Raw genomic sequence first — 55,216 nt, 5'->3', positions numbered from 1 at the left:
TGGGCACGACGGGCGTGCTGTTCTCGACGATCGCCGGACGCTCGGTGGGTGACGTCAGCACTTACACCGCCGTGTTCAGCGACGCCACCCGCCTGCTGCCCGGCGACGACGTGCGCATCGCCGGTGTGCGGGTGGGACGCGTCCGGGAGGTCGAGCTCGCGCGCGACCACACCGCGCGGGTGACGTTCGCGGTGCGCCGGTCGGTGGCGCTGCCGGCGTCGACCCGGGCCGTCATCCGCTACCGCGACCTGGTCGGTGCGCGCTATCTCGGCCTTGGCAGCAGCGCCAGCGTGCAGGAGCCGGGCGTGCTGCGCCCCGGCGCCACCATCCCCCTGTCGCGGACCACCCCGGCGCTGGACCTGACGGTCCTGCTCGACGGGTTCCAGCCGCTGTTCTCTGCGCTGGAACCGGCGCAGGTCAACGCCCTGGCCGGCAACCTGGTGCGCACGCTGCAGGGCGAGGGCGGGACACTGGCCTCGCTGCTGGCGACGACGGCGAGCCTGACGACGACACTGGCCGACCGGGACCTGGTGATCGGCCGGGTCGTGGACAACCTCGGCGCGGTCCTCGCCACCGTCGACGACCGGGACGCCCAGCTGCGCGAGCTGGTGGACCAGCTGGCCCGACTCGCGGCCGGGTTGGCCGGCGACCGGCAAGCGATCGGGGACGCGCTCGAGGGCATCACGGCCCTGTCCACCTCGACCGCCGGGCTGCTCGAGCAGGCCCGCCCGCCCTTGACCCGCGACATCGCGTCGCTGCGCATCGCCGCGGAGGAGTTCGAGAAGTCGCAGGGCGACCTGCAGAACCTCATGGACACCCTGCCGGTCAAGCTGAACGCCTTCACGCGGGCCGGCAGCTACGGGGCCTACCTGAACTTCTTCGTCTGCGACCTGGACATCACCCTGACGCTGCCCGGCCTTCCCCCGGTGACCGCGCCCGGTCTCAACAACAACGAGGAGCTCTGTCAAGATTGAGACGACGCAACCCGGTGCTCGCCGGCATCGTGGGGCTGTCGGCCGTCCTTGCGATGATCGCGGCCGGGCTGTCCACCGGCGCCCTGCGGGAGGCCTTCGGAGCGACGAGCTACGACGTGGAGTTCGCCCATGCGGCGGGGCTGAAGGAGGGTGACCCGGTCCGGGTGACCGGCATCAAGGTCGGCCGCGTCACCGACATCGCGTTGCAGGGTGCGGTCGTCCGCGTCGGGCTCAGCGTCGACGACGACCTCGAGCTCGGGGAGGCGACCAGCGCCGCGCTGAAGGTCGAGACCCTGCTCGGGACGGAGTTCGTGTCGCTGGACAGCCAGGGCAGCGGCCGACTGCGCGCAGGCGCGGTCATCCCCCTCGAGCGGACGCGGACGCCGTTCGCGCTGCCGGAGGTCCTCGGCGGGCTTACCGACCGCATCGACGCCATCGACACCGAGTCGCTGGCGCAGGCCTTCCGCGTCGTGGCGGGCACCCTGGACGAGGCCGGGCCGGAGGTCGCCGCGGCCGTGGACGGTCTGTCCCGGCTCTCGGTGACCGTGTCGAGCCGCGACGCGCAGCTGCGCGAGCTGCTCGCCCGCTCCCGGGGTGTGAGCGCAGTGCTGGCCGACCGGTCCGAGCAGATCGTGACGCTCGTCGAGGACGCCGCGGCCTTCCTGCAGGTGCTGGAGGCGCGCCGGGCGGCCATCGAGGCGCTGCTCGACGGCACCCAGCGGCTGGCCGCCGAGATCACTGCCACCACGCGGGCGACGCGCAAGGACCTGGGGCCGGCGCTGCAGGCGCTGACGACCACGGTGGACACGCTGCGCAAGAACAAGGGCGATCTGGAGGAGAGCATCCAGCTCTACGCGCCGCTGCTGCGCTACTACACCACCGTCCTCGGGCACGGCCGCTGGTTCGACGCCGCGCTGTTCGGCCTGACCCCCAAGGTCCTGCCGGGCACGCCGCCCACGACCCCCGTGGCTCCCCGATGAGCGCCCTGGCGCGGCGGGCACGACCTGCCCTGCTGATCGGCACGGGCATCCTTGGCCTCGTCGCAGCGGCCGTGGTGGGAGTCCGAGTCCTCGGCCCCGAGCCGACGTCGACCTTCACCGCCGAGCTCAGCGGCTCGGTCGGGCTCTACGCCGGGTCGGACGTCCGGGTGCTCGGCGTCAAGGTTGGCGAGGTGACCGACGTGCAGCCGGACGGTCGCACCGTGCGGGCGCGCTTCTCGGTCCCCGCCGACCTGCGCGTCGGCGCCTCGGCCCGGGCGCTGGTCGTCGCCCCCACGCTGGTCAGCGACCGGCACCTGGAGCTCACGCCGCCCTACGAGGGCGGTGCGCAGCTGCCCCCCGGCAGCACCATCCCGCTCGACCGCACCGCCGTCCCGGTCGAGATCGACCAGGTGCTTGCGGCCGTCAAGACGCTGTCCACCAGCCTCGGCCCGGAGGGCGCCAACCGTGACGGCGCCCTGGACCAGCTGGTCCGGTCCGGCGCCGACGCGCTGGACGGCAACGGGCAGCGGCTCAACACCGCGGTCACCGAGCTCAGCCGGGCCCTGGCCACCGCCGACGAGGGGGGGCAGGACCTGGCCGGCACGCTGACCAACCTCGCTGTCTTCAGCGAGGCCCTGGCCGGCGCCGACGAGCCGGTCCGCGAGCTGAACACCACTCTGGCTGCGGTCGCGGAGAGCCTGGCCGCGCAGCGACAGGCGCTGACCGGGACGGTGACCGGTCTGGCGACCGCCATGACGGAGGTCCGCTCACTGGTCGACGCCGCCGGCCCGGGCCTCACCGAGAACGTCGCGGGCTTGCTGGACGTGTCGCGGACGGTGCTGAAGCAGGAGCAGGCGCTGCGCGAGACCCTGAACCTGGCCCCGGTGACCTTGCAGAACTTCATCGGGACCTTCGATCCGCAGACCTCGACGTTGCAAGCCCGGCCCGCCCTGAACGGCACGCTCACCACCGACCCGAGCCTGGTGCTGTGTCAGCTGCTCATGAGCAACAGCCTGGATGACCTCTGCCCGGCCGTGCACGCCGTGGTCGATCCGCTGGAGCCGGTGCTGCAGTCGCTGCCCCAGCCGCTGGGTGAAGGTGTCGAACCCGCCGACCTCTACCCGACGCCGCCCCCCGGGATCCGGCCATGATGCAATGGCGGAGCACCGCGGCGGGTTGCGCGATCCTTGTGCTGTCCGGCTGCTCGAGCGTTCCGAGCCTGCCCGAGTTGGGACTGCCCGGATCATCCGTGGACGGCTACGAGGTCACCGCACAGTTCGCCGACGCGCTGGACCTGGTTCCGCTCTCGGCGGTCAAGCTGGACGGTGTGCGGGTCGGCGTCGTCACCGATGTCCGGTTGGGGGAAGGGATGCTGGCCGAGGCAGTCCTGCAGGTCCAGGAAGGTCTCGTGGTGCCCGCCGACGTTCGGGCACGGATAGCGCAGACGAGCCTGCTCGGGGAGAAGTACGTCGAGATCGTCCGCCCGGTGGAGTCGTCGGCCCCCCCGCTGGCGCAGGGCGGCGTGATCCCGTTGGAGCGCACGAGCGCTGCGGTCGAGGTCGAGGAACTCCTGTCGGCCGCGTCGGCGCTGCTCAACGGCGGCGGACTGGGGCATCTCCAGACCATCTCCCGCGAGCTCAACACGGCGTTGTCGGGGCGCGACGAGCAGGTCAAGGGACTGCTGCGCAACCTCGACGAGCTGCTCGGCGGGATCGAGGCGAACAAGCAGGACATCGTGCGCGCGCTGGACGCGATGGACCGGCTGTCCGGCACGCTGGCCGCCCAGCGCGACACGATCGGGGCCGCCATCGACCAGCTGCCCGCAGGCGTCGCCGCCCTGGCCGACCAGCAGGCCGACCTCACCCGTGCCCTGACCGCACTGTCGGACCTCGGCCGGGTCGCGGACCGGGTCATCGGCAAGACGCAGGAGGACCTGGTGGCGGACCTCGAGCTGCTCGACCCGGTGCTCACCGAGATCGCCAAGGCGGCCCCGTCGTTCTTCGCCACCATCGACACGCTGGCGACCTATCCGTTCGCCCGCAACATCTACGGCGGCATGGCCGGCGACTACGCCCAGCTGTCCGGCGAGCTGGAGATCGACCTCGACAGCCTGGCCGGGGACACCCTGCTGCCCGGGCCCTCCTACGCCGACCCGGACCCGCCGATCGTCTGCGGGGAGTACGGCTCGAACTGCCGTCCGGGTACCAGCACACCCGTGCCCGCAACGGCGGCGCCGGCCGGACCGCGCAGCGCCCCGCAGCTCGGGCGCGACCTGCTCGACGCCCTCGGGCAGGCAAGCCGATGATCACCACCTCGTCCCGGCTGCGCCTCGGCGCCTTCCTGGTCCTGGCCGCAGGGGCCGCCACCGTCGTGGGCAGCCAGTACGTCGGACTGGACCAGCGACTGTGGAACAAGCCGTACATCGTGACGCTGACGATGCCGCACTCCGGCGGCATCTTCGAGAACGCCGAGGTCACCCAGCGCGGTCAGGCCGTCGGGCGGGTGCGCGCCCTGCGGCTGCTGCCGGACGGGATGGCCGTGGACCTGGCCATCGAGAACGGCCGACGAATCCCCGCCGACGTCACCGCTGTCATCAGCAACCGCTCCGCGATCGGCGAGCAGTTCGTCGATCTGCAGCCGGACAGCGCGGAGCCGCCCTTCCTTCAGGACGGATCGGTGATCCCGGCCGAAAGGACCCAGGTCCCCCCACGGCTGGAGGAGGTGCTGCTCGAGGTCCAGCGGCTGACCCGGTCGGTGGACCAGCCCAGCCTGCAGACCCTGGTCTCCGAGCTGGGCACGGCCTTCGGCGGAACCGGACCTGAGCTGCAGGCCATTCTCGACCGGACCCAGAGCCTGACGGCCACGCTCACCGCGGTGCTGCCCGAGACCCGCACGCTGCTCCGCGACGGTCGGACGGTGCTGCAGACGCAGCGGGACACCTCCGACGCGCTGCTCAGCTACAGCGCCGACCTCAAGGCACTCACCGGTACCGTCGCCGGCTCCGACGCAGACGTCCGCCGACTGCTGACCGAGGCCGAGAAGACGCTCCCCGCCGTGGACCAGCTGCTGGCGGACAACGACCAGCAGCTGCCCCTGCTGATGCAGGACCTGGTGACGGTCGGCGACATCGTGCAGGCCAGACTCCCCGGGGTGCGGACCTTCCTGGTCGCCTTCCCGCGGCTGATCCAGAACACCTTCAACGTGGTGCAGGGTGACGGGTACGTCCACTTCAACCTGATCCTGGACTACTCCTCGGGCGTCTGCACCTCCAAGGGCTACGCCGACACCGTGAAGTCTCCGCAGGCCAAGCCGGTCCCCGAGCTCGGCAACCCGGACAAGCGCGCCAACCTCAACGGCTACTGCGCCGAGGAGCCGGGCAGTCGGACGGCGGTTCGCGGCTCGCAGAACGTCGACAAGCTGCCGGGCGACACCTACGACGCGGCGCGTCAGAAGGTGGACAACCCGCGGCGTGGTCGTCCCGGGCCGGACGCCGTGCCCCCGCAGTCGTACGAGAAGGACAGCTCGGCCGCGCCCTCCGCCGGCGCCGGGCCGCGGGCCCAGCCGGCGTCCTACGACGCCGGGACGCGGGTGGTCAGCACGGCCGCCGGACCTGTCGCCGTGATGGGCGGCGACGGTGGGCAGCAGGCCCGCTTCGGCAGCGAGGCGTGGAAGTGGCTGCTGCTCGCGCCGATGCTGCCGGCAGGAGCACCGGCGTGACCGGGGTGGGCCGCCGCACCCGCAGCGGGCTGGCTGTCGTGGCGGTGCTCGCCCTGGTGGCGGGCACCGCTGTCGGCTTGCTGCACCTGCGCCGGGCCGACCACGAGCAGGAGAGCCGGGATGCCGCGCTGTCCGCTGCCCGCCGGGCGGCGACGGCGTTCACCAGCTACGACAAGGCGGACCTCGACGCCAGCTTCGCCGCCGTCCTGACGCTGGCCACACCGCGCTTCCGCGAGCAGTTCACGGAGGCCGGCGAGCAGCTCCGGCCGCTCATCGCGAGCAAGCAGGCCTCGGCCAAGGGCACCGTGCTCGCCGCCGGCATGGAGCGTTGGGAGGACGACGCGGCCCGGGCCAGCGTGCTGGTCGCCGCCGACGCGGTGGTCACCAACGTCGACTTCCCGAAGGGTGCGTCGCAGCGCTTCCGGCTGCGGGTCGAGCTGCGCCGGCTCGACGACCGCTGGCTGGTCGACGCCATCACGCCGGTCGTATGAGCACGCCGACCACCCCCCCCGACGGGGGGGCGCCCGGTGCGGCCGAGGACCTGGTCCCGGAGGCAGCGAGCGATCGGTCGCCGGCCGCCCCCCGGCAGGGTCGTCGTTCCCGCGGACGGCTGCTGCTCGCCCTCGCCGTGGGCCTGGTCCTGCTCGCCGGTGCCGGGATCGTCGGACAGCAGCTGCGCGAGCAGCGCGAGCTGACGGCGGCGCGCGCCGACGCGCTGCAGAAGGCGATCGACGCCGCGCCGGCCGTGCTCGGCTACGACCACAGCCGGCTGGACCAGGACTTCGCCGCGGCGCGCGGGCACCTCACCCTGGCGTTCGCCGCCGAGTACGACGAACTCAGTGAGAAGACCATCCGCCCGACGGCGACGACGTACAAGGCAGTCGTGACGGCCCAGGTGCTGGCCTCGAGCGTGGAGGAGGCGGGTCGTCGCAGCGTGCAGGTCCTGCTGTTCGTCAACCAGACCACCAGCACGACGGAGCTGCCGGCACCGAGGATCGACCAGAGCCGGGTGCGCATGCGGGTGGTCAGGACGGACGGGGGCTGGCGCATCGCCGCCATCGAACCGCTGTGACCGGTACCGGCGGGGCGACCGCGGCGCGGCGTCGGGAACGGTTAGGATGACATCTGTGGTGGAACCCGAGCAGCTGCTGACGGTGGATGCCCTGGCCCTGCAGACGGGCATGACGGTGCGGACCCTGCGGTCGCACGCCTCCCGAGGGCTTCTTCCGCCGCCCACGCTGCGTGGGCGTACCGGCTACTACGGTCCGCACCATGTCGCCCGGCTGAACTTCATCCGCGACATGCAGGAGGCCGGCTTCACGCTCACCAGCATCGAGCGGATCCTGGCCGGCGTCCCGGCCGACGCCGGCGAGGCGATGCTCGGGATCATCCGCGGACTGCTCGCGCCCTGGGGCACCGAGGTGGCGACGGTGCACGCCCAGGATGACCTGGTGGCGCTGTTCGGACCCGACTCCTCGGTGGAGGACCTGCAGGCGCTCATCGACCTCGGCGCCGCCGAGACGACGCCCGACGGCATGGTGCGCGTGCTCAGCCCGGGACTGCTCGCTGCGGGCGCCGAGGCGGTCGCGGCAGGGATCCCGCTACCCGGGGTGCTGTCCACCGGTCGGCTCGTGGCGGACTCCGCGCACGAGGTGGCGGAGTGCTTCGTCGCGCTGTTCCGCGACAGCGTGTGGCGTGAGTTCGTCGCGGACGGGATGCCGGAGACGGACTGGGAGCGGATCACCTCGGTGCACCGCCGACTTCAGCCGTTGGCGATGCAAGCGTTCCTCAGCGCGTTCCAGCGGGCGATGAGCCAGTCGGTCAGCGAAGCACTGGGCCAGGAGCTCGGCGCGGGGGCGCAGGACGCGCTGGACCGGCTGCTCGGCAGGCCGGCCTCCTGACCGACCGTCCCCCGGTCGGTCAGGTCAGCGGGCGGACAGCTTGCGGACGTACCGCATCTGCACCCTGCCCACGGCCCCCACCACCGACGGGCTCAGCCGCGAGCCGCGCCAGGCCACCCGGGCGCTGCGGGGAGCGACGACGAGCGCCTTGTTGCGGTCCATCCCGCGCACGATGTCGGCGGCCAGCATGTCGACGTCGTAGATGTAGCGCTTCATCTTGTCGGCCATCTCCCGGCTGCGGCTGGCCAGGGCCGGCTTGGGCAGGTCGTCAGGACCGGCCTTGTCCAGGATGGGCGTGTCGGTGAAACCCGGGCAGATGGCCGTGACCTTGATGCCCTTGACGGCGGCCTCCGGGCGCAGGGACAGCGACAGCCCGACGACGGCGTGCTTGGTCATCGCGTACGGCGCCAGCAGCGGCGGGGCGACCAGACCGGCCAGCGAGGCGGTGTTCACGATGTGCCCCTGGCCCTGGCGGACCATCACCGGGTACGCGGCGACCACACCGTGCACCACGCCGCGGAGGTTGACGTCGATGGCTCGGTCCCAATGCGCCAGCGACAGCTCGTGCATCTCGCCGCCGACGCCGATGCCGGCGTTGTTCACCATGACGTCCAGCCGACCCTCGCGCGCGACGACGTCGTCGACCAGGGACTGGACCGCCGCGGCGTCCCGGACGTCGACTGCTGCCGACCAGGCCCGGCCCGGCCCCAGCTCGCCCAGCAGCTTGGCCTGCAGGTCCGCACCCTCGCTGTCGATGTCGGCGACGATCACGGTGTCGCCCCTGCGCACCAGCGCGCGTCCGAGTGCGGCTCCGATCCCGGACGCTCCTCCGGTGATGACGACCGTGCGGTTCATGGGCTCTCCTGGGTGAGGGGTGCGGGTCCGACGGCCGGGACGGCAGCGGGGGTCTGAGGGTCGGACGGCAGCAGCACGTCCGCGAGAAGCGGGTCGGTGAGCAGGGACCAGTCGGGGGCCAGCAGCCGTACGTACCGCTCGAAGTACAGCAGCTGCTTGCCGACCAGGACGAGGTCACGAGGAGCCGCAGCGCCGTGCCGGGCGCCGACCCGAAGGACACTGATCAGCAGCTGCCCGTACGACGGACACGGCTCCGCCAGTTGCGGTGCGATCGTGCTGGCCAGATCCGCGGCGATGGCCTCGAAGGGCAGCGCGGTGTCGCCGGTGAGCTCACCGAGCAGGCGTGCGGCGCTGTCGTAGTCGGACCTGAAGAGCAGGGCGGGCAGCGTGTCGCGCAGTCCCGCGCGTGCGGCGGACGACAGCTGCCCTACTGCGCCGAAGTCCAGGAAGACGACGTCGCCGTCAACGTCCACCATGAGGTTGCCGGCGTGCACGTCGGCGTGGAAGAAGCCCGATCGCAGCAGCTCGCGCAGCCAGGCGCCGACGCCGCGGCGCAGCAGCTCCACGACGTCGTGGGTGTCGGCCAGCCGGAGGTCGTCGACGACGGTGCCCCGGATGCGCTCCATCGTCAGGACCCGGGCGGTGGTCAGCGGCCACTCCACGGCGGGGACCCGCACGCCGCAGGACGCGGCGTCCGCGGACAGCAGTCGGCCGAAGTGCTCCATGCTGCGGGCCTCGCGCATGAAGTTCAGCTCGCCGAGCAGCGTCGCCGCAGCGTCGTCGACCATGCCGGGGGTGTCCGCGAAGCGGGCCAGCGAGGTGCGCGAGAGCAGACGCGCGGCCTGGGTGAGCAGCTGCAGGTCGGCGTCGATGCGGTCACGGATGTCGGGTCGTTGGATCTTGACGACGACGTCGCGGCCGTCTGGCAACGTTGCGGCATGCACCTGCGCGATCGACGCGGCGGCCAGGGGCTCGGGGTCGAAGGACGCGAAGAGCTCTTCGGGCTGGGCGCCGAGCTCGGCGAGCAGGACGGAGCGCACCTGTGTCAACGGGACGGGCGGGGCGTTGTCCAGCAGCCCTCGCAGCTCCTCGGCCAGCACCTGCGGGAACAGACCGGGACTCGAGGCGACGAGCTGGGCGAGCTTGACGTAGGTCGGGCCGAGCTCGGTGAAGGCCTCCCGGAGCTCCGCAGCCGCCCGCGCGGAGACGGTCTGGTCCGGGGCACGCTCGACGAGCAGCCGCAGTCCGTGCCGGCCCAGGATCCTGGCCGTCACGGCTCCCCGAGCCAGTTCCTGGCGCCCCAGCCCGGTCTTGCGACGCAGCTCGGTGAGCTGCGGCTCGCCGGATCCGACCGGCACGATGCCCACCGTCACGACGCCAGGCTGGCGAGGTCCCGGTCGGCCCGACGCGCGAGGTACGCCGACCGGTCGAGCCGGCGGGTGGCCTGCCGGAGCTGGAAGCTGAAACCCGGCCAGAGCGTGGTGTTGCGACCGGTCTCGTCCAGGTACCAGGACCCGCAGCCGCCGCTGGTCCACACGGTCCCCTGCATCCGTCGCTGAACGTCCTCGTTGAAGGCGTCCTGCGCATCCTGGGTCACGTCGAGGGAGGAGAGCCCTTCCTGAGCCATGACCCTGAGGGCGTCGAGGATCATCGCCACCTGCGACTCGATGTAGAAGATCACCGAGGTGTGGCCGGGGCCGGTGTTCGGCCCGACCAGCAGGAACAGGTTGGGGAAGCCGGCCACGCTGGTGCCCAGGTAGGCCTGCGGGCTGCCCTTCCACCGCTCGGCCAAGGTCTCGCCGTGCACGCCGCGGACCCGCTCGGCGATGGCGGTGTCGGTGACGTGGAAGCCGGTACCGAAGATGATCGTGTCGACGTCGCGTGCCTGACCGTCCGCCGTGACGACCCCGGTCGGCGTGACCCGGGCGACGCGGTCGGTGAGGACCTCGACGTTGGGCTGGGTGAGTGCCGGGTAGTAGCCGTTGGCGATCAGGATGCGCTTGCAGCCGATCTGGTAGTCCGGCGTGAGCTTGGCCCGCAGCTCGGGATCCTTGACCTTCCACCGCAGGTGCGCCCGGGCGATCTTCTCGACGCCCTTCATGAGCTCCGGCTTGTGGACCAGGCCGGGGAGCATGGCCTCCTGGCGCCAGTACACGCCGGTCCGGACGGCCTTCTGCAGCAGGGGCAGGGCGGAGTAGAGGCGCTGCTGGACGCGCGGGATCGGCCGGTCCGGCCGGGGCAGGATCCAGGGTGGTGTCCGCTGGAACAGGTGCACCTGCGCCGCGGCCCGCTGGACGTGCGGCAGGAACTGCACGGCGGAGGCACCGGTACCGATGACAGCCACCCGCTCGCCGGTGAGGTCGTGGTCGTGGTTCCACGTGGCGCTGTGGAAGCTGGTGCCGGCGAAGGTGTCCAAGCCGGGCAGGTCCGGGTAGGCAGGCTCGCTCAGCGGCCCGGCACCCGAGACGAGAACCGAGGCCTGCACCGTGCCAGCGGGGGTCACGATCTCCCACCGCTGCTGCTCGTCGAGCCAGGTCGCCTCGGTCACCTCGGCGTGGAAGACGATGTGGGGGAAGACGCCGAACTCGTGCGCTGTCCGCCGGATGTAGTCGTGGATCTCGGCTTGCGGCGAGAAGGCCCGGCTCCAGTTCGGGTTCGGGGCGAAGGAGAAGGAGTACAGGTTCGACGGGACGTCGCAGGCGCACCCCGGGTAGGTGTTGTCACGCCAGGTGCCTCCCACGTCGCCCGCGCGCTCCAGGACGACGAAGTCGTGCTCGCCGGCCTGCTTGAGCCGCACGGCCAAGGCGATCCCGGCGAAGCCGCTGCCGATGATGGCGACGCGGACCTGCGCAGGCAGGGCTGAACGGACGGGTTCCGACACGAGCGCTCCTCAGGGCAGATGCTGTTCCCGACAGTGAACCACGTATCACCGCTTTATGTCACGTCAAAAGACGATGCGCCTCTTCTCCTGAACCGCTCGCCCCGCTGACCCCGGGCAGATCGCCGGTGGAAGGCGAAGCCGGTGTGAGCCAGCGCGGCGGGAGACGCAGACAGCTTGGCGACGAGGCCGCCCGCGAAGATGACGCCCGTAGCGCGGATGACAGACCTCGCGGGCGATGCCGGCGGTGGTCCGCCGAGGGACGTCCTCCGGATCCGGGAGATCAGCAGGATGGTGTCGTCGACCCCGGCGGCCACAAGCAGCACGAACTCCAGCACGGGGACGGTCCAGTCGACCTGCTCCCCGAGCAGGCCCTGCCGTGCCAGGACCGTCAGCCCGATCGCGACGCCGCAGGAGAGCAGGGCGCCGCCCAAGAGGTAGAGCGGCCGCCATGATGACCAGCGCTTCGGCGGCCCGAGGGCTGCGCAGCAGCCCACCGGCAGATTGGTTGCCCGGCCGTGCGGCGAACCAGCGCCGTGGCCAGGGCCAGTGAGCTGACCGGATCCTCACATCGGCCACATGCTCTTCGCCTGCCCGGATTTGGTTGGCGAGATCCCCGTGCCAGGCCCGGTCAGCAGGAGTGACGACCCTCCAGAACGACGGGCAGTGGCCGCTCGACCAGGCAGGTGCAGCGCCTCGCGCCGACACGCTCGACCCGTCGCCTGATCGCCATGGGTGCGTATGTAACGCTTGCAGATGTGACGTTGATCGCCGTACGATACCGCCGTCAGCCGTGCAGCCGTCGTGTGGATGGGCGCGACATGCGTCACCCCGACACGGACAACCGGAGCCGTGGGCGGCGCATGCGCAGGCCGCGGACGGCTGCTGGCCGCATCCGCCTGTGGCCTGCTCCGGTTCTCCCCGCCCGCGCACCCGCACCTCCCCAAGGACCTCCAGGAGCACAATGAGCAAGAAGCTCAGCAGTACGACCTTGCTGCCCACCGACGCCGCTGCTGCCTACGACGTACGAACGTCCGCGGACTGGGTCGCCGAGAAGTCGTCCCAACTGCAGGACGGAAGCTTGCTGGAGCACCGCGCGCCCCTCGACGGCGGCGGGGTCGAGCTGGTGCTGCTGCGCGACATCCCCGCGGACGTGCCGAGCCTGTTCCGTCGTTTCGTGCCAGCCGACGGCCGAGCGAATCAGCGGGAGTGCTGGACACCGGACGGCGACGGCGGCTTCCTCGTGGTGTGGTCGCTCGGCTTCGACGGCGCCCCCGGGTCGGTGTCCGGCCGAGGGCGGCTGGTTCCCGCAGCCGAGGGCAGTGAGCTGCGGCTCGACGGTGAAGCACAGGTGGGCGTGCCCCTGATCGGAGGGAAGGCCGAAGCCTTCCTCGCGCCGCTGGTGGAGCGCATCATGCAGCAGGAGGGGGCTCTACTCGCCAGCTTGCTCGCCGAACGCAGCTGACCTGCCCACGCGCTCAACCGCCCGAGCCCTTCGCGGGTCCGCTGCGCTAGTCGGCGGACGCCCTCAGCTCTCCGGGGCTGTGCGAGGACGCGTCGGGGGTGGAGGGCCGGTCTTGCGGTCCAGGTTCGCGACGTGCTGCTCGACTCGGACCAGCGTTGCCGCCAACGTCTCGAAGAAGGCCGGGAGGTCCTGCAGGACGACGGTCGAGTCGTTCAGCCGCTCCAAGGCGGCCGGGAGCGGTCCGGCGGTGTCGGCCAGCTGTTGCACCGGCTGCTGGAGCTCCTGCAGTGCCGCCAGATCCGATCCCAGGCTGTCCAGCCGCCTCTGCAGGCCGGCGAGGTCGTCGCCGAGGGCGGCGAGCTGAGCTGCGCTGTCGGTCAGCGGGGCGATACCGGTGCGCAGCCGCTCGACGTCGCCGCGGAGCCGCCCGGCGAGGTCGTTGAGCTCGGCGAGCTGCGGGGACAGAGCCGTGAGGTCCTCGGTCACGGCGACCACGGGCGGCACGACGCGCTGGACGTTGCCGTCGATGCGCTCCACCTGCTCCAACGTCTGCGGAGCCTGCTCGACCAGTCGCACCGCGTCGGGCAGGGCGGCGCCGGCGCGAGCCAGCCGCGGGACGTAGGGCAGCAGGAGCGCCAGTCCGACCAGCACGAGCAGCAGCACGGCCGCGACGAGAGCGAGCAGGGCACGGGGGGCCCAGGTGGGAAGCGATGGACGCGAGGTCGAGGCGGTGCTCATGCGGCGGCGAACGCCAGGGCGTCGTTCCACGTGGTCCCTCGGCCGATCATCGCCCGGTACTTCATGATCTTGCCGGGGAGGTTGAGGGAGAGCGCGCCGACCAGGACGTCACCGCGGCGGTACAGCGCGACCCACTTCTCGCCGTCGACGTCGCCGACCACGCGCACCTCATCCGCGGCGGCGATGCCGACCATCTGGAGCTTGTCGGTGTACCAGTCGGACCAGAAGTACGGCACCGTGCTGTACGGCGTGGCGCCGCCCGGGTCCAGCGCGTTGCGCGCGGCGGCGGCGCCCTGCTCGGCGGCCGAGGTCCAGTGCTCCAGCCGCATGCCCTGGTGGAACTGCGGGTTGGTCCAGCGCGCAATGTCCCCGGCCGCGTAGACGCCGTCGGCCGCGCGCAGCGTCGCGTCGCACACGATCCCGTCGTCGAGCTCGAGCCCGGAGTCCTGCAGCCACCCGGTCGTCGGGTCCGCGCCGATCCCCACGACGACGAGGTCCGCTGCCAGCACCTGTCCGTCGGACAGCACGACCCGCTCGACGTGGCCATCACCTTCCAGCGCGGCAACCGCGACGCCGCAGCGCAGCTCGGTGCCGTGCCGGGCGTGCAGGGCCGCGCAGGCCGGTGCCATCTGCTCGCCGACGGCGCGCACCAGCGGCATCGGGGCGGCTTCCAGGAGGGTGACCGCCAGGTCGCGCTTGCGGGCGGCCGAGGCGACCTCGGAGCCGATGAACCCGCCGCCGACCACGACGGTGCGGCAGCCGGCGTCCATCGCGGATCGGATGGCCCGGGCGTCGTCGACGGTGCGCAGCGTGTGCACGCCGGGAAGCCACTCGCCAGGGAGCTGCCGCGCCTGCGCCCCAGTCGCGATCACGAGCTGGGCGTACGGCAGCCGCTCGTCGTCGGCGAGCACGACCTCGCACGCCGACGTGTCGAGTGACGTCGCCGCTGTGCCGAGGCGCAGCTCGACGCCGAGCTCCCGCAGCTGCTCTTGCGTCCGGTGGTGCGGCACCGGCGGCGGGTCGCCCGGGTCCAGGAACGCCTTGGACAGTGGCGGCCGGTCGTATGGCAGGTGCAGCTCGGCGCCGACCAGCACGAGCCGGCCGGGATACCCGGCCTTGCGGGCAGCCTCTACCGCGCGGAGGCCGGCCAGTGACGCGCCGACAACGACGAACGCAGGCTGCTCGGTCACCGGGCGGTCAGCCCTCGAGGCTGAGGGCGCTGGTCGGGCAGGCCGCGACGGCCTCCTCCATCAGTGCCCGCTGGTCCTCGGGTGGGGCCGCGTTCAACACGGTGAGCGCGCCGTCGTCGCCGACCTCGAAGAACTCCGGGGCAACGGACTCGCACATCCCCAGAGAGGAGCACTTGCTCTCGTCCAGCACGATCTTCATGACAGGTCCTCTCGCAGGAAGGGTCAGCAGACGGGTCAGGCTGTCGGGGTGAAGCGCACCGGCAGGTGGTTCACGCCGTGGAAGAAGGTGCTGTAGGTGTAAGAGGGCTCGCCGGACACCTCGATGTCGGGCAGCCGGGTGAGCAGCTCACGCCAGATCGCCCGCAGCTGGGTCCGGGCGAGCTGGTTGCCCAGGCAGTGGTGGATGCCTCCGCCGCCGAACGACACGTGCGGGTTCGGGCTGCGCGAGAGGTCAAAGCTCTCCGGAGAGTCGAACACCTCGGTGTCCCAGTTGGCGGAGGCGTAGAACATCACGACCTTGTCGCCCTGGGTGATCTGCTGGCCGTTCAGCTCGCAGTCGCGCGCGGCGGTGCGTCGAAAGGTCATGATCGGCGTAGCCCAGCGGACCATCTCCTCGACCGCTCCGGGCAGCCGCCCGTCGAGGTCCTCCATCAACCACGCCCGCTGGTCCGGGAAGTCGGTCAGGGCCTTCATCGCGTGACTGGTGCTCTGCCGCGTGGTGTCGTTTCCTGCGATCGTCAGCAGCCCGAAGAAGGAGATGATCTCGTCGTCGGTGAGCCGCTCGCCGTCGACCTCAGCCTGGACGAGGCTGGTCAGCAGGTCGTTGCCCGGGTTGGCGCGTCGGTGCTCGATGTGCTTGCCGGCCAGCTCGCGCAGGTAGAGCGTCGCCTCGAACAACCGGGTGAGCGGGTCCAGGTCCCCCATGAGCTCTGGGTCGTTCCAGCCGCCGGCGAACTGCGACTCATGGGACATCTTGGCGCGGTCGACCTCGTCGTCGATGCCGAGCATGTCGCAGATGTTGTGCAGGGGGACCAGCGCGGCGCAGTCCGTGACGAAGTCCGCCTCGCGCTTGACCGACAGGTCGTCGACGATCCGGCGGGCGTTCGCGGCGATCTGCTCGTTGATCCGCGCGATCTGCTTGGGCGTGAACGCCGAGCTGAGCAGCCGCCTGATCTTGGTGTGCCGAGGCGGGTCCATCGCGATGAACCCCTGGCCGGCGTCCAGCAGCTCCTGCGGCATCGACTCCATCACGATGCCCTCGCCCGACAGGAAGTCCTCGTGCCGCTTGGTGACCTCGACCAGGTCGGCATGCCGGGTGACCGCCCAGAACCCCCGGTCCTCCGGGTCCTCCATCAGCATGTCCTCGACCGGCGGGTGCCAGCTGACAGGGGCCTCGGCCCGCAGCACGGCATACGTCTGCTCCCGCTCGGTCGCGGTCTGCATCCAGAACGCCTTCGAGGAGATGTCACGCGGGTCGTACGGTCGGCTCGTGCGCGGGTGTTCGACGGCGGTCATCAGGACTCCAGGCAGCGACGGGCGGGTGGGACACCACCTTGACACACAAGCCTCTAATGTCAACACGCGTACAGTTAGTGAGCCGATGTCACCCCCGTTGGCATCTTGCTCACACCAGTTGACGAGCGCTGCGCATGTGACCACGTTGTCAAAATTGTGACAACCGGGCCACACTGGGGTCGTGACCGTCGAACCCCTTCGACTGACCTTCCGCCGACAGGTGCGTGAGCAAGCGCTGGGTGCGGCGCACGGTCTGACCGTCGACAAGGGCTGGTCGCAGGTCCGGATGGGCGAGGTCGCCGCGCTGACGGGGGTGTCCCGGCCGACGCTGTACAAGGAGTTCGGGGACAAGCAGGGACTCGGCGAGGCCCTCATCCTGCGGGAGACCGAGCGGTTCCTCACCGGTATCGCGCGGGCGCTCGAGGAGCATCCGACCGACATCGCGGCAGGGATCCTCGCGGCGGTGGAGTACGTGCTGGCCGAGGCCGACGCGAGCCCGCTGCTGCGCGGCATCCTGACGTCGGCGCGAGCCGGTGACAACGAGCTCCTGCCGCTGCTGACCACGCGGTCCGCACCGATCCTGTCGGCCGCGACCGACACGCTCGTCGCCTGGTTCCGCGGCCACTTCCCCGAACTGGACGCCGAGGATCTTGCCGACAGCGCGGACGCCCTGGCGCGCTTGGCGGTCAGTCATCTCGTTCTTCCGGCGGACGACCGCGCCGGGACCGCTCGTCGCCTCACCCGGGTAGCCCTGCGCTGCCTACGTCTCGACCTGCCCTGACCGCCCCGGAGGCGGGCAACCCGGCTCAGCGGCCACCCAACCCGTCCAGCAGGACGGTGACCAAGGCGTCCGTGGCGGCGTCCACCCCGATGCTGCCCCCCGCGATCAGGTGCGACAGCCCCGTCACCGTCACCGCCCCGAAGATCATCAGCGCGGCGGCGTTGACGTCGGCGACCTCGGCGAGCGACCCGTCGAGCGCGCCCTCATGCAGCAGCTGCACCACAGGAGCGTGGTAGGCCGCCCGGATCGCCGCGGCCAGCGCGGGCACCCGTCCGGCCCGGCCGAACTCCCCGGTCAGCGCGCGGCACACCGCCGGCTGCTCGGCCATCACCGCCAGCTGCGCGCGGACGACTCCGACCAGCCTGTCCCGTGCACTGCCCTCGGTGGCCACTGCGATCGCGACCTGGTCGGCGATGTGCCGCAGCGTGTCGTGGAACAGGAAGGCCAGGATGTCCTCCTTGCCGCTGAAGTAGTAGTAGAGCGTCGCCTTCGGCACCCCCGTCGCAGCCGCGATCTCCTCGATCTTCGTGTGCTCGACACCGCGGTCGGCGAACAGCTCCGCAGCAGCCGACAGACGCGCGGCGATCTGGACCGGCACCTCACGCATTGACACCCCTGCCCATGCTGTTCAGACTGTGAGTACAAACCCGTCGACCTAGGTGCGCAGCATGCCAGAGACCGCCCTCCGGTACGACCCCTTCGACCCGACCGTGCAGGACGACCCGTATCCGGTCTACCGGCAGCTGCGCGCGACTCAGCCGGTCTACTGGTGCGCGCCCCGAGACTGCTGGGTGCTGAGCCGTTACGACGACGTCAGCACCGCTCTGCAGGACCCCCACACGTTCTCCTCCGCTCAAGGCATCTTCCCTGCACAGGGGTTCGACCTGGCTGGGGCCTTCCTACCCATGATGATCATGATGGACCCGCCGCGGCACGACCTCCTGCGGCGCGTGGTGGCCAAGGCGTTCACCCCGCGCCGGATCGCCCTGCTCGACACCCCGGTCCAGCAGATGGCAGCCGAGATGGCTGAGCGGCTGGTCGGTGAGGGCGGTGGTGACGTGGTGCGCGAGCTGTCGGGCCCGCTGCCCGCGATGGTCATCGCGGACCTGCTCGGGGTGCCCCGCGAGGACCGCGAACAGTTCAAGGTCTGGTCGACGGCGCTAGTGACGACCGACATCCACGCTGCCGAACCACTGAAGTCGAACCTCGAGGCCGCAGCAGCGCTCTACGAGTACTTCGGCCACTTCCTCACCGAACGCCGAGCGCGTCCGCGCCAGGACCTGATGTCGGCGCTGGTCGCCGCGGAGGTGGAGGGGCGTCACCTGACGGAGGACGAGCTGCTGGGGTTCTGTCTGCTGCTCCTGGTCGCCGGCCACGAGACCACGACGAACCTCATCTCGAACACGATCGCCGTCTTGGCCGAGCGGCCGGAGGTCACCGAACGGCTGGCGAACGACCCCCGCCTCCTGCCCGCCGCCGTGTCCGAGATGCTGCGCTTCGACTCACCCGTGCAGGGGCTGTCCCGAACCCTGACCAGCGACGTCCCGCTGCACGGCGTCGAGATGCATGCCGGCGACACTGTGCTGATGCTGTTCGGGTCCGCTAACCGCGACGACAGCGCTTTTCCCGAGGCCGACCGCTTCGACATCGACCGGATCGTCGACCGGCAGCTCGCCTTCGGCCGCGGCATCCACTTCTGCCTCGGTGCCGCGCTCGCCCAGCTCGAGACCCGCGCCGTGTTCGACGAGCTCCTACGCCGGACCCCCTCCTGGCAGCTCGACGCGGCAGCACCGCCGGTGCGACTGCGCTCCGGACCCATCCGCGGGTACTCGTCACTGACCATCACCACGTGACTGCGGCAGCTTCCGCCGCTGACCCTCAACACCTACCGCAACCGCTCAGAGCAAGTCGCCCTCCGCGTGACGCGGCGACACCGACGTCGCTGATCGGCGCCTGCCGTCGATTGGAAGGTGCCGAACCACAAGAGGGCGAGACAAGTCGGCCTTCAGCCCAGACTGATGACGGCCTGCACGCCGACGTGCCGGCGAGCAACACCAGCAGGACGCCCGACGCCGTGGGCTAGCTCTCGCGGGGGAGCCGGTCGGCGACCTGCTTGCCGGCGAGGCTGCGCCGAAAGCGGTGATGGTGAGCGGCCCGAGCCCGTCCTCACTCGGACCAACCGCTTGCGGACACCGACGGCCTCATGCACCGGTCGCCTCCCGCCGCCAGACCTCGAGGATGTCCGGGCGTAGCGCGCCGCGATCTACTCGTGGGCGGTGCCCGCCAGCGATCTGGACGGCGAACTCCTTGAGCCTGGTCGCACCGCCGGCGGGCCAGCCGTTCGCCAGCGCCCACGCGTACAACTCGTCCGGCTCGGCCTGGTGCCCGGCATCGTGCAGGGTGAGTAGGACGTTGACCGCGTCGCGGCGGTCCATCGCGCCGGCGAGGTTGTTGGCGTGGTTCACCAGCACGGTCAACGTCTTCATGCCTTCGACGACCACCGGGTCCGCAATCGTGGGCGGTGGATCAGCCGGCGCGCCGGGTGACAACCGCTCGGGCTGATGAGCTGAGGCCCATGCCGCGGTGTCGGTCGGCGCCCATGACAGCACGCACAGGGCGCTGGTCCGTCGGTCACCGTCGATGTCGGCCAGGTGCTTCTGGGTCGGCCATGCCGCGAGAACGGGACCGCCGCCCCAGCGGGCGTTGCTCAACGTCTTCCACGTTGCCACGGTGACGCGCTTCGACATACTGACGAGGACCGGCTCATCCTGGAAGTTGCGCTTGCCCGGGGCGTACAGCAGCGGGTGTCCCCCGAGTCGCTGGCTGTGGGCGAGAGTCCACTGCGCGGCCCGCTCGTAGGCCAAGGGATCGTCGGCCTTGTGGGCGACGATTGCCCGCGGCATGTCTCGCACACGCTCGAACATGGCGCCGACGCTACGGCCACCTCCCGACAGAACGGGCCCCCCGAGCGCTGCAGTCCGGGCCGCCGGCCGACGGTGCTGTCCTCGCGGCTCGACGATCAGGCCCGCCTGCGCCTGACAGCGGTTGCCGCGAGCCCCGGCAACCGCGTCGGCAACTCCGCCGGTGAGTCTCGGTCGGTCAAGCGGGAGCGTCCTGTGGACAGTCGGTTGTGCGACTGCGGGCCAGCGGATACCTTCCGCCCACCTCGCCGGATAACGGGAGAAGGTATGGCGAAGCGGGCGTACTACCCAGGCCACGGGTGCCGCGCGGCCCCACGCCTGATCGCCGCGGTAGCGCTGGCCCTCCTGCTGACGGCCTGCTCCGACGCCGACGGCATCGAGACCTCGGTACCGCCCACTGGCACGCCATCGGGCACCGCCATAGCCGACCCGAGCTCGGAGCCGCTGTCCCAGGCTGCGGTCGAACGGGAGGTCACCGATCGGTATGTCAGCTTCCAGCGCATCGTTGCCGAGACGGGTGCGACCTCCGACGCCGACGACCCGCGCCTCGCCGAGTACGCGACGGGGGCCGTTCTCGAGAACCTTCGCGGCAAGTTCGCAGTCCGGCAGCAGGCGGGCACTCGCCTCTACGGCGTGCCGATTCCGCACGTGCAGTCCGTTTCGGTGTCGGGTGACCGAGCGACCCTCCTCGACTGCCTGGACAACTCCGCCACGGGACTCCTGGACAGGACCGGCAAGAAGCTCTCCGTCGGCAGGGAGCGACAGGAGACGACGGCGACCCTCGTACGAGTAGGCGACGCCTGGAAGGTCAGTGAGATCACGACGATTGCCGGCGGCGGGTCGTGCTGATGCGCGGCGGCCGGCGCGCGCTTCTCGCCGCAGTGGTCGCCGCGGTCCTGGGTGCCGGCCCCTCGAATGCCGAGCCCCCGGATCCTCCGGTGGTCGATGACCCGACCGGAACGGTGACGACGATCATCCGCCTCCCCGGGACACCGGGCAAGGCACCGGGAGCCCCGACGAGCTCCGACGACGGCGTCAGCCTCGACCCGTGCAGCTACCGCTACGACCCCTCAGGGATGGTGGCCGAGAACTTCGACTTCTCCCGGCCCGACGCGCCCACGCTGGAGCAGATCGAGGCGGGCGAGATTCGCTGGTACGCCGTGGCCTGCCCGGGCCAGGCGGAGTACCCGATCTTCACGGCGCAGGGACAGCCGGCTCCCGGGCCGCCGCCTCCTTCGCCAGGCCAGCTCGCAGCCAACGCTCGCGAGGTCATGCAGCTGCCCTTCCCGGAGGTGCGGCACAACCCGACGGACGCCGGCCTGGTCAATCTCGACACCTGGCTCTGGTTGGGCGACAGCAGCTGGCAGGTGCAGAGCAACGCACTCAGCCTTCGCGGCACCACCGTGACGGTGGTCGCCAAGCCGACCCGGGTCGAGTGGGTGACCGGAGACGGCATCCGCGTCAGCTGCGCCGGCCAGGGCCGCCCGTACGACGAGAGCGTTCCGGCGGACCAGCAGTCGACGTACTGCAGCCACACCTACCGCCGGTCCTCAGCGGGGCAGCCCAACAGCGCCTATGCCGGCTCCGCGACCTCCTCCTGGGAGATCCGCTGGGTCGGATCAGCGCCCGGCGGCGGTGTCCAGCAAGGCGTACTGCCCCCGTTGGAGCTCACGACCGCCTTCAACCTGCGGGTGCAAGAGGTGCAGGACCTCGTCACCCGATCCCGCTGACGACGCCGCAAGCAGACCGGAAGAGGAAGCCAGCCCATGACCACGACAGCCGGTGTCCCAGCCTCGTCACTGAACGGCAGGCTGAACACGGCCCCAGTGTCGCCTCGAGCGCCGGAACGGCTACCGCGGCCGCCCCGCCGTCGCCGCCCCGGGCTCACCGCACTGGCCGTCATGCTCGTCGTCGGCTGCTCAGCAGTGAGCGCGAGCCTGGTGCTCGCGAGCGGCGACACCACGGCGGTGCTCACCGTCATCAGGGCGGTGCCCGCCGGGCAGACGCTGGCAGCAGCCGATCTGGGCACGGCCGAGATCTCCGGGAGCGGGGTGACCGCGGTTGCCGCCACATCCCGCGACACGGTCGTCGGCTTGACCGCCGCCGTCGACCTCGTGCCCGGCAGCCTGCTCACCGACGGCATGGTCACCCGCGAAGCAGTCCCGGGCCCCGGCCAGGCAGTCGTAGGCCTGTCACTGAAGCCCGGCCTGCTGCCGGAAGCAGAGCTACGGGCCGGCACCACCGTCATGCTCGTCCTGCTCCCTGCACCAACTGGTACGCCGTCACGCGCCGACGTCGAACGCATCGGCAGCGACGTGCTGGTGCCGCGCGCCCGTGTTCTGAGCGAGACCAGCGATTCCACTACCGGCGGCCGACTCGTGTCACTGCTCGTCGAGAAGGCGATCGCGGCTGAGGTGTCCCGCGCCGCAGCCGCCGGGACCGTCTCCCTCGTGGTGATCGGCCCTGGTACATGAGCCTGATCGTCATGGGGGCGGCCAAGGGCGGCCCAGGCGTCACAACGGCCGCAGTCGCGCTCGCGGCGGTATGGCCCCGGTCCGCCATCGTCGCCGAGTGCGACCCGTCGGGCGGCGACCTCGCGCTGCGCCTCAACGCCACCGGCGTTGCGATAGCTCTCCGAGAGGAGGGCCCGAGCCGAGAGACCCTTCAGACCGTGGAAATCCTCGAGCTGGACCTCGAGTTGCTCGTTCTGTTCGGAACGCGTGAGGACCGGTACGACGTCGTTGACACCCATCACCTTGTTGAAGAGGTCCTTGTAGTCGCTCCCCAGCGCATCAAGCCGAGCCGAGGTGAACCTCGTTTCGGCCGCGCACAACTCGTCGGTGACCGTCTGGATGAACTTCTGCCAGCGTTCGTACCTGGCAATCTGTGCCCGCAGCTGCGCGGCCATGTTCGTAGTACGCCAGTAGGCGGAGAGCCCTTCCCGAGCCGTGAATGCGTACTCAATTTGAGTGGTAACGGCAACCAGCGATGGTGGCAGCTCCTTCTCGAGTTCGACGCGACGCGCCTTCAAAGCATCGATACCCTGGCTCAGCCGCCCCGCCAAGACGCCGAGGAGCGTGACCGCCTCTTCAACCGTCTCGGTAGAAAGCGTGCCTCGCTGGGCCCCTTCGGCGACGTTCGCCGAGAGTCTGTCTTCCTCCGCCAGCGCGAGCTCGGGGACTGTTTCGAGCCTCCGCAGACATCCGAGCCAGGCCGCGCTGCTTACGATGTCTCGGATTGCTTGCTCCTGGATTCTCACTGCTTCGAATCGAGTAACCTCCGCCTCAATCTTGGGCAGCAGCGGACTAGAGAACTCTGACTTGCAGAGGACGCATGTGTTTGGCTCGTGCCAGGACTCTGACGCATACAGACGAACCGCTGCCTCATGAATCGCCTGGTAGTCGGCGCCGGGCGTCGCGGTCAGGAGTGACACCTTGGTTTCGATAGCCGCCGAAAGAACCTTGGCTTGGGCGGCGGCATCCTCGACGGTTTCAACGTTAATCGCCACAAGCCTGGAGACAGCCTGCACGACCCTCGCGAACTCATCCCGCTTAGCGCCACCCTCCTCGCTGCGCACGAGTTCGCGGAGTTCCTGGAAGTCGACCTCGGAGAGTTTCCTTGGTTCTATCTTGGCGCGCAGGAGCTCGATGCCAAGGAGCGCTTCACGAATGTCCGCACCCCATTTCGCGACGTCGGAGACGTCTCCGGGTGCGAGGCCCGTCAGGCTTGTATAGGCGCCTGCGAACCGGGCGAAGCTCTCTTTCGCATGGTTCTCGTTTCCCTCAGCCGAAGCACGGAGCGAAGGTAGGTCGAAGTCAGAGTTGATGTTACGAGTGTCACTCAGGCTCTGAATCAACTGCCGTAGCTGGCGAATATCCCGATAAACCGAGTAGTGCTGCGAAGGACCTGCCACGTTCCAGTGGCGTTCGGTTGATGAAGTTCGTGAACCGCTCGTAGTCCAGCAGCGTGAAGTCCTCGTCGAGGCTATTCAGTACCTCTTCGGGGTTTGGCAGTCCTGAGGGACTGGAAACCGTCCGCACCCCAGTGGTACTGCGCAACACCTGGATGACCGCCTTCTGTCCAGCTTCGTCCTCAAGCTCCAACTCGATTGTTGCCGTACTGGTCGAGTGGAAGAGATTCGAGATGTAATTCTCCGGGTGCTCCGCAACCTGTAACGCTCGGAGTTTCGGGACATGTCCACGGATCGCGAAGCACAGAGCTTCGAAGATCGAACTCTTGCCAGTACCGTTTGCAGCAAAGACTGAGTTGACGGCTTCCGGCTTGAACTTCAACCGAAGCGGTTGGTTCTCGTTGTTGATGCCGCGGAAGCCCTCGACGGCGATCCCCGTTAAGAAATATCGGTTCACCGCAAGGTGGCTTCGGCATCGAGTGCCTCACGAACCGCTGCTGCAACCTGTCCGCGCAAGCGCCGGCGGTCCGACTCTGAAAGGTCTTCTAGCCGGTCGAATGCGAGGTACGGCGCGAGGATGGCCCCTAGCACCGGGTCGACGTCAACCAGGTACTTGGCGATCGCCGCTTCGTGCTCAGCCCGCGACGCCTTCGGATCAAGTTCCATGTGAGCACCTCGGCAGCAAGCGTTTCGGTCCCATCGCGCGATTCTTCCAGGAGACGCCGACATGTTGCTGCGCCATGAGGGGATCCATCGCAGGAGACCCTGGCGACAAGCCACCTACCGGTAGCGCCGGTTTGCCTAGCCGCACATCGGCCATGAGCGGTCGCCCAGCAGCCTCGGACCATTGGCTCTGCGCGAGGGTGCAGGCCCTGTGCCGTCGAGGCGCAGGCCCGTGGACGTCACCGGATCTGCGTCGTTCGCGCCCACTCTGGCGCCGAAAGTCCGCCCTAGGTCGCCGCCGTCCATGTGGGTCCGCCGACGGCGTTTGCCTACATGCTGCCTACACACAGATCAGGGCCATGCCCACCAACTCTGGTGATCATGGCCCTGACCTGCAACTATCTCTGTAGCGGGGGCAGGATTTGAACCTGCGACCTCTGGGTTATGAGCGGCATTTACCCGCCGTCCCGATGAGCGTACACTTGGCAAAACCGCAGGTCAGAGGGTATTTCTGGGTCGCTGGAGATCGCTCCCGGTCGTTCAGAGTCGTCTGAGTTTGCGGACATTCTGCGGACATTGGCGGCCCTCCGGCCGGCAGGTACGCCGGACGAGGAGGTAGCGCCATGCCGCTGGGATGGGTCCGCAGCCGCCCGCTCGACGACGGCCGGCCGGGGTTCATGGCCTGTTACCGCGACGCCCGCGGCCAGACCCGCAGCGCCGGCACGTTCCCCAGCAAGCGGGAGGCGGCCGCCGCGGCGGCGCAGGCCTCGGTGCTGGTGGGGCAGGGCAAGCTGTCGGGCGCCGACGTCGGCAAGCTGCCGTTCAAGCGGTACGTGGACGAGGTGTGGTTCCCGCACCACGTGCTCGAGCCGAGCACCCGCGAGGCCTACCGCTACTCCATCGACAAGCATCTGAAGCCGTTCTTCGGCACGATGCGGATGACCACCATCCTGCCCAGCCACGTCCGCGAGTGGGTGAGCGACCGCGTGGCGGCCGGGGTCAGCCCGGCGAACATCCGCCACCAGAAGATCATCCTCTCTGCGATCTTCACGACCGCGCTGAACGACGCGGTCGTGCAGCTGCACCCGTGCCGCGGGGTGAAGACCCCGACGGTCGCCCGCAAGGAGTTCCGGATCGTCACGCCGGAGCAGTTCGAGACGATCTACAGCGCGCTGCCGGACGAGATGAGCCGGCTGCTGGTCGATGTGGCGATCGACTCCGGCCTGCGGTGGGGCGAGCTCACCGAGCTGCGCCCCGGCGACCTAGACCCGGCGAGCCGGATCCTGACGGTCAGCCGCGCCGTGGTGATGGTGAATCCGAAGTTCCACCCCGAAGGCGGCAGGTTCCACGTCAAGCCCTACCCGAAGGGCAAGCTGAGCCGCCGCTTCAAGCTCAGCACGGCCGTCGCCTCCCGCGTCGCGGCGTACGTGAAGGACAACGGGTTGGCGCCGGACGACCTGCTGTTCACCCAGCCTGAGCCGGAGGCCCCACCGCGGCTGGTCCCCGTGCCCAGTGAGGAGCACGGCCGCACCGAGCCGAACGACAAGGGCCGGACCTACCGGCACGCGACGTTGTCGGCCTACACCGCAGGTAGGTGCCGGTGCGAGCTGTGCCGCGCGGTCTTCGCCGCGTACCGCGCGCGACGTCGGGCCGCCGGCAGTGACGGCGGCAGCCAGCCGCGCGCCGTCGCCGGTGACGGGCACCTGTCCCGCGACTGGTTCCGCAACAACGTGTGGACAAGCGCCTGCAAAGCCGCCGGCCTGCAAGGGACGGTGCGGATACATGACCTGCGGCACGCCCACGCCTCGTGGCTGCTGGCCGGAGGCGCGGACCTGCAGGTCGTCAAGGAACGCCTCGGCCACGCCAGCATCGCCACCACCGAGCGGTACCTGCACACGCTGCCGACCGCCGACGACACGGCACTCGACGCGCTGGCGAGGATCCGGAAGCGTCCCGGCTGACGTCAGCAGGTGGTGGTGTCCGCGGCCCGGCTCGGTTCTGGCCGACAGCCGCCCGTGGCTCGGGAGGGGCGGGGCGGCTCTGACGCCTGCGCGATGCCCCGACTGTCACACTCGATCGCGTGGTCAGGACCGGGCAGCGAGCGGGAGTCCTTGCCGCGCTGCTGACCGACGCCGGGTTGACCGTGCTCGCGAGTGGCCCGGCGGCGCCCCGCATCGAGTCGCTCCCGCCCCCGCTGCGCGATGACCTCCTCACGCTCTACCGACTACTCGGCGGGCGCTCCGAGCGGCCGGTGTTCCGACCCGGTGCGTGGGACCTCGCACTGACCTCCGGCGCTGTCGTCGAGCTCGACGAGGAACTGCACTTCAACCGCTACCGCGCGCTGACCCTCGAGCGGCCCTGGTCCACGTCGCTGCCGTGGCGCAAGGACTACCTCGCGATGTGCCGCGGACACGAGCAAGAGTGCGTCCGCGCCGGCTCATGGGGCAAACGGTGGACCAACCCCTCCTGCGAGGCGATGTTCGGGCCGCCAGGGCCGCCAGGCGACCTCGACGCCGGCGCACCACGGTGGAAGCAACGAGCTCTGTACGACGCCATCAAGGACGCGCAGGCTGCCGCCGGGTTCGGCCCGCCCCTAGTTCGATTGGCAGTTCACGACCCCGTCGGCGGGACGACGCTGGGAACAGCCCTTGAAGCACGAGCCACCGCCGACCCGGACGCGCTCCGCGATCTGGTCAGCCGGCGCTCGGTCTGACCTCCCTGGGGCACGCTGAGGGCGTGGACAACGACGTGCTGACAGCGTTGGCCGGTTTGCTGGCCGCGCGCAACGACCTGGATCGCGAGATCGGCAGGTTGATCGACCGGCCAATGACAGCGGGACACCTGGGCGAGTTCATTGCCTCGCGGGTGTTCGGCATCGAGCTGGAGCAGAGCGCATCGGTGCGGGCGCTTGACGGCAGGTTCGGTCCGGGCCCGCTCGAAGGCAGGACTGTCAACGTGAAGTGGTACCTCAAGCGGGAGGGACTGCTGGACTTGACGCCGTCCGACGAGCTGGACCACTACCTCGTCCTGACAGGCCCGGCCTCCGCTGCGGCGTCGTCCCGAGGCCACGTACGCCCGTGGGTTATCGCGAACGTGTACCTGTTCAACGCTCGGGCGCTGCGCCAGGACCTTCTCGCCCGCGGACGCCGCGTCGGCGTCGCCTCGAGCGTGCGCGCCTCCGAGTGGGCAGCTGCGGAGGCCTTTCCCCGCGAGCATCCCCTGCTGCCGCTCACCGATGCGCAGCGGCGAGCACTGGCGCTGTTCGCGGGCGCCTGAGCGGCCGGGGCCGCCCGTCGACGGCGGTCAAGAGCCTGCGGGCAACGGTTCCGCAGACAGGAGGTGGTCGGCAAGGTCGGACACCTCGTCCATGACCGCGACCTCCTGCACCCGCGCACGCAGCTCGTACCGGCGGATCGGGAGGAAGGTGTCTGCGCCCCGCTCCTTGACCTTGCGCCCGGTGTAGCCGGTGTTCATTCCGGACAGCCGGACGCGGGCGCCGTGCTCGGCGACAAGTGAGCGGGTCCGGACCTTCAGCAGGATCGCCGGGGTGTCCCGGTAGGCGGAGTGCAGTGCTCGGAGCCGGTCGTCGCTGGTGAAGAAGAACACGAAGCCGTTCAGCAACCGCAGCCACTGTGGCACGGTCATGCCGCCGCTAAGTGCTGGTGCAAGCAGGTGCTCCTGTAGCGGGTGCTGGTCGCGCAGAACAGCCGTGCCGAACTCGGGGTGTTGAAGTTCGACCGGTGCCATTCGCTTCTGGTGAAGCAGGGCCTCCGCCTGCTCCGACGGGACCTGCCAGCGTCGGACGATCTCGGCGGCACTGAGCAGACCGTGACGTTCGATGCTCGGCCAGGAGCGTGCATAAGCCAGATGCAGCAGCGTCGGGTGCTTCGCGACGAACTCCTCGACGTCCACGACAGGACCTTCCCACTCAGCCTGCCCCAGGACGGAATCACGATCAATCCATGGCCTCGAGCCCTATCCAGGCTGGATCAGCCGCCAGCTGCATACCCGGCTGGCGCGCGCCAGTCCCTCCTGTGTCGCGAGGCGCCCAGGTCGAGGCGCCAGAGCCGGCCGCCCGCTCAGGCACGAGGTTGAGCCGCGCGCGGCACGTCGATCTGCCAGGCCAGCCGGGGTCCGCTGCCCACGGGTCAGTTGCGGTTGAGGCCGAACTGGCGCGACAGCAGCTTGTTCTTCCAGTACGACTCGATCCGCTCGATCGTGTCGTCAGGAGTGTTCGCATCCACGACCTCAAGCACGGACACCTGATAGTTCCTGCGACCTTTACCGGCTGCGGCCCTGAGTCCTACGTCCCCACCGTCTCCACCGTCGGCGTAGCTGATCCAGCGGCCCAGGAGGCTGTCGGCGCCCTTAGCGGAGCCGACGTACTGCTGGCCCGACTCCACATCGACCAGCAGGTACACGCCCTTGACGCTGCGCAGCACCTGCTGCCAGCCGTTCGGCAGGGTCGGCACGTCGTCGATTGGGCGGACGAACTCTCGAAATCCGGGGAAGCGAGGCTCGTACTGTTCGGCGATCTCCATGATCGGCTTGGGCTGGCTGGCGGCCCGCTGAACCCACGTACGCACGCCGGCCCCCCACTCGATGACGGCGCGGTCCCGGTAGTGCGTCAGGTGGTCGACTAGCTGCAGGCTGTACTTGAAGTGGCCCGACGTGTCGTGCCGGATCAGGACGTCGGCGCTGCCGGGCGGCAAGGTCTGCACACCGTCGACCCGGTACAGGCCGACGAAGACTGTCTTGCGGGCTTCGGTCACGACGAAGCTGGCCAGCAGCTGCCCGATCGCGAACCGGTTCTTGCTCTGCACGGACTGGTAGTCCTCGAAGGCGTCGCGGTTGTTGCGCCACGCTTCGTAAAGGCGTCCCGGCCGCAGCCGGTTGTCCTGATGCCGTACGAGCCGCACGTGCGCCGGGTCCAGGCCCTCGAGCACCAGCAGGTCGTTGAACGTCAGCATCCGTACCTCCCCGAGACGAATCGGGGCACCGACTCGGCGCACGCCCATCTGGCGTCGGCGTTCGAGCGGCCTGCGAGCGCACACATCGACCCAACGTAGGGCGACGACGTGCCTACGCGCAGCCGTTGACGCGCCCCCGCCTGTCGGAACGAGACCGTAGGGTCTCGCCCCAAAGGAGCGTGGAGCATGAGGTCGTACTGCAGCCTTTACGTCGACGCCGGCTATTTGATGGCGGCGAGTTCGACGCGCGTTACCGGGACCTCACTTCGGTCGGCGACGGAGATGGACGTGGCGTCGCTGCTCTCCGCGCTGACCAAGCAGGTCGAAGTGCACAGCGGGCTACCGCTACTACGGATCCACTGGTACGACGCCGGCACACGCGCAGGGGCTCCGGGCGGCAATCAGAAGGACATCGCCACCATCCCCAAGGTGAAGCTTCGGCTCGGTCGCATCAGCTTCAACGGCGAACAGAAGGGCGTCGACCTCAAGCTTGCCCTCGACTTGATCACTCAGTCCCGCAACAGAGTTGCCGAGATCGTCTACCTGGTTTCTGGAGATGATGACCTCAGCGAGGCGGTCGAGGAAGCGCAGCATCTCGGCGTTCAGGTGATCGGCCTGGTGGTCCCGGATCAGCAGGGCGAGGCTATCGCGGCCTCCAAACACCTGCAGATGACCGTCGACCAGATGCTGCTCATAGACGACGTGATCGTCGACAACCACGTGAAGAAGTCAACAGCGGCGGCCATGCAAGAGGTGGCGGCGGCGGCGGTGACGCCCGCCGCGGAACCACAGGCCGAGCCCGAGGTTCGCGAACCCGCGTCACTGCAAGTTCCCAGCCCCGCCCTGCTGGCACAGCGTCCGCACGCCCGTCCCGCGGCCACTGTTGCCCCGGCCGCGCCGGCTCAGGCGCCTCTGTACAGCACGACCACCGGCGTCGCCAGCACCGGCAGTGCCGTGGCGGGCCTCAACGCGCCGACGGATGAGATCGGTGACGTCGTTGACAAGGTGGTCATCAACTGGTGGCGGAGTGCCTCCGCCCTGAGTCGCCAGGAGCTGTTGCAAGGCAAGCCGATAATCCCCGCCGAACTCGACCGCGCCTTGCTGAACGACTTGAGCAACAAACTCAACGTGTACGACATCCCGCAGGACTGGCGGTTCGTCCTGCGCGACGAGTTCTGGGCCAAGATCTCGCGCCTGTGAGCGTGCGATCCGTGTCGTCGACACGCAGTGTTCTGCATCGGACTGCTACGTGAGCACGTTGACGGGTGGCCGCCCGTAGGTGCCGCACGTGGGCTGCTCCGTCGCCGGCCCGACGGCCTGAGGCGGCTTCAGGCGGCGAGGGCATCGTGGTGTTGTGTTGTCCACCTACGCGGCTTGCAGTGCGGAAGCCAGGCCAGGCCGCTCTTTCATGCAGCGGGTCCGCCTGCCGGCGGCAACTTCAGCCAAGAGCGGATCTCCCGGCGAAGCTGCATGCGGGCCACACGCACCGCCGCGCCTTCACGCACGGCCGCGGCGTCGATGATGTATCGAGTCCGTGCCCGGACCGCCTCGGCATCGGGGACGGCAGTCCGCCCCGGCAAACGGGCGGCGTCCGCACGGCGCTGCGCTCGCTCACGAACCAAGCAAACCCCGAGTCCGACAAGTGCCACAGTCCCGGCGCGAGCAACAACCGGGCGGAGGTGCTGTTGGACCCCATACTCGAACTCAATGATTCGCCGCTGGCAATGGGGCTCTTCCCAGATGAGGGTGTAGGTCGGCCGGGCGCGTCGGTCCGCAGATAGACGTCGAGGTCTCCGACGATGGAGGTTCCTACGCCATCCATCCGAAAGACCTCGACGTGACCGACGCTACCCCGCCGGCCGGCCTCGGCCGCCCTGACCTGACCGCCTTCGCGTCTCATCCCAATCGACCCTGATCGGGTCTGCTGACCCCCTCGACGAGAACGCAGCGACATCACAGCCACCCAACCCCGACCGGCCGGGAAGCCGGGGCACGTCACATGGCCTGTGCTGCGGGCGTGTCGAGTGGGTCGTCCAGGGGCGACGCAGGAGCGTCGACGCGACGTGCTGAGAGGTGGTTCCAACCGGGCGCTAGGACACCGGCTACAGGCATGGCGATAGGTCAGGAACGGCGTCGCTCCCTGCGCAGGAGGGAGCGCAGAGTCTCGGCGTTCGCGTAGCCGACCCGTAGCGCGATCTCGGCGGAGGTGAGGTCCGTGGTTGCTGAGAGGTGCCGAGCTCGTTCGATGCGAAGCCGTTGGACGAAGCCGAGCGGAGTGAGGTTGAGCGCCGCACGGACTCGTCGTTCGAGGGTGCGCCGGCTGGTGCCGAGCGACTGCGCGACGAAGGCGACGTTGAACGGTTCGTCCAGGCGGGCGCGCACGAAGCGTTCGAACTCGACGACGATCGGGTCCTCGTGCCGGAGATGTTCGTAGGCGACGAAGGCCGCCTGCGACGGACGCTCGTCGATGATGAGGAGCTTGGCGACATGTTGGGCCAGGTCGGGGCTGATCGATCGCACGAGTGAGAGCGCGAGGTCGATGTGGGCGAACGCGGCGCCGGCGGTGACGAGGTTCCCGTCCACGACGACCATGGTGTCGAGATCGAGGGCGACGGTCGGATAGCGCTTCAGGAACTCCGGCCCCAGGAACCAGCTGGTCGTCGCCCGCCGATGATGCATCCGTCCGGTCTCGGCGACGGCGAACACGCCGGTGCACGCCGCGGCGATCCGGGTGGTCGCGTCGTCGAGGCGCCCGAGCGAGGCGATGACCGAACGAGCATCTCGGCTCTGGAGGGCGTCGTTGGTAGCGGCGGCCGTGAGGGTTCCAAGCGCAGGGACGACGACCACGTCGAACTCTCCGGACTCCGACAGCGGGTGGTCAACCGACAGGGTCATCGATGCCGTCGTGGTCACTCGCCGTTTCGGTCCGAGGATGGCGAGTTCGATCGGGTCGATCCGCGGGTCGATATCGCCGCGGGCTCCGTCGGCCACCCGCACGATGTCGATGACCGACGCGACAGCCGAACCGAAGCAGCCGTCGATCGCGATCAGTCCGATACGCATGGCGCGAACAATAGCAATACTGTCGTATACGCCACTCCCCATCGGCCCTCGCTCGTCATACGCTGAACTCGCCCCACGAAGAACCCCGACTTCAAGGAGAACCCCTCATGTCCACACCCGCATCACTTCCGTATGCCTTCGTCGCCAAGATCGTCGCGGCCGATGGACAGCACGACGCGCTCGCCGATCTGCTCGCCGGCGCTGTCGCACTCGCCAACGAAGAAGTGGGAACGATTGTCTGGTTCGCGGCTAGAACCCACGCCGACACCTTTTGGATCTTCGATGCATTCCCCGACGAGGCCGCTCGCGACGCCCACGCCAACGGCGCCATCGTCGCAGCCCTGATGGCCAACCAGCACCTCCTCGGCGCAGCACCCGAGATCCTGGCGGCCGACGTCCTCGCGTCCAAGCTCCCGTAGTCCGCCAACGCACGAGACGATCGCGCCCCGCCGAGCCGTCGGACCCGACCGCCTCGACACCCGCACCACGTTGACGATCCCCGACGGGCCGATCACGAGGGGGGCCAGGCAACACCAGGCGCAAGCCTGGAGCGGCACTGGTTCACCGGTGGTCATCGAGAGAGCCAGCGCGGTTCCATGGCAGCGCAACTGTGTCAACTTGCCCTCCGTCCCGCTAGGCGCCGTGGGCGGGTCTTGGTTGCGATCCGTTGCCGTGACGGGAGACGCGTTGCGCGTCGCAGCGATGACGGGTCGTTGGCGTTCCGGGGCGTTGCGTTCGTGCGCGTCGCCCGTGCGGCATGGAACATCTCGCTGCGCACACAACGATCGCTGCGCCGACGCACCGTTGACACCTCGCACGTCCAGGTCGCGACACAACGCCACGCCGCGTTGCCGAGCGGAGCGAGGCCTATCGGCACACGGACAGGATGCCGGCCGCGAGCGCTCAGCCGGCGAGGGGTCCGTCGCAGAGGAGAGCGACGTCGGTGTCGGGCAGAGCCGTGAGGCCAGCGCATCGCGCGACCACCACAACCGAACCGCCCCTGCCCTGCGTTTCCGCAGGTCAGGGGCTGTTCGCCAGAGCCGCCTGTCGGAATCGAACCGACGACCTAATCACGTCGGCTTTGCGTCTATCGCTTGATGCGCCCACTGGGCGAACGAGCCGCTGACCTGCGCAAACGCCGAGAGTGAGGGGCGCCGCCATCCGGTGGTGACCGACGACGACCGACCAGTACCGGACCGTTTCACCGGAGCTTGCGGCGGCGTCGAAGCCGAGCAAGCTCCATTCTTTTAGCTCACCGCGCCCTCCTCCTAGCCGGTCCCGTCGTCGTCGAAGACGTTTCAGTGGCGCACGCTGACCGTGGGAACCAGCACCTTTGGGCCGCGTCACCGGACGAGGCCTCGCTTCGTCGCACCGCCGCTGACGGCAGCCAGGGCGAGTCGCGACAGCATCTCCGCCAAGACATCCTGATCTCCGCACAATGCTCGTCTGTTCTTCAATGCTTCCCGGATCTGGTCGAGTGGAAAATCTGCGTCTAGAAGTGCCTGCGCACGTTGCTGGAGCGGCAGAAGCATTTCTGCCGTCTCGATCGCCCAGCGCTCCTCAGTCAGGAGTTCTTCCGCCGCCCTAGCGACCTTTGCCTTATCTCCGAGATCCTTCAGAACCACAACGGCTACTAGGACCCCGGTAAGGGTGAGCGAGCCGATGAGGGCCCGTCTTACTTCGTACTTGAGCGCACTCATGGCGATCACTGCCTTTCGTCGGAGAGCAGAAGGTACGGTCACTGAGCCCGAGCGCACCTCCATCCATTGAGGGGGTCTGTGAGAGGCTTCGGAAGTGCCCAAGACGCCGCCCTCCCGCGCCGATCTGGAGCTGATCGCAAAACTGGCCGAGGACGACATCAGGGTGTCTCGCGGGCAACTGGACCGATGGCGTCAACGCGGTCTCCTGCCGCGTTCAGAGGTGAAGCGACTGGGAGCATTCGGCAGCCGGGCTCAGCACGACGAGCGCACGGTCACGATCGCCGGGGTCCTGGGCTCGTGCGCACGACGGGGCGTGCCGTGGAAAGAGCTGGGGCTTGTGCTTCTCCTGATTGGAGAGCCGCCAGCACCGGCCGTCCTACGCGAATGCCTTGCGTGGGCGCTCGACAGCCTGGAACTTCCCGAACAGGACCCGATCCTCAGCCTTGAAGAGCGCGTGGAGGCCGAGTGGAGGTCCCAAGGCCCACTGTTCGAGAACTTCCAAGCCTTAGCGAATCAGGCGGAGATCAAAGACGAGAATCACAGAAACGAGTTCGCGTACGCCCTCATCCAGGCGCGGCTTGGCGAAGACTTCGGGCCGGAGCAAGACATCGACATCGAGAAGGGCGTGGCGCAGTGGAAAGCCGCCAGGGTAGGCGCGGACTCGGCGCACTTGGTTGCCTCGATGAGACTCACACCACAGCTCCTGCGGGAGAGCCGCGGAATCTTAGCTGAGGCGAGCGATGACGACTTGGAGGTCATCAGCTACATCACGCACATCAGCCAGTCCCTAGGGCTCGCGGACTTGGATGACGACTCCTACATGAGGGTGCTTAGGGCACAGTCGCCTACAGCTCTGGGCCTGAAGTTGCTACACAACATCAAGGCTGTCCGGGAGACGGGCAAGAGGCCGCTGGACGTCTTTGTTGAACTGCTCGGATACTGCTCCGATCGGCAGCGCGAGTGGGGGTTCTCGAAGGTATCCAGCGTCATCGAACGACTTCACCAGGACCAAGCGGGACGTCTCCGAGCGAGCTCCCAAGAACCGATTGAGGCTTCCAAGCCATGATGTCGCCGGCGCCCGAGAGGCCATGCCCGCCACGTGCCCGATGCAGCCGGAGTGAGCGGCCTCGGCGGTCACAGCACAACTTCATGCGTCGTCGCTGGCCAGCCACTCGAGGAGTCGATCGCGGCTGAAGACCAGGCGGCGCCCCATCCTCTTGTGCGGGATGTGCCCGCGCTTGATCTCCTTGAGCAGGTGTGACCTGCTGATGCCGAGAAGGGTTGCGGCCTCTTCGACGTACAGCACGGCCCGGACCTCCGGGGCGTGAACCTCGGTCGTGACTGCGGTCATCTCACTCATCTCCTTCGTCGCTGCGCTGGTCGAGGTCGTGCTGGATGGTGCTGTCCCTAAGGTCGGGGTCGGTGTCGGCGGGGACCTGCAGGTCGGGCCGGTGGGTGCCGTCTGCGCAGCCGTTGCGGTCCCACGCCCGGAGTCGGTGCCGCACCCGATCGAGCAGGTCGTGCCACAGCGCTGGCTCCGCGGGGGAAGCGGTCGGCGACAGGAAGGCCCCGGTCCAGGCTGACCGCAAGGCGGTGAGCTCCTCCACCATCGCGCCGTGGGCGAACCAGCAGGCGGGGAGCGTCTCGTGCAGCTGATAGCGGTCGCGAAGCCAGTCAGTCCAGTCGGACAACAACTGCCACTGCTCGGCGGCCGCGTATTGGCCGAGCACCGCCCAGTTGACCGGCCGCTCAGTGAGGTCGGGACGGTCGGCGACCTGTTCGAGCAGATAGTCGACCTGCGCGCGTAAGAGCAGGATCTCGTCTTCGAGCGACAGGCTCATGCCGAGCTTCTCCTTCCGGCTCTGATCGCGTTCTTGCTCTGGCTGGGGTGCTGCCACCAGGGGGTCAGGCGGACTTGCGCTGGCGGGCAGCGGCGGGCGAGCACCAGCGCCTGCCCGGCGGGGAGGCACCGGATGCGCTCGAGGGGCAGCGCTGGGAGCCGGCGGGTGGTGAGGCTGTGGCCCGCGCCGCCGCTGCCGTGGTTGCGGGTGAGGTGCGGCAGGTCGATCTCGCCGGCAAGACGGCTGATGCGTTGCAGGTCATCGGCGTGGGCGAGCCCACCGAGGACGACCTTGGTGGTGGCCGCGTCCCACATGGCGTCGGCGCCAGAGGTTCCCCAGCGTGACCGGGCCTGAGCGAGGGACTGCAGGACGACGACGGTGGTGATGCCGGTGCCGCCGCCGTCTGCGAGCAGGTTCGGCAGGGTGGGGATGGGGGCGATGTTGGCTGCCTCGTCGAGGAGCAGCAGCAGCGGTGGGTCGAGTCGCCCGTGGGAAGCGCCGGCGGCGAGGGTGCGGGCGGTGTCGAGCAGGTCCTCGAGCAGCGCCGTGATCAGCGGTGCGACGGACAGTTGCGCGCCGGTGGTGCCCAGCAGATAGAGGGTTCCGTGGTTGCGAAGGAAGCTGCTGGGGTCGAAGGCGTCGTCGCGTGTGGGACTGCAGGTGTCGAGGACGCGGGGGTCGGCGAGGCTGTCGACGGCTCGGCGGATCCCGGACCAGACTCCGTCGCGCTGGCGAGGGTCTGCGGCCGATTGCGCGGCGAGTTCCTCGGCCCAGCCAGGTGCGGCGCCGGTCTCGGTCTTGAGGATCCGGATGGGTGTGGGGTCGGTGGGTCGACTGGCCCAGGCCAGGATCTCGCGGACGGAGCGGCCGGTGAGCGCGGCTGCGTGCAGGTAGCTGCGCAGAACGGCGCAGATCATTTGCTGCCAGTAATCGCCGCCGCTGTCGGCCTGGTTCAGGCCGGTGCCGGCTGACAGTGCCCGGGCGCGGTTGATCGCGATGAGGGGGTCCTCGCATCCGCGGGTAGGTGACCAGCGCAGCCGCGGCGCGTCGGGGGCGAGCTGTTGCGGGTCGAAGGTCAGGACTGGCCCCTGCTGGCTCCGCGCGGTGTGGGTGGCGTGGAAGGTGTCCGGTCGGGTGCTGGTGACGAGGACGGGACCGGAGGCGTCGAGGGTGTGGGGGATGACGAGGTGGACGCCTTTGCCGGATCGGGGTGGTCCCAGGACGAGGTAGCTGTCCTCGACGCTCCCCCACAGCTGCATGCCGGTGGAGAGGTCGCTGCCGAGCGCGAGACCGAGCGCGCGCGTCGGGTACCGGCCGGTTCCGGCGAGGGACGGTCTGACCTGGGCCGCGCGACCACGGACGGCGGAGTCGGACAGGTGCTGGCGCAGGTCCCGGTGCGAGGCGAGTCCCTTCGACGACGTCGCCGGGTCGTTCGCTCCCCCTGCGAGGCCGGTGCGCAACGGTCGGCTGAGTCGCCAGCCGGCGATGCCGAGGCCGGCGAGCAGCGCGAGGGTGAGGCTCAGCGCAGTCCACATCAGCACGGGCCCGGGCAGCAGCGGCTGCAGCTCGGCCGGGTAGGCCTCCCGAGGGTGGAGGGCGTGCCGGGGCCACTGGCGGATGACTGCCGGCGCGTCCGCGTGGGAGGGGGCGTGCCAGCCATGTCCCGCCATGGTGCTGGCGAGTCCAGTGGTGAGGGTCGCCGTCAGCAGCAGCAGGCTGGCCGCACCAGCCATGAGCGCGACGAGCCGCTCCCCCGCCGTCCAGCTGTGGGCAGTGGAGGCGCTCATGAGCTGGTCCCCGTTATGAAGTCCGGGCGGGCGGCGGGTCGGGTGGCGCCGAGGTAGCGGCCGAAGCCGCGGATGGGTTCAACGCGGACCAAGGCCCCAGTACGAGGGGCGTCGACCATGCGGCCGTGACCAAGAGCTATGCCGACGTGCGTGACGTGCGCGGTGCTGGTCCCGAAGAACACGAGATCCCCGGCTTGCGGTTCTGCGCCGAGTGGCAGGTGGGGGCCGGCGTTGTACTGGGTCTGCGCGGTGCGGGGCAGTGTGATGCCGGCCGCGGCATAGGAGTGCTGGACCAGACCGCTGCAGTCGAACCCGATGCCAGGGGTCTCTCCGCCCCACACGTAGGGCGTCCCGACCTGGACGAGCGCGACCTGCACCGCGATCGTCGCCGCTGGTCCGGCAGCTGCGCCGGTGAGGCTCTGGTCGGTGTAGCGGCGGGCCAAGGTCAACACCCTGTCGGCGTAGCCGCCGGGCTGCTGGGCGCGTTGCTGGCAGTCGGTGAGGCCGCCGCAGAAGTAGGACGCGACCGCCGTGCCGACGTCGCGCGCAGCGTTGTGCGCGCAGAGGTAGTCGGCTGCGGCGGGGACCGCATCGGCAGGGTCGAACGGGTCGGCCCGGTGGTCACCGTTGCCGTCGGTGCCGTCGGCGGCCCAGGTGGCGGGCATGAACTGCATTGGCCCCTGCGCGCCGACGGCGCTGATCTGCCTCGGCGGGCGGTTGTGGTTGGACTCGACCTTCCCAATGCCGGCGAGGACCGGCCAGGGCAGGCCGGGGCAGCGCAGCGCACTCTGCCGGTAGAGCACGAGCAACGACGGGGGGATGTCCGAGGCGGCATGCGCGCTGGCTGCCGCGGACGCCGGGAGCGAGGCGAAGCCGACCGATACCGCCCCGATAGCGGCGACGGGCGCGAGCAGCGCCGTGCCGGCAGCGAGTAGGAGGTACCAACCGAGGCTCTGGCGAGGCTTGGTCACGCCGTCACCGCCTCGGCGGACGCCGCGGCGGGGCAGCGGGGAACTGAAGTCTTGGCGGTGCGGACGACGGGCTCGGCCGGGCGGGTATCGCCGCTCGATGCCGAGGAGGCGCTGCCGTGGGTGAGGGCGTTCATGTGCTGGTCGGTGTCGATGAGCTGCTCGGCCTCCACCGTGCTCAGGAGGTGCTCGATGACGGCGCGGTAGGGGCCGACGTGCCACAGCGCCCGGTGGGGTGGGAGAGCAGTGACGAGGTCAAGCTCGACAGCGGTCAGATCGAGAAGCTCGGCCAGCGCCGTCCGTTCGCCGGGGGTCTGCGCGTACAGGACGCGGGTTTCGGCGTCGGCGAGCAGCCCCGCGGCGCGGGCCTGTGTCGCTGTGCCGTGGTCGGCCTGTCCGGTCAGGTCGCTGGGCCGGTGCAGGACGGTGATGAGCTGCACGCCGTGTGCTCGGGCGAGCTTGCTCAGGGCCTGCAGCCAGGCGGTGGTGGCGGGCAGGTGCAGCAGCGACCAGGCTTCGTCGACGAGCAGCAGCCGCCGACGCTCCCCGTCCCCCGCCGCAGTTGACGGTGACGTCGCAGCGGACGTCGGCGTCGTGCCAGTCGTGGGAGTGAGCGCTCGCGACAGCCAGGCGCCGGCGGCGACCATCACCGTGGGCAGTGCCGGGGTGGTGAACACCGCGGATAGGTCGAGGACCAGGCCGGGGCCGTGCGGGTCAAGGCGGCAGGTGGTCGGGGCGTCGAGCATCCCGGCGAGGTCGCCGTGCAGGATGCGGCGCAGTTCGAGCGCCAGCGGTCGGATCCGGCCGGCCAGGCCTGCGGCGTCGCAGTGCAACTCGCTGGCCGTCGCCCGGTCCGGCTGCAGGAGGGCGTCGACGACATCGGCGAGCAGCGCCGTCGGGGTCAGCCGCGCGCAGGTGGCGGCGAGCGCGGCACGCTCCTCGGGGGTGAGGTCACGGCCGAGGCCAGTCGCCGCGAGTGCCGTGCAGGTGGTGGTGCGCCGACGGGCAACGTCGGCAGCGTTGTCCTGCGGGTGCGGGTCGAGGGGGTTGAGGCGGTCCGGGCTGCCGGGTCCCAGCCGCAGCCTGGGCATCTGGTGCAGCGCCGCCAAGCCGGCGTACTCGCCCTTCGGGTCGAGCACGAAGGCTTGCCGCCCGGCGAGGAGTTGCCGGTGCAGGTGGGTCTTGACCAAGCTGCTCTTGCCTTTGCCGAGCTGCCCGAGTACCACCATGTTCGGGCTGGTCAACAGCCGCCGTCCATAGAGAACCCACGGGTCGTAGTGGAAGACCGTGCCGCCGGCGAGCAGGTCCAACCCGATCAGCGGCCCCTCGGCCGGCAGCGGGCTACCGACCTGCCAGGGGTAGAGGCTGCAGCTGTGCCGAGTCGTCACCGACACCCGCGGCGTGAGGCTGCCACCTCGGCGTGCAGAGAGTGCCGCTCTGAGCGAGGAACCGACCGTGGGCGTGCGGGGCCGCGTCACCACAGCCCCTCCTGAGCGCCGCGGCCACCGTTGGTTCCCAGCGGTCCAGAGGCACCCGGCAGGTGGGGAGCACCAGGGAGTTCGGGTGCCGTGAGCTGCCGGTGGCTGAGCAGCGGTGACCGCTCCGCCAGCGCCGCTACGGCGTCGCGGTGCCGAGCACGCTCGCCAGGTGGCGCCGGTTCGCGGGTGCGGGTGAGTAGCCGCTCGCGGAGCTCAGGAGTGACGAGGTCGGACGGCGGCGGTGGCGTGCGGGTCAGGACGGTTCTGGCGGTGGTCAGGACCCGTTCGGCGGAGCGGGCTACGAGAGCCGGGTCGGTTCCGGCCCACCCGGCGACGTACGGGACGGTGTAGCTGCTGCTGTCCAGGCCGTGGGCGCTGGTGACGACGTAGGCGACGGACTCCGCTTCGACCTCGGCCTGCTCACGGGTCAGCCCTGCGGGGCGTGAACCGGGTGCGTGCAGCAGCACGTGCCCCAGCTCGTGGGCCAGGGTCTTGGATGCCTGGGCGTCTGACAGGCCGGGACGGATCAGCACGGTCTTGGCGAAGTAGTCGGTGACGCCGTTGGCGCGCTCGAGCCCGGGGTGAGGGACGTCGAAGTGGTGGCGGATGAGCTGGTAGCCCTCGCCGATGATTTGCTCGGACAGCCCGTCGATCAGTCCGGTTGGTGCGTCGCCTTCGAGCCGCACGGCTTCGGGCGGTGCGGGCAGGTCGGGTCCGTCGGTCTGGCTGATGTCGAAGACGTGCACGATCCGGAAGCCCGACAGCCGCCGCGCCACCGATCCAGCCTCGCCGCCGTCTGGGGCCTGGCTAGGTGTGCCGTCCGGCGATGGGGCTGCGGGACTGTCTGCCGGTGTGCCCCGCTCAAGGGCACTCTGACTGCTGCGGCGCAAGACGGGCGCGAGGATCGCAATGCCCTTCTCGCCCTTGCGCACCGCGCGCCCGACCTGCTTCCAGGTGTTGAAGCCGGCGACCGCGGTCGCGTCAGGCCGCTGTGTGGTGATGAGCAGGATGTTGTGCGGGCTGTAGGTCGGGAGAGCCGCTGCGGTCCGCAGCATCTGCTGCCATCCGTCGGCGCTGGTCAACTGCGCGACGGCGTCAAGCAGTCGCGCGTGCAGGGCCTCGAGCCGTGCCTGCTGCTCCTGACCCGCAGGCTCTGACGCCGCGGGACGGGGGCTCATGCCCGGCCTCCGTGCGGCGCGCCCAGTGGAAGCGTGGCCGTCAACGCGTGCTGGTGTTGTCCGTGCAGCGGACGCAGTTCGAGGCGGTGTGTGAGCGCGGTGGTGCGGAGCTGTCCGCTCGCACTGTCCAGCAGAGCCAGTGTCGGGGCGTGCAGGGTGAGCAGTGCGGTGACATCAGCCATCCGGTAGCCGGCGACCAGTTCGGCTTCGGTCTGCTCGGAGCCGCTCTCGTCCAGCGCGGCGGCGACGCTGGGGGCGAAGCCGAGACGCTGCCGGTCGGCGGCATCCAGTCGTGCCTTGGCCGTGCCGGCCCGGGCACGTCGCGTCGCCTGGGCCTGCCCGACCGGTCGGGCCTGCACGGTCAGCGTCCGGGAGGTTTCCTCTGCTGGTGGCTGGTGCAGCAGACCGGCGAGCCAGTCCGCGCGCAGGCTGGTGCGTGGCCAGCCGGTGAGGGCGAACGCGCGGTGCAGCACGTCGTCGGTGACGCAGTGGGTCCAGGTGCTGCGCGTTGACACCGCCAGCGTTCCCGCGGCCCGGTCCGGCTCTGTGTCCGCTTGGGGCAGGGTGGGGTCGAGCAGGTGCCGCAGCGTCGTGGCGAGCTCCTCCGGTGGGAGGGGGTAGCTGAGGATGTCGGCGGCCAGCAGCGCCGCGGCCACCTGCTGCGCCAGCAGTTGTGCGGATTGCGCCGCGGCATCATCTGGGGTGCGGTGACCTGCTCGTCGGTGACTGCGCGAGCCGCTGCCGGCGATAGTGGCGGTGACGCTGAGCAGCGTGGTGTGCCGACGTGCCTGAGCGCGCGCCTGACCGAGCAGCTCTGCCTGGTCCTGCTGCAGCAGATCGCTGGAGCCAGTCGCCGGGAGGTGGCGGTCGGGGCTGGCGTGGGTGAGCCATTGCAGGTGCGCTACGTCGGGCAGGTGCAGCAGTGTGCCCAGGGCGCTGCCCCACAGTTGCAGCGAGGCGTCCTGTCCCGCGGCGTCGAGCAGGCCGAAGCGGCCGGTGGGTGTCGTGGCCAGCACCACGGTGACGGTGTGCCGACGGGGGTCGATGAGCGCAGCCGCACCGCCGGCGCTGCTGCCGAGCAGGAGCGGCGACTCCCCGAGCCCCAACGTCATGGGACGCCACAGCCGGCTCATCACATCGGGTTCCGCGACGGCCGACCCAGCCGAGCCTGCCGACAGCGTTGTGGTGCCGCGAAGGTCGCCGGCGGGCAAGTACCACCTCAGGGCGCCAATCACCCGGGCGCCCGTGTGGAGCGACATCAGCGGAATCCACTGCAGGCAGGTTCGTCCGCACACCGGCCAAGCGCTCAGAGCAGCCCCGGAGCATGCGACGAACAGCGTGACCGGCAGCGGAGCTCCGGTGAGCATGAGCCCCACGGTGAACGCGAGCGTGATGGCGAGCGCGGCGAGCTGGGCGGCACCGAGTCCGAGCCAGACCGTGCCGGCAGGTGAGGCCACCTGGTAGGCGACGGTCGGCCGCGACGCCTGGGTCGAGCCCGGGTGGCCGCTGCGACTGCTCATCGAACCCCTCCGCCCGCGACAGGAGCTGCCGCCGCGCCAGCGGAGGAGCCGGCGGACGCGCCAGCCGCTGCGGCCAGAGGCTGTGCAGCGGTGCCGAGGCCGGATCGTGTTGCCGGACCAGCCGGGCGCGCCGCGGCCAACCGCGCCGCCGTGCCCGCGCCGCCTGTCGGTGCCGCGGCGGCGAGACGCGTAGCTCCCCGTCGGGCGCGGCTGGCGACCGTCGCGCCCGCGCCGGCCACGACAGCGGCCTCGACCACGAGCGGCACTAGCCGGAAGGTCATCGGCAGCCCGAGAGTCCCGAGGAACAGAAGGGCCAGCGCGACCGCCGCGTGGTTGACCCCCTGCGCGACCCCGTCGACCGGCGCAGTGAGGGTGGCCGCGGCCAGGACCATGACCATCGTGATGACGAGCGGGGCGAGGAGCACCGCGGCGAGGCTCTCGAGCAGCCGCCGGGTCCACCGCGCCGTGGCCGACCAGAACAGCCCGGACAAGGCCAGCGGGACGAACGCGGCGAGCAGCAGAAGCATCGCGGCGCGCAGCGCCAGCTCAACCCAGATGATGAACGCGAGCAGGCCACCGAACAGCACCACGACCAGGCTCGAGGTGACGCCGAGCGGGTCCGCGGGACCGACGGCGACCCCTAGCGCCTGCCGCATCCGGTCGAGGCCTTCGGCGAAGCCACCTTCCCCACCGATCCCGATCTCGACCATCAGGCCGCAGGCACCCTGAACCAGAGCCACGAGCAGGCCGAGGACGGCCCGCGACGCCAGTAGCACGGGACCGATCAGCAGCGGCAGCAGGACGCCTCGCCGTAACGCCTGCGCAGGCCGTCCGGCGAGGACCTCAGTGGTCACACCCGCGAGCAGGATCGGCAGGGCAAACAACGCCGCGACGGCGAGCATCGCCCGCCAAGGTGCGTCGAAACTCGGCCCGAGCGGTACCGCGGTGGTGTCCAGCAGCGCCTCGGAAAGTCGGGCGAACATTGAGGAGGCGAACCCGTGGATGGCCTGTGAGATCAGCCGCTGGATCGCCTCGGTGAGCGAGCCGACGAGGTCGACGCCGGGGATCCCGGGCAGCGCCGGGGCGGTGGCAGGCATGTCAGCGGACCGTCGCGCCGAGGCCGAACCCGAAGTTCACCAGCGCAGCAGCGGCGCCAGTGATCATCGCGCCGGCTACTCCGCCGAGCACCATGAGGCGGCCCTGCTGGCTGGCACCGAAGTGGCCGCTGCGCGCGCCGAACCCCCACGCGGCGGCCCCACCCAGGATCGCCAGGACGCAGGCGAGCAGGACCCAGGTCATCAGACCGCCGACCAGGTTGCTCAGCTGGGCGGTGCCGGGCAGCTTGCTGTTGGGATCCACCGCCACCGTCGGCGGGGCCGGCACAGCCAGGCGCGAGTAGGCGGCGGTGAGCAGGGTGTGGTGGAGCATGACGACCTCCCGTGACGTGATGGGAGGCGAACGTCCCGAGGAGGCGCTCCAGAACCGTGACCAATCGCTCCAGCACCACCGCCGGAGCGGTCCGTGCGCGGCGCCGGAGCGCTGGAGGGGGCTCACTAGACCGGTGCGGCGCTGGTGCTACTCCGTTGCACCTGGCTCCAGTCTGACGGTTGACGCGTTGTCTATGCGCCGGGATTACGTCGCCGCTGGCTCAGCTGTTCGCGGCGCTCCTCGTCGGCCAGGTGCTTGAGCAGTTCGACGGTGGCGGGTTGCATCTCGTCGTCGGGGTCGAGCTCGTCGAGGATGACGACGTTGAGCTGACGGCGTAGCTGCTGCACTTCGCTGGTGGCCCCGGCCGCCGCCGCGGCTTGCATGCCGAGCCGGTAGAGGCGCTCTTCGTGAGGGACTCCAAGCAGCCCTGCATGGGCCGCGGCGCGGGCGGTTGCGTAGTCGCTGCGCGCAAGTGCGCGCTTGGCGACCTCGATGGCGAGGTCGGCGATGGCGGCTTCGATCTCGGTGATCTGTCCTTCGAGGTGCATCCAATCGTGTTGGCAGTTGTCGAAGGGCCGGCCGCGGACGAGCTTGAGGGCGGCGAGTTGCTGGTCGGGGTTGCCGTCGGCGAGGGCCTGGAACCGTTGCCAGTCGGTACTGGCGAGGTCGTCGAGGTAGTGCTTCTGCCCGACCTTGTGGAGCAGGGGGTGGACGAGCCTGCGGAGTTCACTTCTGCGACCGCGCAGGGTGGTGTCCTGGTAGGGCTTGTCGGGGAACAGGCCGGTCCACAGTTCCCGGGAGGAGATCGGCCGGCGGTGGAAGGCGTAGTAGATGAGCAGGTCGAGGGTGATGCTGCGGGGCGGATCCATATCCAGTCCGCTGAGCGTTGCGGGGCCGAGGACGCCAATCTCGATCGGTCCAGTGCTTGTGCGCTCGGGTATGGCGGCTGACTTCGGGCCCGTCTTCGCTGGTGACGCGTCCGGGCCTGACTCCTGTGCGGCTCCCGGCGGCAGGTCAGCGACGAGTGCCGCTGCCCTGTCCTTCTGTGCGTCGTCGTCCTCGCCGTCGTTGTCGTCGTCCGCGATGGTCGCGGGCGTGTCCTGGCCGTTCAGGTCTATGACGGATGCAGTCCCGTGCTCGGCGAGAGCGGACCGGTCGGGTGGGCATTGGCGGTGGAGGTGGGCGAGTTGCGGGTCGTGGGGGTCGGCGAGTGGCGGGTCCTGGGCGTGCTCGAGGAGACGCAGGATCCGCTCGTGTGTCGCGCGGTCGGTACGGATCGGCGTGATGCCGGTCGCGAGGCCGGGGATGGTGAGCAGCGACTGTTCGAAGGTCCAGAGCGGCGCCTCGGCAGCCGCGGCGTCTGGGGCGTTGAGCAGGACCAGCATGACTGGGAGCTGTCGGCGGCTGGCGCCGTCAAGGACGTCGTTGGGGATGCTGTTGGTGTCGTAGCCGGCGTAGACCGTGAGGTCTTCGGCGTGCAGGTCCGGGTTCGCGCGGCGGGCCGCGGCAAGGCTGCCGAGGGTGGCGACTTGCGCCGCTTCAGCCTCGGTGAGCGCCACAGGTGGGGCGATGGTGTCGGTGACGGTGATGCGTTCGAGCCCCGTGGCGATGTCGCCGAGAGCTGTCGGAACATGGGTGTGGACGCTGAGGGACCAGGGGGCACTGGCCAGCGCACGCAGCCACGCCGTCAGGGCTTCGAGGGGCACGGTGCTGTCGGGGTCGGTGCTGGTGAGGGTGACGGCGCCGTACAGCTCGAGGTTGACCAGTAGGGCGCTGCCACCACGGTGGCCGACGGGCATCAGCAGCGGCACTGGGTCGAAGGTGTCCTGCGCCTCACCGTCAGTGCCTGAGGGGTTCGAACTCGGGTGCCGGCGGGTGGCGTAGAGCAGCGGGTGGGCGCTCGCGGGCAGCAGCCAGCCGTGGTCCGTGCTGTGGAAGGGCGCGACGGCCGGAGCGGCGCTCGGTTCGGTCCAGCACAGCTCGAGGCTGCCGTCTGAGTGCTGCCAGAGTGCTTTGAGTTCGGTGCGGGCGCTGTGCCTGTCGGCGAGCAGCAGGGCGAGGCGGACGGTTGCGGCGGTGGTCTCGGCGAGGCGGGCCTGGTAGCGGATGCGCTGCTCTTCCTCGAGCAGCTCGGGGCTGGGGCGTTGGCTGCGGGCGCCGACGGGTCGCCGGCGGGCAGCGACCTTGCGGCGACGGGTGAGTGCTCCGAGCAATCCCAGGGAGGCGAGCGCGAGGGCACCAAGCCCGGCGGCGGTGGCGCTGTCGGACTCCTCATCGCCGGGTTCACCGTCTGGTTGATCGGGCGCCTGTTCCTCCGCATGCTCTGGACTTGCGTCATGCGGCTGCTCGATCGCGTTCCCAACGCTTCGGCCGGGCAAGTCGTCCGCTGCGCGCGGCTGATCACTGATGAGAGGATGTTCGGATCGAGCCGGCGCGACGGGCACGGACGCCACCGGAACCTCGGCGGCATCCGCATCGCTGGAGCCGCTGCCTCGGCTGTGAGCTGTCGGCTCGTGCGGCGCCGTCGAGGGCGTCATCTCCGTGGCGGAGGCTCTGGTCTCTCCTGCCGAAGCTTCGCCGGTCGGCTGGTTGGGGACGCGGTCGATGTCGAGTCTGAGTGCGTCGGCGGGGAGGCGCAGGATCCAGCCGGGATGGATGAGGCTGGCTTTGGTGAGGCGCCGGCCGTCGGGCATGAGGCGGTTGTCGTTGAGGGCGTAGATCTCCCGCCAGCGCAGCCCGTCGCCGAGGTGACGCTCGGCGATGTCCCAGAGGGTGTCGTGGTCGCGGCCGTCCGGTGGCAGGACGCGGCACTCCGGCAGCTCCGTCGCGCCGCCCGGTGTAGCGGCACTAGCCGGTGTGGAAGCCGGTGCCAGTGCGGGGTCGGTCATGGGGTCGGTGAACGCGCTGGAGGTGGCGGGTGCGGTGAGGACCGGAGTGGTGAGGGCGGCGTGCAGCATCGCCGGCGCGGGTGTGGACAGCGCGCCGGGTTGACTGGTCAGCAGCACGCCGGCGATGAGGTGTCCGGCGAGGGCTGTGTTGGCACCGAACAACAGCCCCGAGCAGGGGACCTGCCAGTTCAGGCCGCGGGTCTGCCGGAGCAGCTCGACGCACAGGCTGGCGAGCAGGTGGACGTAGACGAGCCACGCGAGGGTCGCGATGAGCCACAGCAGCGTCCGGTCGTCGACCGGGTTGGTGAGGATGTCGCGGCTACGCAGGGCGGCTGGTGGGTCGAAGGGGCTGCCGGCGGCGAGCAGGAGCACGGCCGGTGGCAGGACGATGGTCGCGGACAGCGCGAGTAGGGCCGCGAGTCGTCGGGCCAGCAGGAGGACGACCGGGTTGGGCTGCTGGATGTGGCGGGCGGTCATGGAGCCTCCGGGTTGCGTGTGCGGATGCCGGTGACCGGCTGCGCGGTGCCGAACGCGTCGGTGCGCAGCGTGTTCACGCCGATCAGGCCGAGCAGGACCGTTGGGGTGCGGCGTCGGACGCGGACCTCGACTTCCTGTCCGGTGGGGGTGTCGCGGATGGTGGCGGTGCAGGTGGCGTCGGGTTCGACGGTCTGGACGTAGCGGCAGGCCGCGGTGGTGGCCCGGGTCGGGTCGAGGCTGCTGCTGCCGCTACCGCGCAGGGTGGAGGTGTCGAGGGTGTCGGCGCCGGCGCGGGCGGCCTGCTCCGCGAGACCGGCGGCGTGCTGCCGGGCGGCGAGGTGGGTGCCGCCGTCGAGGACGAGGCCGCCGAGCGCGAACAGCGCGGGAGTCAGAAGGAGCACGATCACTGCGGCCGCACCGTCATCTCCGCTCGCGGTCAGCGAGCGGGCGCTGGGGGCCGGGCCGGTTGGTCTCACGGCGCGGCCTGTGGGCTGATCTGGCTGCTGTAGGTGTCCAGGGGTGCGGTGGCGTCGGCGGTGAGCGTGGTGCGGCCGGGCAGGCCGGATACGACGAGCTGGGACAGGTCCAGGGCGCAGCGGATCGTGACGTGCACGGTGCCGCCTGGCTGGAAGGTGCTGGTGTCGGTGGTGACCTGCGGGTCGCGGCACTCCAGCTCGGCGCCCTGCAGGTTCGCCAGGGCGGTGTCCTGCGCGGCTCGGCTTGCGGCGGTGGGGGTCGGGGCGAGGCTGGCGGCGCGGGCGGCGTCGCGGACCGCACCGACGAGACGACCGCGGGCGTCGGCGGTCCGACCGAGCCCGACCAGGAACGCCAGCAGCGCGAACAGCAGCGGCGTGATCAGGACGAGCTCGACGGTGAGGGTCCCGCGGTCGTCGCGCACCCGCCCGCGCGTTGGACGCCGCGCCGGCCGCGGGTGACGCTGCGCTGGACGCTGCGTGCGAGTCAAGGCCGGAAGCCTTCAACGGGGGTGCGGCTGCTGCCGCTGACCCGGGCGGTGGTGCCCGGCAGGACACCGATGGTGGTGCCGGTGACGGTCACGGTGACGTACTGGCCGTCGCGGTGGATCGTGACCGTGGGGTCGTGCAGTGCCTGTCCGCCGGTCTGCTGCAGGTAGCGGATGGTCGCGATGCGGATCTGCTCGTCGGTCTCGGGCGACGCGGCTGCGGCCGTGGTGGGGATGAACGGGAGGCTGGCGGTGGCGGTGCGGGCCAGGCGCGCGCCTTGCTGGGCGGCAGCTCCCACCGTGTGCTGGGCGTTCCAGACCAGCGCGGTCTGGACGAGGGTGAAGACCAGCGCGATGAGCGCGGGGGTGAGCAGCACGAGCTCGAGGGCGCTGCTCCCCTCATCCCCGCGCACGTGTCGGCTCAGGGGCCGCGTCCGGTGGCTGGTCATGACGTGGTGTCGGGTCAGCGGGCGCTGGGGGTGGTGACGTCGATGTCGTTGGCCTTGCCTTCGAGCTTGTTGAAGATGATCGCGCCGACGGTGACCGCGATGGCGGCGCCCAGCGCGGTGACGATGACCCATTGGATGGCGTCGCCGCGCTCCGGGTCGTCGCCGGCGAGCCGTCGGGTGTGACTGGCGCGGACGGCGTCGAAGAGCAGTAGCCCGACGGCGATCTCGGGGAACATGCGCAGCAGCCCTGCTCCTGCGGTGTGTGCCGCGGCGGTGCTACGGGTCATGATCTGGCTCATCGTGTGCTCCTTGTCTGGGTGACTCCCGGGCTGGCCTATCGGTGCGGTGCGGTGCGGTGCTGTGCGGGCGTGGCGGTCAGGTAGCGAGAACGCGGGCAACGGCGGGGTAGCCCAGGAACAGCACGAAGCCGAAGCCGAGGACGACTTGGGCGACGAGCATTGACTGGCTCTGTTCGTTGGCGCGGCCTTGTGCGTCGGCGAGTTCGCGATCGCGCAGGCTCGCTGCCTGTGCCCGTAGCGAGGCTTGGGCTTGCGCGCCGCTGGTGTCGACGAGGCGAAGGCGGGTGCTGACGTCGACGAGGTCGGGTAGCTGCAGCTGCTGCCCGAGGCGCCCGAGGGCTTGGGCGGGGGTGAGGCCGTCCGTGCGGGCATCGGCGAGCGCTCCGCGGATACGGGCGAAGGCGGGGCCGGTACCGATGCTCGCGGCGTCGTGCAGCGCCTCGGCGAGGCCGCTGCCTGAGGCCATCCGCATCGCCACGAGGTCGAGGTACGCGCCGACGCTGGCGCGGAACGCGCGGCGTGCCTCGCTGGCCTGCCGGCGCAGGCGCAGGTCGGGCAGGAGGTAGCCGACGACCGCGCCGGTCATGGCCAGCCACAGCGGCACGAGCAGTGGCAGCCCGAGCCCGGCGAGCCGCAGCAGCGTCCAGGCCATCACCGGCAAGAGCAGGCCGGTCAGGCCGGACAGTGCCTTGGCGCCGGAGTGCAGTTCAGCGGGCATGCCGGTGACGGCGAGGTCAGCGGAGACGTCACCGGACAGCCCCGCGAGCCGCCCGTCGCCACGGGAGCCCGAACGGTCGCCGAGGTGAGCGGCGGTGCGCCGCCCGAGCCACCAACGCAGGCGGCCCGTCAGATCCTGGTCGTCCGGCGCTGTTGCTCCGATCGACCGAAGCGACGGGGCGGGCGGCTGGTCAAGACGCTGCAGTGCACTTGCCAGCGTCACCGGTGCGGGCCGCAGACCGGCGACAAGCAGGCACAGGCCCAGGCCGAACCCGGCGCCCAGCAGCAGCGCGAGCGTCATCGTCGAACCCCCGCTCGGTCACTGCCGGCGGGTAGCAGGCGGGGCGTGGCAGGCAGGGCGGACAGCCGGGCGAGCCAGGCGAAACCGACTCCAAAGACGGCGGTGACCAGCGCGAGCATCAGCTGCCCGGCGGCGGTCCGGTAAGGCTCAACGTAGACGGGGTTGCCCAGGCACAGCCCGAGGGCGGTCAGCAGCGTCACGGCTACGACGATCTGAACGGCGCGTCGGGTGCTGCGCCGCTCGGCCTCGATGGTGCGGCGGACGCGGAGTTCCTCCCGCAGGCTGGAGGCGAGGGCGCTCAACACTGCCTCGAGCGCGCGGCCCTGGGCGCGGGTGTTGAGCAGCAGCGCGGCGACGACGAGGTCCGCGCCGCCGTCGGCGAGGTCGTCCCCAAGTGCTCGCAGGGCACCTTCGAGGGGTTCCCGGGCGTTAATCCGTTCCTGCAGCCGCAGCAGTTGGGGTCGCAGCAGGGGGCTGCTGCTGCTGACGCTCGCGGGCAGCGCCTCGGGCAACGCGATGCCGGTGGCGACGAGGTCGCGCAGGCTTTCCGTCCAGGTCGCGAGCGCCTCCAGCCGGGCCGTCGCCAGGCGGGCGCGGCGGGTCCCGCCGAAGACGGTGTCCCAGTACAGGACAAGCACCGCGGTGCCGGCGGCGGCGGCGATCCACCGGGTCACCAGCAGGACCAGCACCGCGGTGCCGGCTGCGGTCGCGAGCCGCCGCAGCTGCGTCCGGGTCACGCGGAACCGGCGGGTGGCGGCAGGCGCCGCGGGGTCGGTACCGCGAAGGCCGATGGTCAGCATGAGCAGGCCCAGGCCTGCGCCGGCGCCGAGCAGCCAGGCCAGCAGCACGTTCGGGTCGCTCATGACCGCCCCCACACCGCAGTCGGTTGCGCTGCGGGTTGGCTGTCGCCCGCCCAGGCAGGTTCGTCGTAACCGGCGTCGCGGAGCCGGGCGCTGCGAGGTGGGCTCAACGGTGCGGCGGGGACCGCGGCGTGCGCGCCAGATGGGGTGGCGAAGACCTCGCTGCTGAGCACCTGCCGGCCGTCGAAGCCGAGGACCTCCCGGACGCTGCTGACGTGCCGGAACACCCGCCCGTCAGGCAGGCGGGTCTTGCTCATGTGCACGACGAGGTCCAGCGCGCCGGCCAACAGCATGCCGCTGGCCTCGACCGGCATCCGATGGGCTGAGGTCAGGGCGTAGGTGCTGATGCGGTCGAAGACGCCGCGGCTGTCCCGGGCGTGGATGGTGCTGAGCGACCCGTCCTCGCCCTGGGTCATCGCGTCGAGCATCGCGACGATCTCGCCGCCGATGACCTCCCCGACGATGAGCCGGTCGGGATTGAGGCGGCGGGAGTGCTCGACGAGCTCGTGCAGCGTGATCGCGCCGATTCCCTCGGCGTTGGGGAGGCGTTCCTCCATCGCCACGACGTCGCGGTGCAGGTCGGGGTGACGGTCGAAGCCGAGCTCGAGGAAGTGCTCGCAGGTCACGATCCGCTCCTCGTAGCTGATCGCGTTACCCAGCGCACGGAGCAGGGTCGTCTTGCCGCTGAAGGTCTCCCCCGACACCACGATGTTGAGCCGAGCCCGCACGGCCGCGTGCAGGAACGCGTGCAGCCGCGCGTCGAAGCTGCCGCGGGCGGCGAGGGTGTCGAGGGTGACGCGCTGCGAGCGGAACAGCCGGATGCTCACCACCGGTCGCTCGACGACGCTCATCAGTGCGCACAGCCGGCTGCCGTCGGGCAGCCGCAGCTCGAGCCACGGGTTCGCGGTGTCGAACGGGCGGCTGGCCAGACCGGAGTAGGTCGCGGCGGTGCGGACCCACTCGACGAGTTCGGCGTCGGAGTCCGCCACGGCCGGTCCCGCGTCGATGCGGCCATCGTCGCGGTAGAGCCAGACCCGGTCGCAACCGTTGATCTCGACGTGCACGCAGCTCGGGTCGGCTAGGATCGGCTCGAGACGCCCGAGCCCGAACAGAGCCGCCTCAACCGCGCCGGTGAGCAGCGCGTCATCCTCGCTCGAGGAAACCGCGGCGTGGCCGTGGAGCAGCTGGGCGCGGCGGTGTTCCTGCACGGCCCGGCTGATCAGGCTGCGCGCGAGCTGCCGCTCGTCGTCGCTGTCGAGGTCCGGCCGGCCGGCTTCGGCGTGCGCGCGGCGGGCGTCTCGCAGTCCCGTCGCGACGGTGGCGCGGAGCTGCTGCACCAGCACGTAGTCGGGCGCCGCCGTCCCCAGGTCCGCTGCGGGAAGAGTTGTGGTGGTGGCTGCCGAGGTCGACGCGCTCGGATCGGCGGGCGCGACGGTCGGGTGCGGGTCGAGCACGGTCATGACCGGACCTCCGCGCCCCACGCCTCGGCCGGCTCCGCCGGATACGGCAGGGTGGCGATGCTGCCGGGGGTGACGGTCCGGGCCGCGAGCAGGGTGTCGTGCAGGTCCCGGGCGACCCGACGGCCGGCCGCGAGCAGCGGGCTTCGGTCCAGCCGTCGGCCCCAGTGCCCGGCCAGCAGCTGCCCGGCGGCCTCGGGGTCGTGCGGCAGCCTCCCGACCCACAACGGAGCGGAGCCAGCACCGACCCCGCTGCCCACGCTTACGCCCGGACCAGTGACCGCGGCTGTCACCTCGTGCTGCTCGCGTTCGGATCCGATCACCAGCAGACCCACCCGTGCCCGCCGGGTACGCAGCCCTGCGAGCAAGTCCCGTGTGTGCGCGACCGCGGGGACGTCGGGACGGGTGACGACGATCGTCATGACGGACGCGTCGACGAGCTGCCACGACGCGGAATGCGGCAACCGCCCGAGATCGAGCAGCACCAGGCCCGGGTGGGCACGGACCGTCGCGGCGAGCTGCGGCCAGGACGGTGTCAGCGCGTCGGCCTGCGCCGGCGATCCGGGGCCCACCAGCAGCGGAAGTCCGCCGGGCAGCGCCTGGGCGTGCGCAAGCAGGCCGCGGTCGGCCGGTCCACTCGCGGTGCGGTGCGCGGCGAGCAACGACACCAGACCCAGGTCCGCCCTGAGCGGCGCAGTGACCGGGTCGGTCAGGGCGCAGCGCAGGTCCCCGCCGGCAGGGTCCGCCTCGACCAGAACCGTGCCGGGCAGCAAAACGGTCAGCAGCAGAGCGCTCGCCGTGACGCCCGGTGCGCCCTTCGCACTGACCAGCGCCACCGGGGTACCCACAGAGGATGCGCCGTCGCCGAGGTTCACGGGGTCACCGGCAGCAGGGTCACAGCGACCGCGCCCGCCGCACTGGCCTGCGCCACCGGCGGCGCTGCGGCCTGCGGGACCTGCACGGACAGGACCACCAGCCCATTGGCGCTCTCGGTAGCCACCGACACCACTCTGGCCTTCGCGACCAGGACAGCGGGCTCGGCGGTACGCGTCGGGTCGGCGGTGGTGACGACGCGCAGCAGCATCACGTCGCGCCCAGGGACCGCCTCCGCCGGTACGCCTCCCGGTTTGACCGCGACCGCGACGAGCTGCAGTCCCGCGGCGGGCAGCGGCGCGGCGCTCAGCATGCGGCTGTTCAGCAGCGTGCCCGCCGGCAGACTCGCGGTCGCGGTCTGCCCGACCAGGGCACTGAGCCCGTCAGCCGACAGTGCGGTCAGCCCGCTGCCGTCGAGCTCAGCGACCCGCAGGTCCTCGAGTGTGAGGACCTGCCCGGCCTGCACGTCACGAGCCAGCGCGATCACCCGGGTGGTGTCCTGACCGGCGAGGACGACGCCTGCACTGGCCGTCGCGCACACCAGCACCAGCAGCACACCGCCGGCAGCCAGAGCTGGTCGGCGCTGCCGCCGCACCCGCGGCAGCCGGCCACCATCCAGGGATGCAGCGGTCGGTGGTGGCAGCGGCCCCGCGAGGCCTTGCGGTACCCAGCCGCCCGAGGCGGGGGTGGGGATCTGGGTGGTCGTCATCTCGCGGGCTCCGCTCTGGTCGCGTACTGGGCAACGCCTTGCTTCTGTGTTCTGCGGGTCAGCCGCTGCCGCCGGTCACGACCGTCTGCCGCTGCGCCACCGCCAGGGGGAACGAGCTCGTGCGGGACAGCCGCGGCAGGGTGCCGCCCGACCCGCCGCTGCCGCGCCAGGTGACCTCCCACACGGTGGTGACCGTGACGGTGAAGAACCGGTCGTTGACGTCCGGCCCCGTCTGCGGCTGCCCGGCGCTGCTGCGCCGGTAGGTGTAGGAGCAGTCCGTCGACTGCACTCCCTCCGGACGCGACCGGTCATACGGCGTGCCTGGCCCTGCGCACACCAGTGGAGCCGAGCCGTCCCCCGGATCCCACGACGTCGACACCGGCGTCGCCGTCACCTCCGCCCACACCGGCCCAGCCTGCGTCCGCTGCCGCAGCACCCGCCACGAGCCGGTCTCCACCCACCACCACGTCGGCAGGTTCACCAGCGCTTGGCCGGCGGGGCTTTGGCCCACGGCCGGTGCCGGCAGCTGTAGACGGCTGATCGCGTTCCTTGCGAGAGAGCCTGCGAGGCGCGCGTCCGGGGGAACGGCGTCGCTGGCGGGCGGGACGTAGACCCCGATGAAGGTCGAGCCGTCGGAGCACCTCACGTCGTACCAGGTGCCGCCGGGTTCGCCGGCCCCGAGCCACTCCCAGAGCGACTGGGCGTACGGAGACTCCTCGGTCCACGTGCACCTCGGACCGTCGTTGTCCGACGCGGCCGCGCCGTTGCCTGGCGACGGCGGTCCGCCGGCCGATCCCGGGGCGG

59 protein-coding genes (2 of these 59 running past the window's edge) are annotated in these 55,216 nt (G+C 70.5%); 23 read left to right on the top strand and 36 right to left on the bottom strand.

Features of this window, described 5'->3' with window-relative positions; genetic code table 11:
- The 8 genes from Q8R60_15175 to Q8R60_15140 form a co-directional block, all read left to right on the top strand.
- Positions 1-974: the 3' portion of an MCE family protein gene (locus Q8R60_15175; GenBank protein ID MDP3713816.1), read on the top strand. 64 nt of this gene lie to the left of the window's left edge; only the last 974 of its 1,038 coding nucleotides appear in the window; the start codon falls outside the window, past its left edge; its stop codon occupies positions 972-974.
- Positions 971-1,954: an MCE family protein gene (locus Q8R60_15170; protein MDP3713815.1), complete on the top strand. Its 984-nt coding sequence runs from the start codon at positions 971-973 to the stop codon at positions 1,952-1,954. The genes Q8R60_15175 and Q8R60_15170 overlap by 4 nt, the downstream gene beginning before the upstream one ends.
- Positions 1,951-3,105 (top strand): MCE family protein, encoded by a 1,155-nt coding sequence (locus tag Q8R60_15165; GenBank protein ID MDP3713814.1) that lies wholly within the window; start codon positions 1,951-1,953, stop codon positions 3,103-3,105. The genes Q8R60_15170 and Q8R60_15165 overlap by 4 nt, the downstream gene beginning before the upstream one ends.
- A 98-nt stretch (positions 3,106-3,203) precedes the next feature.
- A complete protein-coding gene (locus Q8R60_15160) occupies positions 3,204-4,259 on the top strand; it encodes an MCE family protein (protein ID MDP3713813.1) in 1,056 nt (351 codons plus the stop codon).
- Positions 4,256-5,671, top strand: a complete 1,416-nt coding sequence (locus tag Q8R60_15155; protein MDP3713812.1) for an MCE family protein — start codon at positions 4,256-4,258, stop codon at positions 5,669-5,671. Before Q8R60_15160 ends, Q8R60_15155 begins: the two co-directional genes overlap by 4 nt.
- Positions 5,668-6,162: a hypothetical protein gene (locus tag Q8R60_15150; protein ID MDP3713811.1), complete on the top strand. Its 495-nt coding sequence runs from the start codon at positions 5,668-5,670 to the stop codon at positions 6,160-6,162. Before Q8R60_15155 ends, Q8R60_15150 begins: the two co-directional genes overlap by 4 nt.
- Positions 6,159-6,743 (top strand): hypothetical protein, encoded by a 585-nt coding sequence (locus Q8R60_15145; protein MDP3713810.1) that lies wholly within the window; start codon positions 6,159-6,161, stop codon positions 6,741-6,743. Before Q8R60_15150 ends, Q8R60_15145 begins: the two co-directional genes overlap by 4 nt.
- 55 nt (positions 6,744-6,798) lie before the next feature.
- Entirely contained in the window at positions 6,799-7,572 is a 774-nt protein-coding gene (locus tag Q8R60_15140; protein ID MDP3713809.1) for a MerR family transcriptional regulator, read from the top strand.
- 24 nt (positions 7,573-7,596) lie between these two features.
- On the opposite strand, the gene Q8R60_15135 is transcribed toward Q8R60_15140, so the two are convergent.
- Genes Q8R60_15135 through Q8R60_15120 form a run of 4 tightly spaced genes read right to left on the bottom strand, consistent with a single transcriptional unit; the run spans position 7,597 to position 11,739 of the window.
- Complete coding sequence (locus Q8R60_15135; GenBank protein ID MDP3713808.1) at positions 7,597-8,427, bottom strand: SDR family oxidoreductase; 831 nt, start codon at positions 8,425-8,427, stop codon at positions 7,597-7,599.
- Positions 8,424-9,800 carry an AarF/UbiB family protein gene (locus Q8R60_15130; protein MDP3713807.1) on the bottom strand — a complete coding sequence of 459 codons (1,377 nt, stop codon included), beginning with the start codon at positions 9,798-9,800 and terminating at the stop codon, positions 8,424-8,426. The genes Q8R60_15135 and Q8R60_15130 overlap by 4 nt, the downstream gene beginning before the upstream one ends.
- A complete protein-coding gene (locus Q8R60_15125) occupies positions 9,797-11,308 on the bottom strand; it encodes an NAD(P)/FAD-dependent oxidoreductase (protein ID MDP3713806.1) in 1,512 nt (503 codons plus the stop codon). Before Q8R60_15125 ends, Q8R60_15130 begins: the two co-directional genes overlap by 4 nt.
- 53 nt (positions 11,309-11,361) lie before the next feature.
- Positions 11,362-11,739 (bottom strand): MMPL family transporter, encoded by a 378-nt coding sequence (locus tag Q8R60_15120; GenBank protein ID MDP3713805.1) that lies wholly within the window; start codon positions 11,737-11,739, stop codon positions 11,362-11,364.
- 530 nt (positions 11,740-12,269) lie between these two features.
- On the opposite strand from Q8R60_15120, the gene Q8R60_15115 reads away from it, so the two are divergent.
- The gene (locus Q8R60_15115) at positions 12,270-12,770 is read left to right on the top strand and encodes a DUF2505 domain-containing protein (GenBank protein MDP3713804.1); all 501 of its coding nucleotides are present in this window, start codon (positions 12,270-12,272) and stop codon (positions 12,768-12,770) included.
- A gap of 63 nt (positions 12,771-12,833) precedes the next feature.
- On the opposite strand, the gene Q8R60_15110 is transcribed toward Q8R60_15115, so the two are convergent.
- The 4 genes from Q8R60_15110 to Q8R60_15095 are packed head-to-tail and all read right to left on the bottom strand — an operon-like array spanning position 12,834 to position 16,213.
- Entirely contained in the window at positions 12,834-13,508 is a 675-nt protein-coding gene (locus Q8R60_15110; protein ID MDP3713803.1) for a hypothetical protein, read from the bottom strand.
- Positions 13,505-14,698, bottom strand: a complete 1,194-nt coding sequence (locus Q8R60_15105) for an FAD-dependent oxidoreductase (GenBank protein ID MDP3713802.1) — start codon at positions 14,696-14,698, stop codon at positions 13,505-13,507. The genes Q8R60_15110 and Q8R60_15105 overlap by 4 nt, the downstream gene beginning before the upstream one ends.
- Positions 14,699-14,705: 7 nt before the next feature.
- Positions 14,706-14,897: a ferredoxin gene (locus Q8R60_15100; protein ID MDP3713801.1), complete on the bottom strand. Its 192-nt coding sequence runs from the start codon at positions 14,895-14,897 to the stop codon at positions 14,706-14,708.
- Between the two features lie 35 nt (positions 14,898-14,932).
- Entirely contained in the window at positions 14,933-16,213 is a 1,281-nt protein-coding gene (locus tag Q8R60_15095) for a cytochrome P450 (GenBank protein ID MDP3713800.1), read from the bottom strand.
- A 220-nt stretch (positions 16,214-16,433) separates the two neighbouring features.
- On the opposite strand from Q8R60_15095, the gene Q8R60_15090 reads away from it, so the two are divergent.
- Positions 16,434-16,994, top strand: a complete 561-nt coding sequence (locus Q8R60_15090; protein MDP3713799.1) for a TetR family transcriptional regulator — start codon at positions 16,434-16,436, stop codon at positions 16,992-16,994.
- A gap of 25 nt (positions 16,995-17,019) precedes the next feature.
- Here Q8R60_15090 and Q8R60_15085 read toward each other — a convergent pair whose 3' ends face one another.
- On the bottom strand, positions 17,020-17,601 hold the full coding sequence (locus Q8R60_15085; GenBank protein ID MDP3713798.1) for a helix-turn-helix domain-containing protein: 582 nt from the start codon (positions 17,599-17,601) through the stop codon (positions 17,020-17,022).
- A gap of 61 nt (positions 17,602-17,662) precedes the next feature.
- On the opposite strand from Q8R60_15085, the gene Q8R60_15080 reads away from it, so the two are divergent.
- Positions 17,663-18,847 carry a cytochrome P450 gene (locus tag Q8R60_15080; GenBank protein ID MDP3713797.1) on the top strand — a complete coding sequence of 395 codons (1,185 nt, stop codon included), beginning with the start codon at positions 17,663-17,665 and terminating at the stop codon, positions 18,845-18,847.
- Between the two features lie 348 nt (positions 18,848-19,195).
- Here the strand turns inward: Q8R60_15080 and Q8R60_15075 are convergent, their stop codons facing one another.
- Positions 19,196-19,918, bottom strand: a complete 723-nt coding sequence (locus Q8R60_15075) for a hypothetical protein (protein ID MDP3713796.1) — start codon at positions 19,916-19,918, stop codon at positions 19,196-19,198.
- A gap of 264 nt (positions 19,919-20,182) precedes the next feature.
- Here Q8R60_15075 and Q8R60_15070 point away from each other — a divergent pair, with 264 nt between their 5' ends.
- The 5 genes from Q8R60_15070 to Q8R60_15050 all read left to right on the top strand — a co-directional run bounded on the left by Q8R60_15070 (position 20,183) and on the right by Q8R60_15050 (position 23,723).
- A complete protein-coding gene (locus Q8R60_15070; GenBank protein ID MDP3713795.1) occupies positions 20,183-20,764 on the top strand; it encodes a hypothetical protein in 582 nt (193 codons plus the stop codon).
- Positions 20,764-21,645, top strand: coding sequence for a hypothetical protein (locus Q8R60_15065; GenBank protein ID MDP3713794.1), 882 nt, complete (start codon positions 20,764-20,766; stop codon positions 21,643-21,645). Before Q8R60_15070 ends, Q8R60_15065 begins: the two co-directional genes overlap by 1 nt.
- A 171-nt stretch (positions 21,646-21,816) precedes the next feature.
- Positions 21,817-22,389 (top strand): SAF domain-containing protein, encoded by a 573-nt coding sequence (locus Q8R60_15060; GenBank protein MDP3713793.1) that lies wholly within the window; start codon positions 21,817-21,819, stop codon positions 22,387-22,389.
- Positions 22,386-23,234, top strand: coding sequence for a hypothetical protein (locus Q8R60_15055; protein MDP3713792.1), 849 nt, complete (start codon positions 22,386-22,388; stop codon positions 23,232-23,234). The genes Q8R60_15060 and Q8R60_15055 overlap by 4 nt, the downstream gene beginning before the upstream one ends.
- A gap of 147 nt (positions 23,235-23,381) precedes the next feature.
- A complete protein-coding gene (locus tag Q8R60_15050) occupies positions 23,382-23,723 on the top strand; it encodes a hypothetical protein (GenBank protein ID MDP3713791.1) in 342 nt (113 codons plus the stop codon).
- A 28-nt stretch (positions 23,724-23,751) separates the two neighbouring features.
- On the opposite strand, the gene Q8R60_15045 is transcribed toward Q8R60_15050, so the two are convergent.
- Both Q8R60_15045 and Q8R60_15040 read right to left on the bottom strand, forming a co-directional pair.
- Positions 23,752-24,282, bottom strand: a complete 531-nt coding sequence (locus Q8R60_15045) for an ATP-binding protein (GenBank protein MDP3713790.1) — start codon at positions 24,280-24,282, stop codon at positions 23,752-23,754.
- Entirely contained in the window at positions 24,279-24,491 is a 213-nt protein-coding gene (locus Q8R60_15040; GenBank protein ID MDP3713789.1) for a hypothetical protein, read from the bottom strand. Before Q8R60_15040 ends, Q8R60_15045 begins: the two co-directional genes overlap by 4 nt.
- Before the next feature lie 674 nt (positions 24,492-25,165).
- Here Q8R60_15040 and Q8R60_15035 point away from each other — a divergent pair.
- From Q8R60_15035 to Q8R60_15025, 3 genes are all read left to right on the top strand, one after another.
- The gene (locus Q8R60_15035) at positions 25,166-26,449 is read left to right on the top strand and encodes a site-specific integrase (GenBank protein ID MDP3713788.1); all 1,284 of its coding nucleotides are present in this window, start codon (positions 25,166-25,168) and stop codon (positions 26,447-26,449) included.
- 119 nt (positions 26,450-26,568) lie between these two features.
- A complete protein-coding gene (locus tag Q8R60_15030) occupies positions 26,569-27,201 on the top strand; it encodes a hypothetical protein (protein MDP3713787.1) in 633 nt (210 codons plus the stop codon).
- Positions 27,202-27,224: 23 nt separating this feature from the next.
- Positions 27,225-27,764, top strand: coding sequence for a hypothetical protein (locus Q8R60_15025; GenBank protein ID MDP3713786.1), 540 nt, complete (start codon positions 27,225-27,227; stop codon positions 27,762-27,764).
- A gap of 27 nt (positions 27,765-27,791) precedes the next feature.
- Here the strand turns inward: Q8R60_15025 and Q8R60_15020 are convergent, their stop codons facing one another.
- The gene (locus tag Q8R60_15020; protein MDP3713785.1) at positions 27,792-28,400 is read right to left on the bottom strand and encodes a hypothetical protein; all 609 of its coding nucleotides are present in this window, start codon (positions 28,398-28,400) and stop codon (positions 27,792-27,794) included.
- A 236-nt stretch (positions 28,401-28,636) separates the two neighbouring features.
- Entirely contained in the window at positions 28,637-29,458 is an 822-nt protein-coding gene (locus tag Q8R60_15015) for a GIY-YIG nuclease family protein (protein ID MDP3713784.1), read from the bottom strand.
- Positions 29,459-29,644: 186 nt separating this feature from the next.
- On the opposite strand from Q8R60_15015, the gene Q8R60_15010 reads away from it, so the two are divergent.
- Entirely contained in the window at positions 29,645-30,658 is a 1,014-nt protein-coding gene (locus Q8R60_15010) for an NYN domain-containing protein (protein MDP3713783.1), read from the top strand.
- Between the two features lie 921 nt (positions 30,659-31,579).
- Here the strand turns inward: Q8R60_15010 and Q8R60_15005 are convergent.
- Positions 31,580-32,521, bottom strand: coding sequence for a helix-turn-helix domain-containing protein (locus tag Q8R60_15005; GenBank protein ID MDP3713782.1), 942 nt, complete (start codon positions 32,519-32,521; stop codon positions 31,580-31,582).
- A 107-nt stretch (positions 32,522-32,628) separates the two neighbouring features.
- Between Q8R60_15005 and Q8R60_15000 the strand changes: the two genes are divergently transcribed.
- Positions 32,629-32,940, top strand: coding sequence for an antibiotic biosynthesis monooxygenase (locus tag Q8R60_15000; GenBank protein ID MDP3713781.1), 312 nt, complete (start codon positions 32,629-32,631; stop codon positions 32,938-32,940).
- A 924-nt stretch (positions 32,941-33,864) separates the two neighbouring features.
- On the opposite strand, the gene Q8R60_14995 is transcribed toward Q8R60_15000, so the two are convergent.
- Complete coding sequence (locus Q8R60_14995; protein ID MDP3713780.1) at positions 33,865-34,221, bottom strand: hypothetical protein; 357 nt, start codon at positions 34,219-34,221, stop codon at positions 33,865-33,867.
- A 94-nt stretch (positions 34,222-34,315) separates the two neighbouring features.
- Here Q8R60_14995 and Q8R60_14990 point away from each other — a divergent pair, with 94 nt between their 5' ends.
- A complete protein-coding gene (locus tag Q8R60_14990) occupies positions 34,316-35,287 on the top strand; it encodes a hypothetical protein (protein ID MDP3713779.1) in 972 nt (323 codons plus the stop codon).
- Between the two features lie 81 nt (positions 35,288-35,368).
- Here Q8R60_14990 and Q8R60_14985 read toward each other — a convergent pair whose 3' ends face one another.
- From Q8R60_14985 to Q8R60_14890, 20 genes are all read right to left on the bottom strand, one after another.
- Complete coding sequence (locus Q8R60_14985; protein ID MDP3713778.1) at positions 35,369-35,572, bottom strand: helix-turn-helix domain-containing protein; 204 nt, start codon at positions 35,570-35,572, stop codon at positions 35,369-35,371.
- Position 35,573: 1 nt separating this feature from the next.
- Complete coding sequence (locus Q8R60_14980; GenBank protein ID MDP3713777.1) at positions 35,574-36,062, bottom strand: hypothetical protein; 489 nt, start codon at positions 36,060-36,062, stop codon at positions 35,574-35,576.
- Positions 36,059-37,849: a TraM recognition domain-containing protein gene (locus Q8R60_14975; GenBank protein ID MDP3713776.1), complete on the bottom strand. Its 1,791-nt coding sequence runs from the start codon at positions 37,847-37,849 to the stop codon at positions 36,059-36,061. The genes Q8R60_14980 and Q8R60_14975 overlap by 4 nt, the downstream gene beginning before the upstream one ends.
- Complete coding sequence (locus Q8R60_14970; GenBank protein MDP3713775.1) at positions 37,846-38,820, bottom strand: bifunctional lytic transglycosylase/C40 family peptidase; 975 nt, start codon at positions 38,818-38,820, stop codon at positions 37,846-37,848. Before Q8R60_14970 ends, Q8R60_14975 begins: the two co-directional genes overlap by 4 nt.
- Positions 38,817-40,211 carry a hypothetical protein gene (locus Q8R60_14965; GenBank protein MDP3713774.1) on the bottom strand — a complete coding sequence of 465 codons (1,395 nt, stop codon included), beginning with the start codon at positions 40,209-40,211 and terminating at the stop codon, positions 38,817-38,819. The genes Q8R60_14970 and Q8R60_14965 overlap by 4 nt, the downstream gene beginning before the upstream one ends.
- A gap of 80 nt (positions 40,212-40,291) precedes the next feature.
- Positions 40,292-41,473 (bottom strand): ArdC-like ssDNA-binding domain-containing protein, encoded by a 1,182-nt coding sequence (locus tag Q8R60_14960; GenBank protein ID MDP3713773.1) that lies wholly within the window; start codon positions 41,471-41,473, stop codon positions 40,292-40,294.
- On the bottom strand, positions 41,470-42,930 hold the full coding sequence (locus tag Q8R60_14955) for a hypothetical protein (protein MDP3713772.1): 1,461 nt from the start codon (positions 42,928-42,930) through the stop codon (positions 41,470-41,472). The genes Q8R60_14960 and Q8R60_14955 overlap by 4 nt, the downstream gene beginning before the upstream one ends.
- A 59-nt stretch (positions 42,931-42,989) precedes the next feature.
- The gene (locus Q8R60_14950; GenBank protein MDP3713771.1) at positions 42,990-44,090 is read right to left on the bottom strand and encodes a hypothetical protein; all 1,101 of its coding nucleotides are present in this window, start codon (positions 44,088-44,090) and stop codon (positions 42,990-42,992) included.
- 1 nt (position 44,091) lies between these two features.
- Positions 44,092-44,421, bottom strand: coding sequence for a DUF6112 family protein (locus Q8R60_14945; GenBank protein MDP3713770.1), 330 nt, complete (start codon positions 44,419-44,421; stop codon positions 44,092-44,094).
- A gap of 191 nt (positions 44,422-44,612) precedes the next feature.
- Entirely contained in the window at positions 44,613-47,426 is a 2,814-nt protein-coding gene (locus Q8R60_14940; protein MDP3713769.1) for a LysM domain-containing protein, read from the bottom strand.
- 356 nt (positions 47,427-47,782) lie between these two features.
- A complete protein-coding gene (locus tag Q8R60_14935) occupies positions 47,783-48,193 on the bottom strand; it encodes a pilus assembly protein TadG-related protein (protein MDP3713768.1) in 411 nt (136 codons plus the stop codon).
- 65 nt (positions 48,194-48,258) lie between these two features.
- A complete protein-coding gene (locus tag Q8R60_14930) occupies positions 48,259-48,684 on the bottom strand; it encodes a TadE/TadG family type IV pilus assembly protein (GenBank protein MDP3713767.1) in 426 nt (141 codons plus the stop codon).
- Between the two features lie 62 nt (positions 48,685-48,746).
- Positions 48,747-49,160, bottom strand: coding sequence for a TadE/TadG family type IV pilus assembly protein (locus tag Q8R60_14925; protein MDP3713766.1), 414 nt, complete (start codon positions 49,158-49,160; stop codon positions 48,747-48,749).
- A 50-nt stretch (positions 49,161-49,210) separates the two neighbouring features.
- On the bottom strand, positions 49,211-49,495 hold the full coding sequence (locus tag Q8R60_14920) for a hypothetical protein (GenBank protein MDP3713765.1): 285 nt from the start codon (positions 49,493-49,495) through the stop codon (positions 49,211-49,213).
- A gap of 76 nt (positions 49,496-49,571) precedes the next feature.
- Positions 49,572-50,513 carry a hypothetical protein gene (locus tag Q8R60_14915; GenBank protein MDP3713764.1) on the bottom strand — a complete coding sequence of 314 codons (942 nt, stop codon included), beginning with the start codon at positions 50,511-50,513 and terminating at the stop codon, positions 49,572-49,574.
- Positions 50,510-51,376: a type II secretion system F family protein gene (locus tag Q8R60_14910; protein ID MDP3713763.1), complete on the bottom strand. Its 867-nt coding sequence runs from the start codon at positions 51,374-51,376 to the stop codon at positions 50,510-50,512. The genes Q8R60_14915 and Q8R60_14910 overlap by 4 nt, the downstream gene beginning before the upstream one ends.
- A complete protein-coding gene (locus tag Q8R60_14905) occupies positions 51,373-52,833 on the bottom strand; it encodes an ATPase, T2SS/T4P/T4SS family (GenBank protein ID MDP3713762.1) in 1,461 nt (486 codons plus the stop codon). The genes Q8R60_14910 and Q8R60_14905 overlap by 4 nt, the downstream gene beginning before the upstream one ends.
- On the bottom strand, positions 52,830-53,705 hold the full coding sequence (locus tag Q8R60_14900; protein ID MDP3713761.1) for a hypothetical protein: 876 nt from the start codon (positions 53,703-53,705) through the stop codon (positions 52,830-52,832). The genes Q8R60_14905 and Q8R60_14900 overlap by 4 nt, the downstream gene beginning before the upstream one ends.
- A complete protein-coding gene (locus tag Q8R60_14895) occupies positions 53,702-54,412 on the bottom strand; it encodes an SAF domain-containing protein (GenBank protein MDP3713760.1) in 711 nt (236 codons plus the stop codon). The genes Q8R60_14900 and Q8R60_14895 overlap by 4 nt, the downstream gene beginning before the upstream one ends.
- Positions 54,413-54,470: 58 nt before the next feature.
- Positions 54,471-54,923 (bottom strand): hypothetical protein, encoded by a 453-nt coding sequence (locus tag Q8R60_14890; GenBank protein MDP3713759.1) that lies wholly within the window; start codon positions 54,921-54,923, stop codon positions 54,471-54,473.
- Between the two features lie 106 nt (positions 54,924-55,029).
- On the opposite strand from Q8R60_14890, the gene Q8R60_14885 reads away from it, so the two are divergent.
- Positions 55,030-55,216, top strand: the 5' portion of a protein-coding gene (locus tag Q8R60_14885) for a hypothetical protein (protein MDP3713758.1). 20 nt of this gene lie beyond the right edge of the window; 187 of the gene's 207 nt are visible here — the first part of the coding sequence; it begins with the start codon at positions 55,030-55,032; its stop codon lies beyond the right edge, outside the window.

Source organism: Mycobacteriales bacterium, from assembly GCA_030697205.1.
Lineage (GTDB): Bacteria > Actinomycetota > Actinomycetes > Mycobacteriales > SCTD01 > JAUYQP01.
This window is presented reverse-complemented; position numbering and strand designations above follow the sequence as displayed.

Bases quoted from the DNA above. Each gene is read 5' to 3' on its own strand.
- Q8R60_15165 (MDP3713814.1), top strand. From the start codon at position 1,951: ATGAGCGCCCTGGCGCGGCGGGCACGACCTGCCCTGCTGATCGGCACG.
- Q8R60_15155 (MDP3713812.1), top strand. From the start codon at position 4,256: ATGATCACCACCTCGTCCCGGCTGCGCCTCGGCGCCTTCCTGGTCCTG.
- Q8R60_15145 (MDP3713810.1), top strand. From the start codon at position 6,159: ATGAGCACGCCGACCACCCCCCCCGACGGGGGGGCGCCCGGTGCGGCC.
- Q8R60_15135 (MDP3713808.1), bottom strand. From the start codon at position 8,427: ATGAACCGCACGGTCGTCATCACCGGAGGAGCGTCCGGGATCGGAGCC.
- Q8R60_15115 (MDP3713804.1), top strand. From the start codon at position 12,270: ATGAGCAAGAAGCTCAGCAGTACGACCTTGCTGCCCACCGACGCCGCT.
- Q8R60_15110 (MDP3713803.1), bottom strand. From the start codon at position 13,508: ATGAGCACCGCCTCGACCTCGCGTCCATCGCTTCCCACCTGGGCCCCC.
- Q8R60_15100 (MDP3713801.1), bottom strand. From the start codon at position 14,897: ATGAAGATCGTGCTGGACGAGAGCAAGTGCTCCTCTCTGGGGATGTGC.
- Q8R60_15095 (MDP3713800.1), bottom strand. From the start codon at position 16,213: ATGACCGCCGTCGAACACCCGCGCACGAGCCGACCGTACGACCCGCGT.
- Q8R60_15085 (MDP3713798.1), bottom strand. From the start codon at position 17,601: ATGCGTGAGGTGCCGGTCCAGATCGCCGCGCGTCTGTCGGCTGCTGCG.
- Q8R60_15080 (MDP3713797.1), top strand. From the start codon at position 17,663: ATGCCAGAGACCGCCCTCCGGTACGACCCCTTCGACCCGACCGTGCAG.
- Q8R60_15075 (MDP3713796.1), bottom strand. From the start codon at position 19,918: ATGTTCGAGCGTGTGCGAGACATGCCGCGGGCAATCGTCGCCCACAAG.
- Q8R60_15070 (MDP3713795.1), top strand. From the start codon at position 20,183: ATGGCGAAGCGGGCGTACTACCCAGGCCACGGGTGCCGCGCGGCCCCA.
- Q8R60_15065 (MDP3713794.1), top strand. From the start codon at position 20,764: ATGCGCGGCGGCCGGCGCGCGCTTCTCGCCGCAGTGGTCGCCGCGGTC.
- Q8R60_15060 (MDP3713793.1), top strand. From the start codon at position 21,817: ATGCTCGTCGTCGGCTGCTCAGCAGTGAGCGCGAGCCTGGTGCTCGCG.
- Q8R60_15055 (MDP3713792.1), top strand. From the start codon at position 22,386: ATGAGCCTGATCGTCATGGGGGCGGCCAAGGGCGGCCCAGGCGTCACA.
- Q8R60_15040 (MDP3713789.1), bottom strand. From the start codon at position 24,491: ATGGAACTTGATCCGAAGGCGTCGCGGGCTGAGCACGAAGCGGCGATC.
- Q8R60_15035 (MDP3713788.1), top strand. From the start codon at position 25,166: ATGGCCTGTTACCGCGACGCCCGCGGCCAGACCCGCAGCGCCGGCACG.
- Q8R60_15015 (MDP3713784.1), bottom strand. From the start codon at position 29,458: ATGCTGACGTTCAACGACCTGCTGGTGCTCGAGGGCCTGGACCCGGCG.
- Q8R60_15010 (MDP3713783.1), top strand. From the start codon at position 29,645: ATGAGGTCGTACTGCAGCCTTTACGTCGACGCCGGCTATTTGATGGCG.
- Q8R60_15005 (MDP3713782.1), bottom strand. From the start codon at position 32,521: ATGCGTATCGGACTGATCGCGATCGACGGCTGCTTCGGTTCGGCTGTC.
- Q8R60_15000 (MDP3713781.1), top strand. From the start codon at position 32,629: ATGTCCACACCCGCATCACTTCCGTATGCCTTCGTCGCCAAGATCGTC.
- Q8R60_14995 (MDP3713780.1), bottom strand. From the start codon at position 34,221: ATGAGTGCGCTCAAGTACGAAGTAAGACGGGCCCTCATCGGCTCGCTC.
- Q8R60_14985 (MDP3713778.1), bottom strand. From the start codon at position 35,572: ATGACCGCAGTCACGACCGAGGTTCACGCCCCGGAGGTCCGGGCCGTG.
- Q8R60_14980 (MDP3713777.1), bottom strand. From the start codon at position 36,062: ATGAGCCTGTCGCTCGAAGACGAGATCCTGCTCTTACGCGCGCAGGTC.
- Q8R60_14975 (MDP3713776.1), bottom strand. From the start codon at position 37,849: ATGAGCGCCTCCACTGCCCACAGCTGGACGGCGGGGGAGCGGCTCGTC.
- Q8R60_14960 (MDP3713773.1), bottom strand. From the start codon at position 41,473: ATGAGCCCCCGTCCCGCGGCGTCAGAGCCTGCGGGTCAGGAGCAGCAG.
- Q8R60_14950 (MDP3713771.1), bottom strand. From the start codon at position 44,090: ATGCCTGCCACCGCCCCGGCGCTGCCCGGGATCCCCGGCGTCGACCTC.
- Q8R60_14945 (MDP3713770.1), bottom strand. From the start codon at position 44,421: ATGCTCCACCACACCCTGCTCACCGCCGCCTACTCGCGCCTGGCTGTG.
- Q8R60_14920 (MDP3713765.1), bottom strand. From the start codon at position 49,495: ATGAGCCAGATCATGACCCGTAGCACCGCCGCGGCACACACCGCAGGA.
- Q8R60_14915 (MDP3713764.1), bottom strand. From the start codon at position 50,513: ATGACGCTCGCGCTGCTGCTGGGCGCCGGGTTCGGCCTGGGCCTGTGC.
- Q8R60_14910 (MDP3713763.1), bottom strand. From the start codon at position 51,376: ATGAGCGACCCGAACGTGCTGCTGGCCTGGCTGCTCGGCGCCGGCGCA.
- Q8R60_14905 (MDP3713762.1), bottom strand. From the start codon at position 52,833: ATGACCGTGCTCGACCCGCACCCGACCGTCGCGCCCGCCGATCCGAGC.
- Q8R60_14895 (MDP3713760.1), bottom strand. From the start codon at position 54,412: ATGACGACCACCCAGATCCCCACCCCCGCCTCGGGCGGCTGGGTACCG.